This window comes from Escherichia sp. E1130 (genome assembly GCF_005781065.1).
GTDB lineage: Bacteria > Pseudomonadota > Gammaproteobacteria > Enterobacterales > Enterobacteriaceae > Escherichia.
In genome coordinates, this window is record NZ_VATL01000016.1 from 114,785 (window position 1) to 170,975 (window position 56,191).

Sequence of the window (56,191 nt, forward strand, 5' to 3'; positions counted from 1 at the left end):
ACAGCGTTTGTCGATGAGACGCTGGCTGTGAGTACGGGATCCAAAAAGAAAAAATAAGCGAGGGACGCCATGCCTGAACTGGCCGGATTTATCCAGTTTATTCGTAATACGATGGGGATTAATGCATACGCGTTACCTGATGACGATCCGGCCATTAATCTTACCTGGTCAATGTCGCTGGACTGGGTGAACAGGCAGATCGCCTGCATCAGTCCGGTTCTGTATTCACAGGCTGTTTATAACCTCGCGGCTTCCTTTCTGATTAACTTCGGTCCTGAGTCTGTCTTCGGTCCGGTGCGCGAGAAACTGGGCATCAACAATTTTACTGCTGGTGTTATCAGCGCTTCCTCTGACGAGTCAACCAGCCAGACGCGGGTAGTGAGTGACGCACTGAAAAATCTCTCGCTTGCTGACCTGCAACAACTTAAGGACCCTTATGGTCGATGGTATCTGGCAATTGCGCAGCAGTACGGCGATCTGTGGGGGCTGACGTGAAACTTCACCTGGGCGTGATGGACATTCCCTATGAAAACGAGAATACGACCACCGGCGATGTGGCCGAAATTCTTGAGGGAAAATACCGGATCATGCAGACGTTCTTCGATCGTCACAGCGAGGAAATTGCGCTGATGATGAGTAATGACCTCGCGGCGGGACTGGAAACTATGTTGGCTGGCGCGCCGCTGCCTGCGGATCCCTTTGCCGAATCCATGTCACAGGTACATCACCTCTTTGTTGCTTTCCTCGATAACGCAGAGATGAACGGCACAGAAGGTGTGCCGACTGCTCGCGCGCTTGAGGGGATCAGTAAGCGATTTAAAAACAAGAAAGGGGAGCCACGTCCCTCTTTCATCGATACCGGCATGTTTCAGGCGTCGATGCGCGCATGGGTAAGCGGGGTGCTGAATGCCTTCCCTAAGTGAGTTGTCTCAGGCCAAAACGGAGCTAAATGCTTCGCTGGTTCAGGGGCTGGAAGATATAAGCCGATCTGCATCGGTGACGTTCACAAAGTACATCCGGAAAGTTCTGCCTCTGGATGGCTTTGTTTTCTGGGTGAAGGCGTCGATTCTGGCAGAGAATCCCGGCAGCGAGCCGGATATCAAAGATGTCAAAGGCTACCTTCACCTGACGACGGAGAGCATTCAGGACGAGGAGCAGTTGTACGATAAAAACGTTGTCACGTTCACCGCGCAGTCGGATATCGATCCTTTCAACGATATCGGTTCAGAGGTGCTTTATATCGGCGAGTTCTACGGCATTAAGTTTGCCTTTTCCCGGCGCTCTGGCCTCAATGAGCCCGCCAATATCTACCACTACACCGGCAACGCGATTTACCCGCATATGCTCTCACAGATTATCAGCTCGCCGGATGATATCGATCTGGATGATGTGGTGGTTTCCAGTTCGCTGCCGATCTGGTTGTCCTTAAACAAAATCATGCCGATGTTCCCGGCGATGCTCTCTGAGCAGAACCTGTCACCGCCTTATGCGACAGTGAAATGTTCGGCCCCGGCGGGCATTGCTTCAGGTGCGTATATCGATGATACCTCAAGCCAGTGGCAGCTCGTCTCCGAGGATGTGACAGTTTCTATCACCGGCCTGAGAAATTCCGATGCTATGGATTTTTTGCTTATGGTGCATCAGTACACCCTGGCGGATGGCGCGGAAATGGGGATCAACAATATCCCTGTTATCGAAGACAACCGGGTTTCTCAGAACGAGCTGAATATTCTTGCGATGAGAAAAACCATCAAATTCAAAATCAATTACTACCAGCAGCGGATGAGGAATATCGCCCGCCAGCTGATCACGTCTGCAATCCCGTCCATTTACGTGGAGAAATAGCTAAATGGCAATTGTTAACATTAATATCTCGGTGACGAATCCGCCTAAGCCGACAAATTTGCTGAAGTCCGGCGCGCTGGTTTCAACAGGAGGAACCACCCTGACGCCGGGGAGTTTCCAGCTGCTGACGTCAAAAGACGACCTGAAGACGATCGCTACACCGGCGGCGACTATTTCAGCGATGGAATGGGATTCAGGTGTGGTTACCGTAACCCTTGATGAGGCGCACGGCTGGACAACAGGTGATACGGTACCGGTTGTTATCTCCGATGCTCAACCGGAAGCGTACAACGGTGCGTTCACCGTCACCGCAACCAGCGCCACGGAGTTCACCTACCCACTGAGCGACGACCCGGGGGCCGCGACTACCATGGGGACGGTTGCGACCGTCGCCGCGGGCGAAACGGCGCAGATGAATACCACGTTCTGGGCGCAGGGCTCAAGCCGGGCTGTTTATGTGCTGGAGCTGGGCGACCTGAGTGTGAAATCGGCGGTGGCCGCGCTGAGCACCTTCATTGATGAAGATATCGCGCTGGGCAATACGTATCAGAAATTCTTCTCCTATCTGGTGCCGCGCGAGTGGGATGCTGAACCGACGTTTAAGACGCTCGCCAATAACTACACTTCGCCGGGATCGCTGGTGAAATTTTTCGTCACCACCACCATTTCGACCTATGCGGACTGGGTATCAGGAAAATACCCGAATGTTTTTGCGGGGGTTGAGGCTTCGGCCATTGGCGAAACTGAGTTTTCTATGGCTGCGCCGTTCCAGTCGTCTCTGGTTAACGATCCTGGCTCTTCAAATATGGTTCCGCCGATGGCGTTCCGCTTCATGTATGGCGTGACAGAGTATCCGCCAGCGGGTAATGGCACGCTGCTGAAGACGCTGCAGGACAGCAATATCAACTACATCGGCACGGCAGCGGAAGGTGGGCTGAGCAATAAAATGCTGGTGGCCGGGCATATGCTCGACGGCAACCCGTTTAACTACTGGTACTCAGTGGCCTGGTGCGCACTCAATCTTGAAATCGATATTGCGAACGAGATTATCAACGGCTCTAACACCACCGTTAACCCGCTTTATTACGATCAGCCCGGCATCGGACGTCTCCAGCGCCGCAGCCTGAAAACGCTCCGCTCAGGTATCAGTTACGGCCTGATTCTGGGGCAGGTGATTGATGCGCAGCTCACACAGACAGACTTTAACGAAGAGTACGAGAAAGGCACGTATGCGGGGAATGCAGTTATCAATGCTGTGCCGTTCGCTGATTACACCAGCCTGAATCAGTCCGATTACGCCGACGGGAAATATAACGGCCTGAGCGCCGTTGTAACGCCTCGTCGCGGCTTTGAATCCATCACGTTTAATCTCAACGTAACCAATTTTGTGGGGGCGTAATCAATGCCAAATCCATTAGTCCCTCAGGGCTTTCTTAACCGCGTCCGGGGATCGGTGACTATTACCGATCTTCCGGCTCTGAACGTCACGGCATCCTATCTGGGCAAGGATGCGATCAGCATGCGGCCGGATTCGAACGCGACCGATATTCTCCCCACGCTGACGGGAACCGTCGGCAGCCAGGCTCCCTATCAGCAGGTTACGCTGACCGTGCATCTGCTGAAAACGCAGGGGCTGGCAGCCAGCTACCAGCAGCGTTTCGCTTCCGATACTTCTCTCGGTGAGGTTGTTGTCACGCCGGATGCGACCACCTTCGGAAACTACACCGTCCTGAACTGCTATCTCGTCAGCTTTAATGAGATCCCGATGAACGGCATGGACCCGGGTTATGTCGTGACCATTTCCGGCTATCTGACAACGAACGATAAGATGTGGGGCTAATTGCTGTGAAAATTGACCGCAAACTGAATTTTGTCAGCACCATCACGCGCGATGATGGCTCTCTGGTTTATCTGCACGTCACGCCTTTCCCGTATGAGGTAGTAGAGGAAAACTGCGTTCTGCTGGGAAATCTGTTCAATAACTTTTTCACGATGGTCGGCACCGTCGGCGCACCGCGCGTGGCCGCCATGATGCTGCGAAAAGTCCTCAAGTCACAGCAGGATAATGGGGCTATGCCGGATGGCACGCCGACGCTGATGGATGATATCGAGCGGCTGACCACCGTTATCTGGAAAGATGACGGTGTGTGGAAATCGGTTCCCCTGGCGGCGGCATTCAAGGGGGGAATTATCACCCCCGATGAATACCGGGAAGTTGAAGGCGAGGTGGTTTTTTTTATGGTGAGCTCTGCCATTCAAAAAGCGGATCTGCTCTCGGGAACGATGGGAAAATCGCTCGAAATGTACAGTGGGCAACTCGTCTCATTGAACGTTATGGCGTATCGCGATTCTTTACCGACGTCGAAAACGGATACCGATACCCCGATCCCGGAAGCCCAGCCGGAACTATCGCACATACCCTCCTGACGTGGGCATCAAACGAAGGCTTCCGGGATCTATGCCGGGAAAATGACTGGGGGGATTACAAAAGCCCCCTGCATTTCCGGGAGCGCTTCATTCTGGAAGAAATAAGGCAGAGGGGCTATTTCAATGGCAGCTAAATCCGTTGTTGAAATTGATGTGCAGGACGAGAAATTTCAGTCGTTTCTTGAAAAATTTGGAGAGTATCAAAAAGCCCTCGAGGAGCTTCCGGATCAGTGGCGCGGCATTGCCCAGGGCATGGGCGACACGACCAAAGAAACGGAAAAAGCCCGCGGGCTCACCGAGGCCGTAACCAAAGCGTTCAACGATGGTGTCGCGTCGATAGCGTCGCTGAATGATGGCCTCGACCGGCTTAATGGCAATCTGGAAAAGGCTAATAAAACCCAGTCGGAGCTCAACAAAAAATCCGGCGGCGCGGGCAAATTCCTGAAACAAGCCAGCAAGGATGCGAAATCGCTCGCCGGGCACATCAAGAATGCGACGACAAGTTTGCTTTCGTGGGGCTCCGTTCTTGGGCTGTTCTCCGGGCTGGCGGGCGCGGGCAGTCTGTGGGGCCTGAATCGTCTTTCCGGTTCGGCATCCGCGCAGCGCTTTACCGCGATGGGGCTCGGTACCACGGCGGGCGGTCTGAATTCAGCCGCGATTAATTATCAGAAGATTTTGGGCAACCCAACCGGCACGCTCGGGGCCATCCGCGATGCACAGATGGACCTGAGCAAACGCTGGCAGTTTAAGGCGCTGGGTATCGATAACGCCGATCAGGACCCGGCCAAAATGCTGCCACAGCTCATACGCGGCGCGCGTGATGCGTTTGTTCGTAGTGGCAGTTCGCAGCAGGGGGCCGAGGCCTACGGGCTGACGAACTATTTCAGCCTGGACGACCTGAACCGCTTCAAAAAAATGAGCGATGCCGAAATCAACGCCATGACGAAGCAGGCTCAGGTTGACGCGCAAAAGCTCCAGATCTCGGATGCGCAGCTGCGGCAGTGGCAGGATTTCAATATTCAGCTCGACCGAAGCAAAACCAGCGTTGAGAACACGTTTATTAAAGGCCTCGCGCCACTGGCGCCACAGCTTGGAAAACTCTCCGATGCGTTTTCCGGCGCTATCGAAACCGTTCTGAAATCTCCTGAGCTGGGGAAATGGATCGACGGTTTATCAAGTGGCATTCAGCGGTTCGGCAACTATCTCGCTTCGCCTGAATTCAAAACCGACGTTGAAGCGTTTATGTCCGGTGTTGAACGGATGGGCCGCATGATCGGCAAGGTTATCGACTGGGTAACCGGCAAGTCGAAAATCACCGTTGATGACGTCAAATCACACTCATCCATTTTGTCTGACAAGCCAGTGAGGGACCCCGGCACTGGGAAAAGTTATGTGCCCGGGAGCGACGACGACCCTCGCGTTTGGGGATGGCTGAAGGGAGTACGCCATTTCTTCTCGAGTGGCAAGGTCACGCCTGTTGATCCACAGCAGGCCGATGTGAATGCGAAAGGCCGGACGATTGCGGACCGGTTCAACAACCCGGCCAACCTGCGCGCGGCTAGCGGGTACGAAACGGCCAATACCAAAAGCGGCAAATTTGCTGTTTTCCCGACGCTGGATGAGGGCGTTCTTGCCGCGGCAAAACAGCTGCAACTCTACGGCTCCCGGGGTATCAACAACATTCACGATATTGTCGGTAAGTGGGCTCCCCCGAACGAGAACAACACCCAGGCTTATATTCAGCACGTTGTGAAAGCGACCGGCCGCAGTGAGCACGAAAGTTTGAACCTGGGGGATCCGAAGCTGCTGGCGAAGCTGATTTCGGCCATGTCGGTGAAAGAGGGGGCGGGCTCGCGTGTCAGCGAGGAGAAAGTTATTCAGATATTCAACAACACAGGCGGAAACGCGATTGTTTCAAGCACTCAACTCGGAGGTTACAGCTGATGGCGTTCACCCGCGAACTCTACAAACTCGGCTTTGAAATCTCGCCGGTGATCCTTTGTGATGGTGTGGCGCAGAGTATTCCCGGCGGCATGCTGCCTGTTGTGGCTCTCACGCAGAGCGCCAGCTACGTGACCGGGCTGCTGGGCGGTGCAATCGAGCTCACCGACATGGACAAGTATTTTTGTCACTGGAAGGTCGCCCAGGGCGGAACGATGGTCGATTATGACATTGGCCGCTATCCCTTTGCGAACCAGGCGGTCGCCGCAAACGCTTTACTGTCTCAGCCGCTACGCGTTCCGATGCTGATGGATGCACCTGTGAATGAAAACACCGGCGCGATGACAAAGCTGGTCACGCTGAGTGCGCTGCAGATGGTCCTGCAGGCTCATGCCAACCTGGGCGGAACGTTCACGGTCGCAACGCCCAGCCTGATTTACAGCAACTGCATACTGCGCACCGTCCGCGATGTGACCGGCTCGAATGAGCCGCTGCCGCAGCGACAATGGCTGTGGGAGTTTGAGCAGCCCCTCATAACTGAAACCAGCGCAGAGCAGGCCACCAACAATTATTTGAGCAAAATTGACAACGGCGATAAAGCCACGGAAAGCGCCTGGACAAGCACGGTTTCAGCGATCGGCAACACGTCGCTCGGTAGTAGTGTTTCCGGGGCCATTATTGGCTTAATCGGCAAACTCAGCGGGACATTCAACCTATGAGCACTGCGCTTTATCCCTTCTCCGGAAACGAGCAAAAAAGTATGGCCTTTACGCCGATCCTCGATGGCGAGGTCTACAACTGCCAGACAAAGTGGAATATTGCCGGCCAGCGCTGGTACCTCAATATTACTGATAACTCCGGCGCGAGGCAGCTGACCATGCCCATCGTCGGCTCACCTGACGATTTCGATATAAATCTGCTGTTGGGGGTATTCAGCTCGACAAAAATGGTGTGGCGCATTTCCAGCGGGCAGATCGAGGTAATCAACTGATGCGCTTTTATGATATCCAGATTTTCAACGCCGCTGATGCCAGCGGCAACCCGGGCGCGTTATACCGGCGCTACAGTAGCCTGAAAAATGGCGTCTACAATCCCGGCAGCCTGATGGTCGAATTCGATTTGCTGCGGTTTGGTGAATCGACGCCACAGGGACAAAGCAGCATTACGGTGTGGGGTATCAGCCCTCAGGAAATGCAGCAGGCCCGTCAGGATATGTTCGGCAAGTCCATCAAAATGTGGGTGGGCATGTCGAAGGGATTGCCGCTAGCTAATCCTGCTCAGAGTGGCCTGGTGCTTGATGGAACAATCTGGCAGGTGCTGGGGAACTGGCAGGGAACAGAGTTACGGATGGATCTCATTGTTACCGCCGGGGCCGTGTCCAGTGTAAATCCTGCACCGCTGGCGCCCATCAATTTAACCGTGCCCTGGAACAAGGGAATTAAGCTCTCTGTTGCCCTGACGCAGTGTTTCCAGAATATGGGCGGTGGATATCGTTTCTCGATTAGCGTCAGCGATCGGCTGATCAATAACTTCGACAGCAATATGTTCTGTGGAAGCCTTACTGAACTTGCGTCAAAACTGAAATCGCTGAGTAAAGGCATCATCCGGGACGCGAATTACTCCGGCGTCGAAATCACGATGGTCAACGGCAAAGAAATCCGGGTTTTCGACAACGATTTCGATAATCACCAGGATAAAGACTCGAAAAAAAGCGCGTCATACCGGAATAAAAAACCTGTCCAGATTGATTTCAAAGACCTGGTGGGGCAGCCGACATGGGTGCAGTTTGGCACCGTCAGCATTCCCTGCGTGATGCGCAGCGATATCCAGGTGGGCGATTACATCCGGATGCCGAAGAAGCTGCGCCCGATGATCCAGGCTTCTTCTTATTCGCAGTTCCGCGACGACTCCGCATTTACGGGCGATTTTCTGGTGTCTTCGGTCCGGTTACTGGGAAACAGCAGGCAGCCCGATGCAAACAGCTGGGTAACGGTGCTGGAGGCCCATCCAACCGGAGGAATAGCCGCACAATGAGCCTGAATAAAAAACTGAATTTTGGCGGCAATATGCATAGCTTTGCCGACCAGAAGATTGCCGATGCCATGCAAATGGCGGGCAAGGTGTTACCGGCGAGCGTAGTGGCGCGTTCCGGCCACATGATCACCGTCTCTTTCCTCCTGCGCGACATACCCTATGTGCTGCCACAAATCACGATACCGCTGTTTGGCCCGGAGTACATTCGCTATCCCATGCGCAAAGGCAGTAAAGGGATTGTGATCCCCGCTGATACCTACCTGGGCGGCGCCAGCGGCCTCGGCGGGGGAACGGCTGACCTCACGCCGCCTGCAAACCTCAGCGCGCTGGTGTTCCTGCCGATCAGCAACACCGAATGGCAGGACGTCGATTACAACGTGCTGACGCTTTACGGGCCGGAGGGGATCACGCTTCGGGATTCAGCCAGCAAGACGACGTTTCTGCTCACGCCGCAGAGCATCACGATCGCCACGCCTTCGCAGTTTCAGGTAACGGTCGGCGGAACGGTGTTAACGCTGACTGAAGGCATGTGGTCGCTGACAGGCCAGAGCGGAACGCTGAAGGACAGCGCCGCCAGCACCAGCCCACAAATTATGCATGAGGGCTGGCAGCAGCTGCTGCAGTGGCTTAATTCACATCAGCACAGCAACGGCAACGACGGGAATAATACCGGAGGGCCGACGTCACAATTCGACGGGAGTATTACTGAATGAGAACTTATGGCCGGGATGGAGCGGGTAACTGGGTTACGGTCACTACCGATGAAAATGGCTACAACGATGCGGTCTGGCTCACTACCCTGGTGCAGAATTTGAAGCTGGCGCCGCAGGAATCCCCCTTTTTTGCTAACCACGGTATTCCGGCGAATGGCTCAGTGATTCAGCAGATCCTGCCGACATTTTATGTTAACCGGCTCCAGCAGCAGTTCAGCCCGTATTTCTCCTCTCTCCAGATAGCGCTGATGGAATCTGACCCGCCCGTATACAACATCTCAGCGATCACAAACTCTGGTTCTAAAATTGTCACACAGGTATACGTATGAGCGATTTACCCGTTAATTATGATATTGCTGGCCCGGTACCGCAGACGACGGATGCGCTGCGCCAGATGGTCATTGATACCGCAACGCAGCTCTCCCCGGGCATTACGACAGACTTACCGGGTTCACTGGTCGAAGACATGGTGAGCACCAGCGTCGGTGCGCTGGTTGTCGTGGATCAGGCCCGGGTTGATTTGATTAACTCCTGCAGCCCGTATGCGGCGAACGTGCACCTTCTGGCGCAGCTCGGCGGGATGTACGGCGTGCAGAAAGGGCAGGGAACAAATACGTCGGTTTATGACGTGTTTTCCGGGCCGCCGGGCTTTGCCATCCCGAAAGGGTTCATCATCGGTGACGGTACTTACACCTATTCCGTACAGCGCGATACGATGATCCCCAGCAGTGGCCAGACAGAGCCGGTGTATTGCCTGGCGACGACGGAGGGAACCTGGGCTGTCCCTGCGGGTTCAGTCAATCAGATCAAAACCTCGTTGCCGGATGGCATAGCCATCACCTGCACGAATCTTACAGACGGGCTGCCCGGCGCGCAGGAACAAACCTTTGCATCATATCGATCGCAGGTCTTTCAGGCGGGAATGTACGGCGTGCAGGGAACGCCCGATTGTTACCGAATCGAGCTGAAGAACGTCTATGGCGTGCAGGAGAATCTGATCTCGTATCGGCAGGCTGCTTTGGGCGCGTGGGTAGCCGTTGTGGGTGGTGGTGATCCGTATGAGGTGGCTTACGCCATCTATAAAGCGGTACCGGACATTTCAGTTTTGACGAATGACGTTTCCAACCCGTCCGGCTCGCCCGTCGAGAAAAAAACAATTCCGATCACGGTTTATCCCGATACTTATCAGGTGCCGATGGTGGTTCCCTCTTCACAGAATGCCTCCGCGCTGATCACCTGGAATACTGTATCCACCACTTATATTGACCCAACGGGAATTGCGAAGGCCGTTCAGCAAAATATTGCTGACTATATCAATGCGATTGCCGTCGGTGAGCCTATCAATATTTTCCAGATTCAGGATATTTTCCTGACGTCAGTACAGGGCCTGGTGCCTGCATCGCTTATTTCGATGATTGACATCCAGATCGGTATTAATGGGGTGATTGTCCCGCCGTCGGCTGATTCAAGCCTGGTATACGGTGACACTTACGCCTATTTCTCCACTTCCGCTGATAAAATTCAGGTTAAGCAATATGGCAGCACCTCTTGAAACGATTATTCCGGCGTATCCGTACACGCAGTACAACGATGACCCGAACATCGTGGCCTTTTTCCAGGCCTACAACAAAATCGTCCAGGGTTATCTGGATTATCTGAATTCGTTAAATCTTCCGTGCTGGACGTCACCGGCTATCACCGGGGATCTTCTCGACTGGATTGCTTTGGGCATTTACGGAGAGACACGCCCGTTATTGCAGGTATCTCAGGAAGCGATAGCTAAGGGGGCTTATAACACCATTGACTACAACACGATCCCCTATGCCGGGATGAAAAACTTCGTGCCAGGCGCGACGACCTATGTAGTCGATGATTACTTCAAGCGGATCCTGACCTGGAATTTTTATAAAGCCGACGGTTTTCAGTTCAATCTGGACTGGTTGAAAAGGCGCATCGCACGCTTTCTCTGTGGTCCGAATGGCATTGATCCTCCCGTAACTAACACCTTTGATATTTCTGTCGTTCCGAACAACGGTGTATTCGTGATTATCCTTCCTGATTCAACTGACAGCGTCGGGGTTTTTCTGAAAGAGGCAATAGAGCAGGGGATCGTAAAGCTGCCGTTTATTTACAGCTTCACTGTCGATTTCTCTGTTTAATTTCCTGTCACTAAGAATGGTGAAAAAATGATATTGGGATTTGGTAATAACGTGGTTTCTGCTCTGGCATCCGATATTACATCAAGCCAGACAACCATCCCTGTTCTACCTGGTGGAGGGGCAATGTTCGCGGCGCTGCTCACTTCCGATTTCAGCAACAAATCGACTACGTTGAAAAATTACGCAAAGATTACGCTGACAGACTCTGGCGAAACTGCATTCGAAATCTGTCATTTGACCGCGGTGAGTGGTGATAATTTAACGGTTATTCGTGGGCAGGAAGGCACGGTTGCGAAGGGATGGGCGTTAAAAGATGTGATAGCCAACTTTGCCACTCGTGGCTCGGAAAATGGCTTCGTCCAGGTTGCAGAGGTCCAAAGTGGTTTCTATACATCGGGCACAGCCGGGGGCTCTGCTAATGCTCTGACACTTGAGCTGCCAACAACCTTTTTCCTCAACGGTTCTGTGGATTGGGTGCTGAAAACGCCTATCGTTGTCTATCCCTCTCAGAACAATACCGGTGCTGCCACTTTGCAGCTAACAATGGGTGGCAGAGTCCTCGGTACGTTTCCGCTGTATAAGGGGAATAAAGCGCAACTGGCGGCGAATGATATCCTGAAGGATGTGGCGCTGGTGTGCCTTTTGGACAACACCAGGACGTTTTTTAGTGTGGCAAATCCTGGGGCGATTTATGCAGGACTTGGGACGGCGGCATTTCATGATGTCACCATTTCTCACGAGGATACGACCCCTGAGCGTGTATTGCGGGTTGGTGATTATGGGTTAGGCAGGGCTATAAATGTCCCTGATGGCACTAACCTGGCTGAATTTTTTAAAACAGCGAGAGGGGTTTCTTATCATTGCGATGCTTTGGCACAATATACCAATGTCCCAGCATGGGATGGCGTGTGGTTTGATATCATTGTTACTGTACATGAAGATGAAAATTACAGAACGTTAATTGCAGTTAACTCTCTCGGACAAATTGCCGGTGCGAGCATTTCAAACGGTTTGTTTTCTGGTTGGGACATGAACCTGACCACTAAAGGCGGTAGTGTTGATTATTTAAACAACGCACAATATTATGCAACGAAATCTCAAATGTGGCAAGGAAGCGGGGGTTTTACAAACCAGTATACAGATGGAACAGCGCCATTTTTCATACCTTCAGCATTCACAACCCCTAGAGATAACTCCTATTACCTCCCTATATGTAAGGGTGTTTCTCAAACCGATTTTTATGGGTATGGATCTGCTGTTAGCTTTGGCATTTTGCGTAGTGGTACAGCCGATTTTGGGCAGGCGGTTATCCATATCATCGGTGATAATGGGCAGGGTGCTGGGTTTTATTTTGATACTGGAAGTAATTTATCATTTCAAGGACAGGTACGGCCAGGTAGCTTCGCGAATTTCGACGAACGATACATCATGCGTGATGGTGTGAGTTATGCAGGGTTTGACTCAAATAATGAGTCACTACCTTACATGAGAAATGCAAGTTCTGGCAATATTGTTTATCTCGCGCGTCAGGATTGGGTGTCGGGCAATTTTATTAGCGGAGTTATGCGTGGGGCGCAGGGAAGTATGACGATGGATGGGGCGTTAGTTGAGGCGCCAGCCGGATGTTTTCTTACTGGCGGTAATGGTAACGAAGCAACTCAGGTAGGTGTTGCACTTTACAGGCCACTGCAAGTTTTTCGTAATGGCGTCTGGGCAACAATTGAGGGTTAAAAATGCGGCTGAATAATCTTAAACGATATTTTCCAGATGAGTTATTTAATGGAGATGGCATCCAGTATTTCATTGATGAAGATGGCAAAGACTGGTTCAAATCATTGCCAACATTTAAAAAAGATTTTGCTATCGCTTTTGATAGCAATGGAATTATTCGTTTTTATGGTAGTGAGCCATCACGATTCTATCCCGTAGGGCTGAGTGTTGTTGATGTTGACTCATTGCCGGAAGGTATTAACGTATTGGGGGAGTGGGTCTTTGATGGAAAGAATATCGCATCCCGAAAACTCTCGAAAGATGAGTTAATCACTAAGGCCGAAAGTGAAAAGGCGGGCTTGATGGCTATTGCTAATGTTGCAATTACGCCGTTGCAATATGCTGTAGATTTAGGGGAGGCCATGGAAGAAGAAACAACTCTTTTACTGAAGTGGAAAAAATACCTAATCCACCTTAACCGGGTTGATACAAGTAAAGCCCCGAATATGGACTGGCCCGCTCCGCCGAAAATGTAATGCAGGGCGCTTATAGCGCCCTGCATTTTTGCTTAATTAAGGGGGTAATTTGATTGATGTAAACAGAGTCAGGAGGAATTGACTTAGTTACCAGAGCATGCGCTCCAACAGTGACGTTATCACCGATGGTAATTTTTCCGCCTAGAATCGAAGAATTACACCCAATATCAACTTTATCTCCAATCTGTATTAAGGCTTGTGCTGCTGGGGTTCGTAGGCCAATTGTGACACCTTGTTTAATGTGTAAATTTTTACCAATGATACAGTTTTCAGTGATGGCTATGCCAGATAGGTGAGCAAGATTAAGGCCTGGTCCAATAGTGACTGTCAGGGGAATTTCGACATCATATTGGCGGTGTAGTTTTTCCTCAATTCGACGAGCAAAGCGTCGTTTAAAGCCGCCTTTAGCATATAAATAACATGCAACACGCCACCAGAACATGAAATACTTTCTTCGGTTATGTCGTGTTCTTGTCAGAGCCTTACGCCATGAAAATTTGTGATCACGTCCAATAACCTCCACCCGAATACATTCCTTTAAAATATCAATATTCATTTAACTACTCTCAATAGCAGCCGCGATTTTCCACATTTTGTTTAGGCCTCAGCAATCAGCGTTGCAATTCCTGCGTTGATTTTTGGTGACAGCTCCCCGGCCTGAAGGCCAGGGTTTCTCGGAGGCATTCTGATGAGCAGTTCCAGAAAAACGGAACTGCTCAATTAGGGCGGAGAGAAGGTCCCCATAGGGCAAGATGTTGGGCAACAGGACGGTCAACGCTCAGCGGGCCGCCTCCTTGCACAACCAGCAGCAGGGAAATCACGATATAGGCAGATTCGGGCAGGTAAAACAGCCAACTGTACCATGTAAGCAAATTAAGGTTCGCAGGAATATGGTGTAGGCCGACGGTAAACAGCGCTACCAGACTGATTATCATCAGAACCAGTGCGCTCAGGCGCGTCAGGAATCCTGCCGCCATCAGGAGTCCGAACAGCGTTTCACACCCAGCGACAAAGAACGCCATAAATACCGGGAAAGGGATACCTGCATCGGTAATGGTTTCCAGCATCATGTCCTGGTTTTCTGGCACAAATACTTTGTTAAAGCCCGAGGCGAAGAAGAACACTCCGAGAGCCAATCGCATTATGGCTAGTGGGATAAAGCTGCGGGTGCCCGGCGTCTGAAAAAAAGCCTGCAAACAGGTCATAAATATTCTCCCTGATTATGGGGTTGATTGTCACTTACAGGGAGGTATTTTCCTCCCCGGACGCAGGTAAAGATCATATAGCTTCAGATTCGCTGCGTTATTGAACCATACTGAACGCAGCATACCAGTGCAAGCAAGGTATAGAAAATTTGCTGTGAGCATCTCGAAGTGAAGTTAAGGAGTTGTTTATAGGATAGGCACCTCCGGCAGCCATTATCGAAACATAGACTACCGGAGAGAGGAAAATGATAATGTGTATATATTTGCGTATTAAAAATCAAATAAACTCAATATATAGCGATATAACATATTGATTTAAAGTACTTTGTTGTATTTTGGATAATCTTTATCGTACCGGATATCATATGGCCTACGCCTCCGACAAATCAGGCCAGCTAACATGTTCAGGGTCGGTTGTAACATCAACCGACTTAACCTTATTCTTATAATTCAGCCAGGCCGACAGTTTTGCTCTGCCGGTGTCGCTGATTTCCCCCAGCATTAACTCTGTGCGCCAGTCGAGCATAGCTGCATCTGCATGGACCAGCAGTTGCTGGCGAACCCGGTTGGCGGCAGCAATCGATGCGGCATTTTTCGCTTCAGTATTCGTGACCCATTTCTCAACCAGTTGTTTATCCACCAGATCCCCCTTCGTGCTGCTGCCGCCAATAATTCAAACGTTGTCTGAAAAACTCCCGATAACTCTCCGGCGTCGCGTCAATGTGCTGAATAACAGTCTGGCGAGTAACTTTACGCTCATAGAGCTGACGAACGAGCGCAGCGGCGCGCATGTCGTAATGCTCTTTGAGTTGGCACTCTTGTGGCCATTTTGCACGATTGAGCGGGAGACCGGGCGGGAGGTAATCCGATTGCCCGGCCATGCCTTAAGTCCTCATGTTTTTCTCTGAGTGAACGTAGAAACGGGGATCAACGCTTTTCAGCGTGAAGTGTGTAACGGGCATGTCGTCATGCCGCTCGATGCCAACAAAGTTAGACATGCAAAGCGCAAAGACGCGTTTCTGAAGTTGATCCAGGCTTATTTTGATGTCCGGGTAATATTTTTTGATCGCAGACATGATCCCCTGATATGAGAGCGTTTTACCCTTCATAATCGCCACAAGGTGTTCCGCCGGCAGTTCGCTGGATTTTTGGGTTAATTGGGATTCAGTGGGATTCTCAATGGGTTTTATGGTATCCAACAGCAGACAACAGCGGCTGGTAATACCTACCCTATAGCCCGTTTTTTTGTCGTAATTCTCTTTGCTTCCGGAAGTCCATACAGTTGCTGTTTCGCGAAGTTTTACTGTCTTCTCTCCACCTGAATAAATAACGGTTCCCGTATGCGTCTTACTGAAACACCGTGGGTTGGTTTCAACAGGTTTTGATTTTTTAGTTTTTTTGGCCGCGCGAGCAGTTAATCCCGGAACAGGTACTGGGCGCGGGCAAGGCACATAAACTGAACGGCTGCGAGCCCTAGCACCTGCGTTCATCCGCCAGATGATTACGTTTGTCCAGTCACAGGCATCGTCATCTGTCGCTACTTTAGGATAAATTAAATCGGTCATTGGTCTTTCCTCATTGTATTTCACGCTGGTCAGGCGTTTTAGAATGCGTCGGTGTTGTACTTCTCTGCATACTTCCGTTGCTGTTTTCTGGGTTTTGCTGCCTCCAGTTGAATACGGGTCTTCTCTTTGCCGACGAGCTGATCGATTGGCAGAAAGTGACCGTTTTTAAATTCCTGATAAACCACAGTACCAGCAGCCGCAAACCGGCATTTGCCGAGAATGACCTCAGCCACACCAGCCGCCGGGCTTTCAGGGTTATAAACTTCATCGCGGTACAGAAACAGGATGCTGTCAGCGTCCTGCTCGATGGAACCAGAATCACGCAGGTCTGACATTACCGGGCGACGCTGCGCCGCCGGACGCGTATCAACCGCGCGGGAAAGCTGGCTGAGCGCAAAGGTCGGTGTATGTAGCCGCATAGCCATCGTTTTGAGATTGCGGGAAATGTGCGCTACGGCAAGGTCGTTACGCTCTGCTTTCGGTTTCTTAATCAGGCCGAGATAGTCGACCATGATCATTGCCAGATGCGGATGGCGTCGCTTGTGTGTCTCCGCGATAGCGCGGATCTGTTCGACTGTGAGATCGGTCGCATCGACAATCCAGATGTCCCTGTCTGTAAGTTCTCCAATGGCTGCGGTCAATCTCGCCCAGTCCTCGTCGTACATGTCCTGAGGATTACGCAGGCGAGAAACGGACAAGTTTCCGGCACCAGCTAGCGAACGTTCAACAATCTGAGCCGCCGCCATTTCCATGCTGAAAATCAACGCGCCGCCGCCCTTTGCCGTCACACCTTCAACGACGGTAAGCGCAAACTCTGTTTTACCCATGCCTGGGCGACCAGCCACGACAATAAGATCCTGCGGGTTAATACTGCCTGTTGCGTTATCAAGATCCGCAATACCAGTCAGCAAATTGCGCGTGGATTCGTCACCGTCCATACGTTTCTGTACTGTGTCCATGTAAGCGGGCAAAAGCTCGTTGATGTGTACCGGCTGAACGTCGCCACTATCAGCAGTCATGTCCAGCAGCTGCGCCACTGCATTTTCGACCACTTGATCTCGTTGCTCCTGGTTGGCAGCTTTGCGGATGCCGTCAGCGCCATCCTGCAGAAGTTTCGCCAGCGCGCGGCTGCGCCAGGCCTTAACCATCTTCCCGGCATACCCTTTCAGGTTCGGCACCGTTGCGGGGATACGGGATATTTCAGACAGGTCAGCCAGACTTGAACCGCCCAGCGCTTCGCTGATGAATAACATGTCGATCATGCCGTTAGTCAGCGCCTGTTTTTTTATCTCGCTGAATGTACGGCGATGAAAACCAATGCTGAATGATTCTTCTGGCGTGGAGGCGATCACGTCAAATGCGTCAGGAGAAGCACCGCCATTCAACAGGCCAGCCAGCACACACGCTTCCAGTTCCTGAGGATTCATAATGCCTCTTCCCTGGTTTTACGCAGTGTTTCGGGTTTCATGAGATAATCAAAACTGGCACGCCAGCCGTCGTGATGCTCGCCACCGAAATAAAATTCAGGAGCGGTGTTGCGAAATTTCTCAAGGTATCCCAGAAACGCGCCTGTAGTTTTATTGATCATGTGGGCTGCGAGGCGTGTAATCATCTGGCGGCGATCGGCGTCCAGGGTTGCAGCAGGTAGCACATCAGCAAAAATTTCGTTGTAAGCATCGACTACCGCAACCGGATCAATACTGGCTTCGGTGGTGGCCCATGCCTCAGCGTCAGCCAGATAACCATCGAAGCGGCATACTCGACAGATATTTGCCGGTTTAGGGAGGCTGTCACCCCGGCGGCGCCAGGTAGCCAGTACCCAACGAATAACTAACTGAACATCATCCAGCGTATAGCCGTCTCGGGTAGTCGTAGGGGTCATAAGCGCCAGGAACGGCTTCATGTCACGGCAGCGAGTACCGGTTTGCACATTGTAAAAATCTAGTGCTTTTTTAGCATCTGCAAGGATTTGTTCGCGGGAAATATTAGCAACCGAGGATGTTTCTGGATGCGCACCAATCACAGTGATCCCGTCAAATTCGTAGCGTTCTGTAATTACGCCATCTCTGACCAGAATAAAGCCATCACTAAGCTGTTTTAATTTTGTTATGGATTTATCCCGCACGTTGATTCGATCAATTTCAATACCGCATTGTTCACCATCGCTTCCAGTTACTAGTAAATCAACGCGGCCTCTGCGACCGTTACCACGATCAGCTACCGGGTATTCGCGCTGGCAGTCAAAGCCTGCACCAACAATCGCAGACTCAACAGCATCGTGAAGCTCACCTGCTTTTTCAAAATCAAATTTACCTTCGAGAAGGGAAATCAGTTGCTCACGCAATACATGTCCGCCAACTCTCCCAACGGGAGATTTAGAGGGATATATATTCTCTGTAGTAATCTCTGTATGAATATTTGCTGGTTTTCCACTTACTTGTCTGGTGGTTTTCCGCACTCCAGTATGTGTTTTTTCCGCATTCTTGTTTGCGGCTATAAGTACCTGATATAAAACGTCATTATCAACCTTGTAGAAAAGTCGAGCAGGAACACCTTTTCGTTTTTCCAGCAGTACACCAATTGAGCGAAGTTTTTTACGCGCCCCTTCCTGCTCATAGCGAGAAAGGCCTGTTTCTTCTTCCCATTCTTCTTGGGTTTTATATACCCACCCGTCATCGTCGGATCGGTTAGTCCAGTAGGTCATTTGTGAAAGAAAAAGCGAGGCAGTAACACCAATATTCAGGCGAATAAAACTACGCTGGAAGGCGATCGGCCTGTCGAGTAGTGGGAGTATATTCATGATCAAATCCCCAGAGTTTCGGCGATTTGACGACATGCCGCCTGATATTCCTCAGATGACAATTCCATTTCACGGAGTTCTTCTTTCAGTTTTTCATACTGCGCCCAGATAGATAGCGCAGCTGCGCGACGGCCTTCGAAAATATCTTCGATATCATCCAGGGTGGCTGGCACCCCGTTTAGTCGAAATCCGTTCCGCCATGTAATGCGGTCGATTGAAGTCAGCATATTGGTCTTTCCTCGATACAAGTTAAACGCTGGTCAGGCGCTGTGTTTCCTGTATGGCTTGTAATGCCTGCGCTATACGCTGGGGTCGATCCCTTGCTTCAAGCAACAGAGCAATAATCGCCGCGGCAAAATCACGAATCGCAATGCAAATTAACTGCTGAGTGGTCATTCCCAGCTGTGCATATCGTTCCGCAGGCAACGCAGCTTCCATCGCCATGGCCAGCGCTTTCGTTTTGATTCTTGCCGCTTTCGTCTCACCACGTAGCCAGCGAAAAATCTGCTGCCGGTTGTTGTTGATAGCCCGCCAGTCAGCATTACCTTTCGAATCCTCCATCGGGTGAAGTTTTACGTAGCTGGTATTGCCACCCATTCGAAACCACATGCGAGTGATCTCAATAGCAACATGTTCCTGGCCACGCTCAGCAGCCCAGTTGAAGATTTCTCTTTTCAGTTCGTCGAGGTTTTCCACTTCGTCGCGTCTCCTGTCGCTGAAAACCTGATTAAGCGTAATCAGATTTCAAATACGCTCTTTGTTAAGCTGCAGTTGTGTTGTTCGGTTCCAGATAAAATTCGGGGTCATATTTCAAAGCCCCATCAGTAACACGATCCAACCTTGCAGCTCGGCGCTCAGGTATCACATTTCCCCAGCGAGATACTGCTGGAAGTGAAACTCCTGCGGCTCGAGCCAGCTTTGTGGCGCTCCCAAAGAACGCTAAAGCATCGTTTTTAAACATTGCCGATCTCCATTTTGTTAACTTTAAGAAACAAAATTACGAGTTAAAGAAAATTAAGTCAAGTAAATTTATATTAACTACATGAACAAAATCAGCCCTGGCGAGCGCATTAAAAAGCGACGTAAAGAACTCAACCTAACTCAGCGTGAAGTCGCAAAACTCGCGCAGGTATCGCACGTCACAATCTCTAAATGGGAAAACGATGACAACGAGCCTCAGGGCAGGAACTTGTTCCAGTTGAGTCAGGCCCTGCAATGTTCACCCACCTGGATTTTATACGGGGACGAAGACAAACAGCCCGAGCCTCCAGCAGTATCTGAAGAAGATAAGATCACATTAGATGAGCTTGAAGAGCAGCTACTCGAGCTTTTCAGGGCACTACCCAGTTCAGAAAAAGAACGCCATTTAACTGAGCTTCGCGGAAAAGTGGACGATTTTAATCGTCTGTTTTACGAATTGCTCCAAGCAAGAAAAACCTCCAAGAAAAAATAAATCCATTAAAATCAAATAAATGGATGAGTGTCGCCCTTTTATTTAACTTTTATAAACAAATTTATGTTGACTGATAATTTAACCTTTATTAAATTAACTTCCATCAACGACGCACTAACCACGCGGCAGTTGTTCAGAAAAACGTTCCGCCGCCGGGCGTAAAGCGGATGAGGGAATCGGCGCTAACAACAAAGCAATGGGGTGAGTGATGGAATTCAGCAAGCTGCCACACGAAGTGCAGGTAATTGCCGCCAAATGCCTGGCAGACGAAATCAATACAGTTTCAGGTTTTGCAGGCAATGAGGTTAACCGCGGTCCCGCTAAAGAGCAGGCCAAACAGGTTCGTGACGCATTCATTGCTCTTTTTTCAGAGCGCGAGATGGAAGGTGAGAAAAAAGCGGCAGCAGAGAGAATTGCTGCCACCATCGCAGGCATGCAGCAACTGATTGGTAGCGATGAGGTGCTAAAAACCCAAGTTAAACATCTGATTTCAGCGACTGAAGATTTGCTTGATAAGTGCCTGTAATTGGTAAGTGACCGATACACCATCTCCGTTAGATGGTCCATCTACATCAGGAAATCGAAGGGTGACATTGTTTTTAAGGGCTTTTAGTTGTTCTGAAGTTAACAGTTTAAGGGCTTCATCAAGCATTACGTTTGTTGCTTCCAGAGTGGCTTCTGAGACTTTTGGCTTAATTTCCTCAAGCATTTTAGAAAGTTGACTCATGTTTTTACCTTGCTGGTTATGTGAGAACGCCCAGTATACCACCGAGCCTGAAGTGGCTAAAAGACAGGCAACGAATTCGCGGGTCGCCGCCAGTACGATGACATGCGGGAAAGACCGCAATGAATCCAAAATTGCTGTGTGTAGTCTTTGCCCAGCCACCACGGTGGGCACTTTTTTTCACACAGTTACGATTTTACCGTTGTGACTGAGTCTCCAGACGGAGAGGCCAAACCCACAATGTGACACCAGGGAAAGACCGAAGGAAGTACAACGCCTGACCAGCGTAAACCGAGCATGACCAGCTCTGGCACCGGGGAAGACCGGAAGAGGAAAGACCTGATGGCCTCACCAGCCTGACTGCCGGGAAAGACCGGCACCCTTTAGATGGCAAAAGGCCCGCACAAGGCGGGCCAGTTACCCCGGGCGGCGACCAAACCACCCGGATTGTTCCGCAGGGGACCAACCCTGCGGAGAGGAAAGACCAATGCAGGACAGAGCCAACACTGATCGGCTCTGAGTATATATCACTAAGGAGCCGCTATGGAAGCGCTAACCATCCCCGTAAAGCTGTACATCCATTACAACGCCAACACTTTCTCTCAGGAAAAAATCATTGTCGCCACCTGTGACATGTCACGTAGTTTTCCAGATCAATATGTCTTGCTGGAAACGCGCAATATATCCATCGATGTAAACCAACCAGAGCCATTCGACATTATTGCTCTGCAGGTCGACCAGTTGCGTGACCAGAAAGAGAAAATCGCAACTTTGGCGCAAAGTCAGATAGCCCAGGTTGACGACAAAATACAGCAACTGCTCTGTATTGATCACTCACCTGTTCAGGAAAGCGACATCCCATTTTGATCAACCGGCGCCAGACCAGCGCCAGTAACCAAAGAGGAAAGACCAAGTGACAATTTATAACTGTCTGTTCGAGCCGAAGAAATCTGCTATCAAGGATGGTGCTGTTGCATTGGCAATCAGCATCGAAGCGCCAAATAAAAAAGTCGCTGAAAGTATCATCATCGGCAAACTCTGGGAGCATTATCCTGCAAATGGCGACAACTATTTTAAACCTAAAATCTGGGAAGATTCAGAGGGCCAGCCTCGTCCGGAAGTCGGAAAATTTGATGAGCAATTTGCTCAGGCGAACACATTAGACGGGGAAAAGTGGATCGCCAACGATTCAGACACCAGTACTTTAAATTTGCCAGCCAACGACGAGATAATCGATCTGACGAAGCTGCCAGCTCGTGAACGCTTCATTGCCATTCTTATGTTCAGTGATTCCCCCATTGACGGTGTACTGTACTCTCAGGTGCTGGATTATCTTGATAATCTGGAAAATAGCCACGAGCCGTTTGATGATGACGATCGGCTGAATTCTAATATTCTTCATGCCCTGGAAAATAACGAACCCGTTCGTCACATGCATGTTGAGGGGGTAAACAATCTGATTCAGGCCATCTTCGCTAAATTTGAAGGCCAGGCACCGGGTAAGGCAGCAATTTCACAGTTCATTAAACGCTGGATGGAAAATCCTCGTAAGCGTGAAGAAATGCGGCCGGAAAATACCGCATTGAATAATGATGGTGTCAACAATGACAGTAACAAAGTAGCACCACAGCGCGGATATAAGCATTCTTATGCCACACTGGATCAGGAAATTGCCCTCGCCCTTCTCCCGATTAATTTCACAGAAACAGTATCAGTTCGTGCGCTACGATCTGCTGAACACATCATTGAAGAAGACCGAGAAGATTTCAAACGCTGGTCAGCGGCACTACGTACGACAGAGCAGATCCTGAAGTATGACCGCCCCAGTGTTTTTGGCGTTATTCAGAATGCACCTGCTAAAGATACATACCATTTCCCTGAGTCACTGCGGCACCATATTGATTCCTGGCTGGCTGAAAATGGTCAGTTCGAGTGTGCTGGTACTGATGCGGAGAGAACCAGCAAACTGCTTGCGGCAGAGCGCGGCGAGTACGTCGAAGGTATCAGCGACCCTAACGATCCTAAATGGGTTAAAACAGATTCCCAACCTCAGGTATCAAACCTCGGCAATGGAATGTTCTCTGTTGATAATCTTCTGCCTGAAACCGCCTCAAAGGAAGGTGAAAAACAGGAAGTGACCGAACAAGGAACTGTTACAGAAGACCAGGCAACACAGGCCCGAGAAAAGTTGAACAGCATGGGTTACGGCGTTTATGCAACGAACCATGACGAAACTGACCAGCAGGAAGAAAAGCTGAGCGATAAAGTAAAAACTCTCGTTCAGGATGCGGATCAACTTGTCGAGCGCGTTAAACGTGAAGAGCAGCTCCCGCAGGCATCTGAACTGGTTCAGAGCATCAACGAAATGCAGTCTACTGAACGCGATAACCTGGAATTGTGGAAAGAGGTGTTCAAAACAGATGAGCGTTTTACTACTGCGTTCTCTGTGAATGGCGGCGGAACCTCAATCAATGGCACCTACATGACCATGATCGCTACCCGCGAATTTGGTCCGAAAGGTATCGGCTGGGGTGTGGATATTCTTGAAGAACGCTTTGACGATGGCGCGCCAATTACTCGCGCAGTCAAAGGGACTGACGGTAACAATACATGGGAGTTTATTCCCGACGGTGTAGGCGGCATCCTGACAGAGAAACACCACGTTATCAAAATCAGACTTTGGTACATCCGGAATGGTGCGCGCGGTGAAGAGATTTCATTCGGGTGTACCCCGTATATTTACGGCAGCAAATACGGCCCTATTTGCGATGGTGAAGCGACAAAAAAATCACTGACTGACGCAACCAAAAAAGCGCTGTCTGCACTTGGTTTCTGCGCTGATATTTTCATGGGCCTGTACGATAACCCGGAGTATCGCCAGAAAAATAAAGCAGAATTCGCGCTCAAAAACGCCAGCGAAAACGCCGAGGATGCCGCCCGCGTACGTCAGGAACTGGACGACAAACTGACCCGAGTCGCTAACACCATTGCATCTGCTGTATCAGAGCACGAGATCAACAAGGTCTATTCTTCGATTGCTCGCGAAGCGGAGGTGCATCGCAAGGATGCAGAGGCGAAAGGTGACACACAGCATGCCCGTTACTTAGGTGGGCGTCTGCGTCGCCTGACAACTATCAAAGATGGACGTATCGCCGAACTGAAAAAAGTACAGGAGAAAGCATAATGACTACTGCAATCGCGTTAGCTGCCGACTATACCAACCTGCTGCAATTGCTGGAAAGCTCAGATGAACTGACTCCGGAAATGATCGCCGATACTCTGGAAGGCATTGAAGGAGAACTGGCGGATAAGCTGGATGCCATCATGGTATTAGCCCGCAATAATCTCGGACATGCCAAAACCTGTGATGAGGAAATGAAGCGCCTGGCGGAGCGCAAAAAGTCTTTCGAAAATAAAGATAAAACGCTCAGGAAATATATTCTGTCGTGCCTTATGGCCGCGAATCTGGATAAGCTCAAGACACCTAAAAACACTTTCACTGCCCGTAAAGGCAGCATCAGCGTTGTGATCGATAACGAAAAGCTATTGCCTGATGATCTGGTAACTGTTCAGACGATTATCGCCCCGGACAAAAAAGCCATCAAAGAGGCAATCGAGGCTGCGGAAGCTGCCGCAGCGCAAATCACCGCTGATGGCGGTGAAGTACCTGCCGAACTGTTAAACCCGGTACCGGGCGCCCATCTTGAGATCGGCGAACGTTCATTGCAGGTGCGCTGATATGCTGAAACTATCTCTCAAACGTGGCGATGCGGTACATGTTGTTCTCCCTGACGGTAGTAACGGAATTATTGAAGCCCGCAGCCGTTGTGAACTGGGTATGCGTCTGCCGAAAAACGTGAAGGTTACGCGTGAGAAAGGCGCATTCCTCCCTGCAAACCTGATTAAGCGTAATCAGAAATAAAACCCCGCTACCGCTAGCATTGCGGCCTCACTATTCACAGGAGGTCGCAATGCTGCGATGGCAACCCGGAGCTACTCTGCTCACAGATTTCGATATAAAGATTGGCCGGTTATCGGCAAGCGTACGAAAGAAGACACTGACCCAGTCCGACATCGAACGCGCCTGCAGTGATGCTGACGACGCTGTGTACCGGATGATGAGGAAAGACCAACATGACCAGAGAAAACGATCTGCTAACAGACGCTGAACTGATTGAGTTTACCGGCTATCAGAAACCATCCAAACAACGGGAAATACTGGACCGTGGCGGCGTGTCGTACATTCCCGACCGGGAAGGACGCCCGATGGTTACCTGGACACATATCAACGCTGTACTGAACGGACAGATCACCGTGCAGACCAGTACAGAAGAGAAACCCGATTTTGGAGCTATTTAAATGGGGCGCAGAAGAAAGGATCCGGGTGATAACAGGTTACCCCCGCGCGTATCAAAAACCAGAACTCGTTACTACTACAAACCCACCTCGCGGGAGACCGTGACGCTTGGACCAATCACCTTCACTATGTCGGCGTTATGGAAACGGTACGAAGAAGAGCGACGCAATTATTCAGATGTGATGACGTTCGAAAAGCTCTGGAAGATGTTTCTTAAAAGCGCCTACTACACCGAGCTTGCAATACGAACCCAGCGGGATTACCTGCAACATCAGAAAAAACTACTTGTCGTATTCGGTAAAGTTAAAGCTGATTTAATCAAACCGGAAGACGTTCGTCAGTTTATGGATCGTCGTGGCCTACAAAGTAAAAATCAGGCTAACCAGGAAATGAGCAGTATGTCGCGTGTTTACCGCTGGGGATACGAACGCGGTTACGTTAAGGGAAACCCGTGCGCCGGCGTCAGTAAATTCTCTCTCAAGGCCCGCGAGCAATACATCACTGACGAAGACTACCTGGCGATTTATAAACATGCAGATCACGTCGTCAGGGCAGCAATGGAAATATCGTACCTGTGCGCAGCCCGGCAAGCTGATGTACTCGCTCTGCGCTGGATGCAGATATCTGACAAGGGGATTTTTATCCAGCAGGGTAAGACAGGGAAAAAGCAAATTAAGGTGTGGACGCCCCGCCTTCGGCAGGCGCTGGAAACGGCACAGACAGAATGCCCGAGGCTCTCACCTGATTCACTGGTTATCTATAACAACGATCGTGCTCAGTTCATCCGCAAGACGTTCAATAATCGCTGGCTAAAGGCCGTACGTGCCGCACAAAGCGAACTGGGCCGGCAACTGGATTACACGTTTCACGATATAAAGGCAAAAGCCATTTCAGATTTTGAGGGGAGTAGCAGGGATAAGCAGATATTTAGCGGTCACAAAACAGAAAGTCAGGTGCTTATCTACGACAGAAAGGTGCAAATCAGTCCGACGCTGGATCGTCCTTTGATAAATGGCCAGTAGTTTGACAAATCCGCATCAACGGGGCTATATTCCGCTTCATGGTGCTGAACACACCTTGCAAAGCGGAAACCGCACCTGTCAGTCATGCGGATTTTTTATGTCCATTTTTCAGATATGGTCGGGTAGCGCGTATACCGAAAAACAGCCGAAAGGTTAAGGATACGGGCCGACTTTGCACGGTGTTCAAGTACCTGACCGCCCTGCTGAACACAGGGCTATCTGAACAAATGCAAAGGACATAAAAATGACCAATCAACTCATCCCCGTTTTCAACGGCACGATATCCAACGACCCCCACCTGCTCTGCAATGCCCGCGATCTGCACGCCTTCCTCGAAGTAGGCAAGCGCTTCGCTACTTGGATTACTGACCGACTAAACGAGTATCAATTCGTTGAAAATCAGGACTACATAGCTATTTCCCAAAAACGGGAAATAGGTCATGGGCGTGGCCGCAAGGACTTCTACATCACCCTGGACACCGCCAAGGAACTGGCGATGGTTGAGCGCAACGAAAAAGGCCGCCAGATCCGCCGATACTTCATTGAGTGCGAGAAGCAACTCAGTCAGAACAAAGAATCAATTGTCCTGACCACTCCGATGCATCGAACGCCACTACGTGACGCCGTTCACCTTCTTGTCGGTATGCGCTGCATGGCATTTCAGGAAGCCTATCAGCTTATCCACCAGCGCTTTGGCGTCGGTAGTATTGAACAACTCACCCGCGCACAAGTGATGGATGCCATAGAGTACATTCATTGTCTGTTAGCAGACGGGGCAACAGGGAAACTCCCCTCCGGCGAAAGCAGAATATTAATCACCCTTCGAAATGGAGAAATAATCAAGACAAGGGCCATTGGAGCTGATGAGCATGTCGCAACGCTGGAGGCTTTTATCGAACTGGCGAGAAGTGCGCATTACATTGTCATCCACAAGGATGGTGCAGCGCCATTGATGAAGGCATTAACAGGAGGGAGATCTGAGGAAGGCAAAAGACACAAACTGAATAATTATTCAGTTTGCGATTTCTGATATTCTCCGGGAATATTCTTTTTTATTCTTCGCCTCAAAAACAAAGGGGTCAGCTTATTGCTAACCCCTTGTTTAATCTGGCGGAAGCGCAGAGATTCGAACTCTGGAACCCTTTCGGGTCGCCGGTTTTCAAGACCGGTGCCTTCAACCGCTCGGCCACACTTCCGGAATGACGCGAACTATAAACATCCCGATGCGTCGTGTAAACCCCCAATTTGTTTGTTTGCTTGAAAAACAGACAAATGCGCGTTGATTGCGTGAAATAACAGCAATTTGGGTATTCTGTCGCCATAAAAATGAGCTCGTAATCGTTCTGCGCCAAACCTTAAGGAAAATAAGGCCCATTTTTATCGCTAAAAGACAAATCCACACAGTTTGTATTGTTTTGTGCAAAAGTTTCACTACGCTTTATTAACAATACTTTCTGGCGACGTGCGCCAGTGCAGAAGGATGAGCTTTCGTTTTCAGCCTCTCACGTAAAACGATGGTTTGCCTTGCTACAGGGACGTCGCTTGCCGACCATAAGCGCCCGGCGTCCTGCTGGTGTCGCAAGGAGAAGAGACGTGCGATATGAATAACGAGGAGACATTTTACCAGGCCATGCGGCGTCAGGGGGTCACCCGGCGCAGCTTTCTCAAATATTGCAGTCTGGCTGCAACCTCGCTGGGATTAGGCGCGGGAATGGCACCAAAGATTGCCTGGGCGCTGGAAAATAAACCGCGCATTCCGGTGGTATGGATCCACGGTCTGGAATGCACCTGCTGTACCGAATCTTTTATCCGCTCCGCTCACCCACTGGCGAAGGATGTCATTCTTTCCCTTATTTCTCTCGACTACGACGATACTCTGATGGCTGCCGCCGGAACTCAGGCGGAAGAAGTCTTTGAAGACATCATCACACAATACAATGGTAAATATATCCTTGCGGTGGAGGGCAATCCGCCACTGGGTGAGCAGGGGATGTTCTGTATCAGCAGCGGTAGGCCGTTTATTGAAAAACTCAAACGTGCCGCTGCCGGAGCCAGTGCGATTATCGCATGGGGAACCTGCGCTTCATGGGGCTGCGTGCAGGCCGCGCGGCCCAATCCGACGCAGGCAACGCCTATCGACAAAGTCATCACCGACAAACCCATTATCAAAGTGCCTGGCTGCCCGCCAATCCCGGATGTGATGAGCGCCATCATTACTTACATGGTGACGTTCGATCGCCTGCCGGATGTCGACAGAATGGGGCGTCCGCTGATGTTCTATGGTCAGCGTATTCACGATAAATGCTATCGCCGCGCCCACTTCGACGCCGGAGAGTTTGTGCAGAGTTGGGATGATGACGCGGCGCGTAAAGGTTACTGCCTGTACAAAATGGGCTGCAAAGGGCCAACTACGTATAACGCCAGTTCCTCTACCCGCTGGAATGATGGCGTTTCCTTCCCGATTCAGTCTGGTCACGGTTGTCTTGGCTGTTCTGAAAATGGCTTCTGGGATCGTGGCTCGTTCTACAGTCGCGTGGTCGATATTCCGCAAATGGGGACTCATTCCACCGCCGATACCGTCGGCTTAACCGCGCTTGGCGTGGTGGCTGCGGCAGTTGGCGTACATGCAGTCGCCAGCGCCGTTGACCAGCGCAGACGTCATAACCAGCAACTTGCAGAAGCAGAACAACAGCCGGGCAACGAGGATAAACAGGCATGAGCACTCAGTACGAAACTCAGGGATACACCATCAACAATGCCGGACGCCGCCTGGTGGTCGACCCGATCACGCGCATCGAAGGCCATATGCGCTGCGAAGTAAATATCAACGATCAGAATGTGATAACCAATGCCGTCTCCTGCGGCACGATGTTTCGCGGGCTGGAGATCATCCTGCAAGGGCGCGATCCGCGCGATGCGTGGGCGTTCGTTGAACGTATCTGCGGCGTCTGTACCGGCGTACACGCTCTGGCTTCGGTTTACGCCATCGAAGATGCCATCGGTATTAAAGTGCCGGACAACGCCAATATCATCCGCAATATTATGCTGGCAACGCTCTGGTGCCACGATCACCTGGTGCATTTCTATCAGCTCGCCGGGATGGACTGGATCGATGTGTTAGATGCGCTGAAAGCTGATCCGCGGAAAACCTCCGAACTGGCGCAAAGCCTCTCTTCGTGGCCGAAATCGTCCCCTGGCTATTTCTTCGACGTACAAAACCGACTGAAGAAATTTGTTGAAGGCGGGCAGTTGGGGATCTTCCGTAACGGCTACTGGGGCCATCCGCAATATAAACTGCCGCCAGAAGCCAACCTGATGGGCTTTGCCCACTATCTCGAAGCTCTCGATTTTCAGCGTGAAATTGTCAAAATCCACGCGGTCTTTGGCGGTAAAAACCCTCATCCAAACTGGATTGTCGGCGGGATGCCATGCGCAATTAACATTGACGAAAGCGGCGCGGTCGGTGCGGTCAATATGGAACGCCTGAACCTGGTGCAGTCGATTATCACCCGTACGGCGGACTTCATTAATAACGTGATGATCCCCGACGCTTTAGCCATCGGCCAGTTCAACAAACCGTGGAGCGAAATCGGCACGGGCCTTTCGGATCAATGCGTCCTCAGCTACGGTGCGTTCCCCGATATCGCCAACGACTTTGGCGAAAAAAGTCTGTTGATGCCTGGCGGCGCAGTAATTAACGGCGACTTCAAAAACGTGTTGCCAGTGGATTTGGTTGATCCGCAGCAGGTGCAGGAGTTTGTCGATCACGCCTGGTATCGTTATCCCGACGATCGGGTTGGACGTCATCCCTTCGATGGTATTACCGATCCGTGGTACAACCCCGGCGATGTCAAAGGCAGTGACACCAACATTCAGCAGCTGAATGAACAGGAACGCTACTCGTGGATCAAAGCGCCACGCTGGCGCGGTCATGCGATGGAAGTGGGGCCACTGGCGCGCACATTAATCGCTTACCACAAAGGCGATGCGGCAACCGTTGAGTCTGTCGATCGTATGATGTCGGCGTTGAACCTGCCGCTTTATGGCATCCAGTCAACGTTGGGCCGCATTTTGTGCCGCGCGCACGAAGCGCAGTGGGCCGCAGGTAAGTTGCAATACTTCTTTGACAAGCTGATGACCAACCTGAAAAACGGCAATCTCGCCACCGCCTCCACTGACAAATGGGAGCCTACTACCTGGCCGAAAGAGTGCCGGGGCGTCGGCTTTACCGAAGCGCCGCGCGGGGCGTTAGGCCACTGGGCCGCCATTCGCGATGGCAAGATTGATCTCTATCAGTGCGTGGTGCCGACCACCTGGAACGCCAGCCCGCGCGATCCCAAAGGGCAAATTGGTGCGTATGAAGCGGCGCTGATGAACACCAAAATGGCTATTCCTGAACAGCCGCTGGAAATCCTGCGTACTTTGCACAGCTTCGACCCGTGCCTCGCCTGTTCAACTCACGTGCTGGGCGACGATGGCAGCGAGCTTATCTCCGTGCAGGTGCGTTAACAGCGAAGGAGAATCATCATGCAACAGAAAAGCGACAACGTTGTCAGCCACTATGTCTTTGAAGCGCCCGTGCGGATCTGGCACTGGCTGACAGTGCTGTGCATGGCAGTGTTGATGGTTACTGGCTACTTTATTGGTAAACCGCTGCCTTCGGTCAGCGGCGAGGCGACTTATCTGTTCTACATGGGGTACATCCGGTTAATTCACTTCAGTGCCGGGATGATTTTTACTGTGATATTACTGATGCGGATCTACTGGGCATTTGTCGGTAATCGCTACTCACGCGAGCTGTTCATCGTGCCGGTGTGGCGTAAACGCTGGTGGTTGGGCGTGTGGTATGAAATCCGCTGGTATCTGTTTCTGGCAAAACGCCCGAGTGCTGATATTGGTCATAATCCCATCGCCCAGGCCGCGATGTTCGGCTATTTCCTGATGTCCGTTTTTATGATCGTCACCGGTTTTGCGCTGTTCAGCGAACATAGTCAGTATGCCATCTTCACACCGTTCCGTTACGTGGTGGAATTTTTCTACTGGACGGGCGGCAACTCAATGGACATTCACAGCTGGCATCGGCTGGGGATGTGGCTGATTGGCGCGTTTGTGATCGGTCATGTGTACATGGCGCTGCGTGAAGACATCATGTCTGATGACACGGTGATCTCCACTATGGTGAATGGCTACCGCAGCCACAAATTTTTTAAAGTCAAAAGCAACAAGGAGCGTTCATGAGCGAGCAACGCGTGGTGGTAATGGGGCTGGGTAACCTGCTGTGGGCCGATGAAGGCTTCGGCGTGCGGGTGGCAGAACGGCTGTATGCCCATTATCACTGGCCCGAGGAAGTGGAGATTGTTGATGGCGGCACTCAGGGGCTGAACTTGCTGGGCTATGTCGAAAGCGCCAGCCACTTGTTGATTCTCGATGCCATTGATTATGGGCTGGAGCCAGGAACGCTACGAACCTATGCCGGAGAACGTATTCCGGCCTATCTCAGTGCGAAGAAAATGAGCCTGCACCAGAACAGTTTCTCCGAAGTGCTGGCGCTGGCAGATATCCGCGGACATCTGCCAGCACATATTGCCCTCGTCGGCCTGCAACCCGCGATGCTCGACGACTACGGCGGCAGCCTGAGCGAACTGGCGCGAGAGCAACTGCCCGCTGCGGAACAGACGGCGCTGGTACAGCTGGCTGAGTGGGGAGTTGTACCGCAACCGACTGAGGAGTCTCGTTGTCTCAATTATGACTGTCTGTCGATGGAAAATTACGAAGGCGTTCGCTTGCGCCAGTACCGGATGACGCTGGAGGAGCAGGGATGAGCAACGACACGCCATTTGATGCGTTGTGGCAACGAATGCTGGCGCGCGGCTGGACGCAGGTTAGTGAATCTTGTCTTGATGACTGGCTTACGCAAGCGCCAGACGGCGTGGTGTTGTTAAGCTGTGACCCAAAACGGACGCCTGAAGTCAGCGACAATCCGGTAATGATCGGCGAGCTACTGCGCGAGTTTCCAGACTATGTGTGGAAGGTGGCGATTGCCGATCTTGAGCAGAGCGAAGCCATCGGCGATCGCTTTGGCGTCTTTCGCTTTCCCGCCACTTTAGTGTTTACCGGCGGAAACTATCGCGGCGTGCTGAATGGTATTCACCCGTGGGCGGAACTGATAAACCTGATGCGCGGGCTTGTCGAACCGCAACAGGAGCGAGCCTCATGAGCGACACTTTCTTCCATCTGCTGGGACCGGGAACACAACCTGGCGACGACAGTTTCAGTATGAATCCACTGCCGATTACCTGTCAGGTGAATGATGAACCAAGTATGGCGGCACTGGAGCAATGTGCTCACAGCCCGCAGGTGATGGCGCTGTTAAACGAGTTGCAACATCAACTAAGCGAACGTCAGCTGCCGTTGGGCGAGGTGCTGGCAGTCGATCTGTTAAATCTCAACGCCGACGATCGTCATTTCATCAATACGCTGCTTGGGGAAGGGGAAGTATCAGTGCGCATCCAGCACGCTGACGGCAGTGAAAGTGAAATTCAGGAGGCGATATTCTGTGGATTATGGCGTGTACGCAGACGTCGCGGCGAACAGTTGCTGGAGGACAAACTGGAGGCTGGCTGCGCGCCGCTGGCGTTGTGGCAGGCGGCAACGCAAAACGCGCTGCCGACAGATTCGCTATTACCGCCCCCCATCAATGGCCTGATGAATGGCTTACCGCTGGCCCATGAGTTGCTGGCGCATGTACGAAACCCCGACGCGCAGCCGCACAGTATTAACCTGACGCAATTACCCATCAGCGAAGCTGACCGGCTTTTTCTGTCGCGTCTTTGCGGACCGGGCAATATTCAGATTCGGACCATTGGCTACGGCGAGAGCTATATCAATGCTACGGGATTACGCCATGTCTGGCATTTACGCTGTATGGACACCTTAAAAGGCCCTCTGCTTGAGAGTTATGAAATCTGCCCGATACCCGAAGTTGTGCTGGCTGCGCCGGAAGATCTGGCGGACTCTGCGCAGCGTCTCGGCGAGGTTTGTCAGTGGCTGGCGGAAAGCGCACAACAGTAAAAACGGTGGCAAATATCGCTTTCGGTCCTGTGAATATCGCAATTAGCGAATACAACTACCTACAAACTGTAAGGATAAAAAGAGGGATCTACTATTAAAGGGTTATTACCCTCTCTTCGCCTACAGGAGTTAGCATGTGGGATGTTATTGACTTATCGCGCTGGCAGTTTGCGCTGACCGCGCTGTATCACTTTTTATTTGTGCCCCTTACCCTGGGGCTGATTTTTTTGCTGGCCATCATGGAAACTATTTACGTGGTTACCGGCAAAACAATCTACCGCGATATGACGCGTTTCTGGGGTAAGCTCTTCGGTATCAACTTTGCTCTCGGCGTGGCCACCGGCCTGACGATGGAGTTTCAGTTTGGTACTAACTGGTCATTCTATTCCAACTATGTAGGCGACATTTTCGGCGCACCGCTGGCGATGGAAGCATTAATGGCCTTCTTCCTCGAATCCACTTTTGTTGGTCTGTTCTTCTTCGGCTGGCAACGCCTGAACAAATATCAACACCTGTTGGTCACCTGGCTGGTGGCATTCGGTTCAAATATCTCCGCATTGTGGATCTTGAATGCCAATGGCTGGATGCAGTTCCCGACCGGGGCGCATTTCGATATCGATACCCTGCGTATGGAGATGACCAGCTTCAGCGATCTGGTCTTTAACCCTGTCAGCCAGGTGAAATTTGTGCACACGGTGATGGCAGGTTATGTGACCGGGGCGATGTTCATTATGGCGATCAGCGCGTGGTATTTGCTGCGTGGGCGGGAGCGCGACGTTGCACTCCGCTCGTTTGCCATCGGTTCTGTCTTCGGGACCCTGGCGATAATCGGCGCGCTGCAACTCGGAGACAGCTCTGCATATGAAGTCGCACGAGTACAGCCGGTAAAACTGGCGGCGATGGAAGGGGAGTGGCAAACTGAACCTGCACCCGCGCCGTTCCATCTCGTTGCATGGCCGGAACAGGATCAAGAACGCAACGCTTTTTCCATTAAAATCCCGGCCCTGTTAGGGATCCTCGCCACTCATTCATTGGATAAACCTGTTCCCGGGCTGAAAAATTTGATGGCCGAAACCTACCCACGGCTGCAACGCGGACGCATAGCCTGGCTGTTAATGCAGGAGATATCGCAGGGCAACCGCGAGCCGCATGTATTACAGGCGTTTCGCGAGTTAGAAGGCGATCTCGGTTACGGCATGCTGCTCTCTCGTTATGCACCGGATATGAATCATGTCACTGCTGCGCAGTACCAGGCGGCGATGCGTGGCGCAATCCCGCAAGTTGCGCCGGTATTCTGGAGTTTCCGCATCATGGTTGGCTGCGGTTCGCTGCTGTTACTGGTGATGCTGATTGCGCTCGTCCAGACGCTGCGCGGCAAAATCGATCAACATCGCTGGGTGCTGAAAATGGCGCTCTGGAGTTTGCCACTGCCGTGGATTGCCATTGAAGCCGGGTGGTTTATGACCGAGTTTGGTCGTCAGCCGTGGGCGATTCAGGACATCTTACCGACATACTCCGCGCACTCTGCATTAACCACGGGCCAACTGGCCTTCTCTCTGATCATGATCGTAGGGCTTTACACCCTGTTCTTAATCGCCGAAGTCTACCTGATGCAGAAATATGCCCGCCTGGGGCCGAGTGCGATGCAGAGTGAACAACCAGCGCAGCAACAGGGGTAAAGGAGAGAGTCATGTTTGATTATGAAACATTACGGTTCATCTGGTGGCTGCTGATGGGCGTCATCCTGGTGGTCTTTATGGTCACCGACGGATTTGATATGGGGATCGGTTGTCTGCTGCCACTGGTGGCGCGTGACGATGATGAACGCCGGATAGTGATCAACAGCGTTGGCGCTCACTGGGAGGGTAACCAGGTCTGGCTGATCCTCGCAGGTGGGGCATTATTTGCCGCCTGGCCCAGAGTCTACGCAGCGGCGTTTTCTGGCTTTTATGTGGCGATGATCCTGGTGCTGTGCTCGCTGTTCTTCCGCCCATTAGCTTTTGATTATCGTGGCAAAATAGCGGATGCCCGCTGGCGCAAAATGTGGGATGCCGGTCTGGTCATTGGTAGTCTGGTCCCGCCTGTGGTCTTTGGTATTGCGTTTGGTAACTTGTTACTTGGCGTGCCGTTTAGCTTCACACCACAATTACGCGTGGAGTATCTCGGTAGCTTCTGGCAGTTGCTGACGCCATTCCCTTTGCTGTGCGGCTTGCTCAGTCTGGGTATGGTGATTTTGCAAGGGGGCGTCTGGTTGCAGCTGAAAACCGTTGGCGCTATTCATCTGCGTTCACAACTGGCGACCAAACGCGCCGCGCTGCTGGTGATGCTCTGCTTCCTGCTGGCGGGATACTGGCTGTGGGTCGGTATTGATGGCTTTGTGTTACTCGCTCAGGATGTCAACGGTCCGTCCAATCCACTGATGAAAATGGTGACGGTACTGCCAGGCGCCTGGATGAATAACTTCATCGAATCGCCAGTTTTGTGGATCTTCCCACTGCTCGGCTTCTTCTGCCCGTTACTGACGGCGATGGCAATTTACCGTGGTCGCCCCGGTTGGGGATTTCTGATGGCGTCATTGATGCAATTTGGTGTGATTTTCACCGCTGGCGTTACGTTATTTCCCTTTGTTATGCCTTCGAGTATCAGTCCGATATCTAGCCTGACCGTGTGGGACAGTACCTCCAGCCAACTGACACTTAGCATTATGTTAGTAATTGTACTGATATTTTTGCCAATAGTGTTGCTCTACACTCTATGGAGCTACTACAAAATGTGGGGTCGTATGACGACTGAAACTCTGCGCCGTCACGATCATGAGCTGTACTAAGGAGCATGAACAATGTGGTATCTATTGTGGTTCGTCGGCATTTTGTTGATGTGTTCGCTTTCTACCGTCGTGTTGGTATGGCTGGATCCGCGTCTGAAGGGATGACTGGCGTACAACGAACTTAGGCCTGATACGACGCGTCGCATCAGGCAGTCATGTCGGATATGAAAAACGGAAACATATCGATGAAAGCGATTTTGATCCCATTTTTATCTCTTCTGATTCCGTTAACCTCGCCACCTGCATTCGCTCAGAGTGAGCCGGAACTGAAGCTGGAGCGGGTGGTGATTGTCAGCCGTCATGGCGTGCGTGCGCCCACCAAAGCCACGCCACTCATGCAGGATGTCACTCCAGACACATGGCCTGAGTGGCCGGTGAAATTGGGCTGGTTGACCCCGCGTGGCGGCGAACTGGTCACTTATCTTGGGCATTATCAACGCCAACGCCTGGTCGCTGACGGTTTACTGGCAAAAAATGGCTGCCCGAAACCTGATCAGGTTGCGATTATTGCGGATGTCGATGAACGTACGCGTAAAACAGGTGAAGCCTTTGCTGCCGGGCTGGCACCCAACTGTACGATTACAGTACATACCCAGCCAGATACTTCCCGGCCCGATCCCCTGTTTAATCCCCTTAAAACTGGCGTTTGCCAACTGGATAAGCCGAACGTTACCGCGACTATTCTCAGTAGAGCAGGGGGATCGATAGCGGAGTTTACCGAGCATCGGCAAACCGCATTTCGCGAACTGGAGCAGGTTCTCAATTTCCAGCAATCAAATCTGTGCCTTAAACGAGACAATCAGGACGAAAGTTGTACGTTGACTCAGGCATTGCCGTCCGAACTCAAAGTGAGTGATGACAATGTATCTCTGACCGGTGCGGCAAGTCTGGCTTCAATGCTGACGGAGATATTTCTCCTGCAACAGGCACAGGGAATGCCGGAGCCTGGCTGGGGGCGAATTACTGATTCACACCAGTGGAACACCTTGCTAAGTCTGCATAACGCGCAGTTTTATTTGCTGCAACGGACACCAGAGGTTGCCCGTAGTCGCGCCACGCCGTTGCTGGATTTAGTGCTGACGGCGCTGACGCCAAATAACACGCAACAACAGGTTTATGGCGTGACATTACCCACTTCGCTGCTATTTATTGCCGGACACGACACTAATCTGGCGAATCTGGGGGGCGCGCTAGAGCTTAACTGGACGCTACCAGGCCAGCCGGATAATACCCCACCGGGGGGCGAACTGGTTTTTGAACGTTGGCGGCGACTTAGTGATAACAGCCAGTGGATTCAGGTATCGCTGGTATTCCAGACCCTACAGCAGATGCGTGACAAAACGCCGCTGTCGCTAAAAACACCGCCAGGCGAAGTGGCGTTAACGTTGGCTGAGTGTGGCGAAAGAAACGCGCAGGGCATGTGTTCGTTGGCTGGTTTTACGCAAATCGTGAATGAAGCACGCATTCCGGCATGCACTCTCCATCAGGACAAATAAACATTTGCCGCTGAGGGGCCACGCAGGCCATTGACGCGGCAAAATTCCACGCGTAACCCTGGGGTGAGCACTTCTGCGTCGCGGGGGGTGAATGCGGAAATATGGACCTGGACTTCTTTACGACCGTCGGAGGGGATGATGAATCCTTTGCCGCTTTTGCGATCAAAGGTTTTGACAATTCCTGTCATTTTACGGGACAAACAAATTCCTTACTGATAAATCTGCGCTGCACTATACGGTCTAAATAAAATAAAGCCAGTTTTATTTAAGACCGCTGGACGGCCAAAATAAAGTTTGCTTAATCTTATTTATCATGCGTTAATAGCTGCGTCGGTTTGAAAGACAGACATCATACAAAGTAGTTTACTAAAGCAGTTCTCATTATCAGGCATTATCCCCTTCTTTTGAGTCTCTCTCCTGAACACTAAGTAGTTTCTGTATTAAAGCCCTGTTTGCCGAAAGGCCCAAAATGAAGGAAGTAAAAATATGTCTAATAAAATGACTGGTTTAGTAAAATGGTTTAACGCAGATAAAGGTTTCGGCTTTATCACTCCTGATGATGGCAGCAAGGACGTTTTCGTCCATTTCACCGCCATCCAGAGCAATGAATTCCGCACGCTGAACGAAAATCAGAAAGTCGAATTTTCTATTGAGCAGGGGCAACGTGGTCCCTCGGCAGCGAACGTTGTTACGCTCTAAGGTTGCCGCTATTACTCAGCATCTCCATTTCCGCTGTCCATGTTGTCATGGTTCACAGTACCGCACATCGGCATTCGATGTGACGGAGCGAAACCCTTTAGGTGCAAAGTGTATTTTCTGTAAATCGATGATGATCACCTTTGATAACATCGCATTGCAAATACGCACTGACCAGACACCACTGGATTTCACCAAATAATATCAGGCTCCCTCGTGGAGCCTTTTTTATATCTGGCTTATTTTTCCTCAACTCTGTATGTATAATAAGCGATAACCTGTTGATTATTGAATCTTTCAGGGAGATGGCTTATAACATTTCTTACCTGACCAGGTACCGGGAACCAACACCTTACTGGCGTGTTGCTGTCTTTTAAGACCAGAAGAGGTTAACAGTGAATATTGAAGAGCTAAAAAAACAAGCCGAAACGGAAATCTCAGATTTTATCGCGCAAAAAATCGCCGAATTTAACAAGAACACAGGGAAAGAAGTCTCTGAAATTCGCTTCACCGCGCGGGAGAAAATGACCGGGCTTGAAAGTTATGATGTCAAAATCAAAATAATGTGATTTTGTGAACATCACCCCGTGCGAGGTGATGTTCCGCTTGTTGCTAATTTAGTGACCAATCATTGGCGCTTGTGGAATTAAGCGTCGGTACAACTCCTCTGGCACCGGGCTCTGCCATACTCCCGCATACATCGCATAAGCAATCACCGCGAACATAATTCCCAATACCAGTAGTGCCATGAGCCAGCCAGACAAGGCAAAGACCTTTTTATTTGCCGCAGGTTTTTGCAGCGAAAAGGTCAATGTTGAGGCCACCGGGCATGACTCCACGCAGGTCATACAACCGGTACATTCCACCGTTCTGACCTGAATTAATTTATCGACTGGGATCCGTGATGGGCAATTTTTCGCACATTTACCGCAGTCGATACAGCTTTCGGCATTGCGACGAATCTTAAACGGCGATAATAGCGAAACCAGTCCCATCAGCGCACCATATGGGCAGAGATAACGACACCAGGCATGGCGAATAAACAGGCTGGCAATCAGCAAAACCGTCACGCTGATTAATGTCGCTTTCCCCATATGGCGAAAGAAATCGAGCATTTTAACGTCCATCACCACGCTATAAGGCGATAGCATAAAATAGTGAATCGCCTGGGCGGGCATGAATAACGCGATATAAAGAAAAAAGCTTAATAGCAAATATTTCACCGCGCGTAGAGGAATATCCAGCCAGCGGGGAGGGGCGAATTGTCGACCAAACAGTTTTTTCCCGAGATCGCCAATTAATTCAGAGAGCGTACCAACAGGGCATAGCCACGAACAAAAGGCTTTTTTCAGCAGTAAGCTGATAATGATAAAAGCGACCAATAACAGCATCGCGGCGGCGTGCACGGAAGGTAACTGACCTGTTGCAAGGCTGTATTTCAGATTCATCAGACCAGCAATCGGCAGCCAACCTTCAATGCCCCCCGGTCTGGCGACAAATGCCGTATTACCTGCCGTTTCGTAATAGCGCACCCAGTACCAAAAGGTGACGGCAATATAAATATTGATTGCCAACAGTAATAATTGCATCGCTTTACGCCAGGTCGTGGCATTGCGCCAGTCATTCCACGGTAATTTACCGCCCGTCGTGCCTGGCCGTCGCTGCCAGCGGATTCTTTTTTTCTCTGCCATGATTTTGCCCGCCCGTTAAGTTGCATACCAAATGCCACTATTCTAAGTTTTCTCAACGGGATGATATTGATTCACATCGGGTTCGGGGCGTTCTTATTTAGCCACTGTTCCAGGGCCGCGATGCTACGCGTAATTTCTTCACGCGACAGGGCCGCGGTTAATGGTTCCAGCTCAAGTTGTCCGCACAACTGACTGGCACTGCGCATGCCCAGACTGGCACAGCTGCTTTTCAACTGATGCGCGGCACGTTTGATTTTGTCGCTGTCGTGACTGGCGCGGGCAGTGTCCATTTCATCGAGAAGGGGCAGGGCATGTTGTTTAAATAATGTCAGCCATTCGTGGATTTTCTCCACCCCCATTAACTGCGCATCTTCATTGAGCTGCGATACATCCAGCGGTTGATCGTTATTGACTTGCAGTTGGAGATAGTGCGCCAGTAATTGACCGAGCACTTCACGCGGCACCGGTTTAGGGATAATCCCGCGAAACAGCGAACTGGTACGCTGTCGCAGTGTTTCGTCAATGACATGGGCGCTAAAGCCAATCAAAACCAGCGACGGATATTGCTGTGCCAGTTGTCGGGCAAGCGTAATGCCGTCGATATCCGGTAGATCAAAATCCACCAGTGCGGCAGCAAACGGTTCACTATTTTGCAGTGTCTCTAAAGCCTGCGCGGCATTTCCTACGGCAACGACCTGCGCCCCACTGCTGTTCAACATCTCAACGGTAATCCGCTGGGTTAGCGGGTTATCTTCAATTAACAGCAAACGTAAACCGTCCAGACGCACCGCCTGATTGACTGTTTTTGGCACGGGTGCAGTGGCAACACGTAACGGCAAGCGTAAACAAAAACAGCTTCCAACCTCCGGCGTGCTGGTGGCGCTCAATTCGCCGCCCATCGCCTGGGCCAGACGGCTACTGATAGTCAGCCCCAGCCCGGTGCCGCCGCGTTTGCCGCTAACCTGAACAAATGGCTGGAAGATTTCAGCAAGTTTCGCGGGATCAATACCGCAGCCGCTGTCTTCCACTTCGACCAGCCATTGTTCGCCATCAGTGCGACTACGCAGAATAATGTGCCCTTCGTCGGTGAAACGCAGGGCGTTGCTCAACAGGTTGGTAATGACCTGACGAATACGCCGCGGATCGCCCATTAACGCAGTCGGTACATCGTCGGCAATTGCCGTTGCCAGGCGAATCGGGCGACCTTTCACCCTTCCGCTCATTAATTGCAGGGTACTTTCCAGCAGTGGGCGCGGTTCAAAGGGCTCATCGCTGACCGAAACATTCTTGCCACCAGCTTCGATAGCCGAATAATCGAGAATATCGTTGAGGATGGTCAGTAATGATTCGCCAGAGTCGGTAATCGCCCGCAAATCATCACGCTGGGCGTTAAGCGCCGGGTTATCAGCCAGCAGTTGTGCGGTGCCGAGAATTCCGTACAACGGTGTGCGGATCTCATGGCTCATCGCAGCCAGAAACGCAGATTTTGCCTGGCTGGCTTTTTCTGCTTCCGCCCGTGCCAGGCGGTGTTCTACCACCAGTTCCTGCAATTCGGCAGTGCGCGCTTTGACCTGCGCCGCCAGTTGTTCGCGGTGGCGATTAAGCGCATGAACACTGCTGCGAAACGCATCCATCAGCCGCCCGATGGTGTCCAGCTCCCGCACGCCAGCGGTTTCCGGGAAAGGGGAGTCGATATCACCGTCCAGTAAGCGTTGCAGCGCCTGCGTTTGTTCGGCAAGTGGACGCGTGACTGAGCGATAAACCACGCGCCAGAGGATCAGAATCAGTGCGCAAAGAGAAACTATTCCCAGCAATAACAGGCTGTATTGCCCGCGTGCACTGGCTTTTTCCAGATGCGCCAGCCCGTGCTGATTACGCAGCTCAATGGTGTCGACCAGCTGACTGACTTCGCTACTAAACTGCGCGAACTGGGCGATGTTATTTTGGGCGAGAGTTTGCAGGCGATTGCTGATTTCACTGTCCTGCTGATACAGCGCCAGCAAATCGCTATATTGGCTAACGGTAGTTAACGTTGTTGCGACCTGAGCACGAACTCCCGGATCTTCAATGCGTATTTGCCGACGTTGCAGAATTTTCGCCGCATTATTGAGCTGCTTTTCCAGCGTTGGCGCATTTTTCTGGATCTGTTCCAGCCCCAGATTCATCACCATTTGCTGCACCCGCAGGGCGCTAAGGCGCAGTTCATTCATCTGGTTAACGTACTCAAGATCGATATCAATTAGCCGATCGAGTGCGCTTTCTGCGGCCTGACGCTGATGTTGTTCGATCAAATCGTAAATCCCGGCCTGGGTCGCTCCGGCGGAGGTTGCCGCATTATTCGCCTGACCTTGCGCCAGGCGTGCGATCTCATCGGCGGCGGCGACTATCTGCTGACTGAGTCGCTGTTGTTGCTGGCGCAGTTGCAAACGCTGCCCCACCAGTTCCCCTTGTTGACGTAACGAACGGGAGATCTCCTGCTCCTGTTGTTCAATAGCGGAGGTGTCAAAACCTTGTTCCCGTAACGCTTGCAGCAACGCATTAATCTTCAGGCTTTGTGCGGTGAGCATTCGCCCCTGTGCCTGCCACATCTTTTCGTTATCGGCACTGGTCAGGTTCTGCGCGGCGAAAAGTTCCCAGGCGCTGGCTTCGCTCAACTGGCGCGCCATATTCATGGTAGGAATCAATGCCTGAGTGTTGTCTTTTTCCACCTGGCTGATAAAACGCAGGTTGTACCATCCCACCAGGGTACTGGTCAGGGTTAACAGCGCCATCAGGGCAAAGCCCATCCAGAGTCTTCGGGTCAGGGTTAAATTCACGGTCAGTGTACTTAAGGTGAAAAAGGTTGAGTCGCAAAGCGGAATGCATCTAGCATAAAGCCTTATTATTGATGAGGCTATCATGCGCGTACTGCTATTTTTACTTCTTTCCCTTTTCATGTTGTCGGCATTTTCGGCTGATAATCTGCTGCGCTGGCATGATGCGCAGCATTTCACGGTGCAACCTGTTATGCCGTTAAAGGCAAATCGTCCCTGGAAGTTGTGTGCGCTTTACCCCAGCCTGAAAGATTCATACTGGTTATCGTTGAACTATGGAATGCAGGAGGCTGCTCGCCGCTACGGTGTGGATTTAAAAGTGCTGGAGGCAGGCGGCTACAGCCAGTTGGCTACTCAGCAGGCGCAAATCGACCAGTGTAAACAGTGGGGCGCAGAGGCCATTTTGCTCGGCAGCAGTACGACGTCATTTCCCGACCTGCAAACGCAGGTAGCAAGTCTGCCGGTGATCGAACTGGTAAATGCTATTGATGCTCCCCAGGTGAAAAGCCGCGTTGGCGTGCCCTGGTTTCAGATGGGCTATCAACCAGGGCGATATCTGGTGCAATGGAGCCACGGAAAACCATTGAACGTGCTGTTGATGCCCGGCCCCGATAACGCCGGGGGCAGTAAGGAGATGGTAGAGGGTTTTCGCGCAGCCATAGCCGGAAGCCCGGTGCGTATTGTCGATATTGCGCTCGGCGATAACGATATTGAAATCCAGCGTAACCTGTTGCAGGAGATGCTGGAACGCCATCCAGAAATCGACGTCGTTGCCGGAACGGCCATTGCGGCAGAGGCGGCAATGGGTGAAGGGCGCAACCTGAAAACGCCGCTTACCGTGGTGTCGTTTTATCTTTCACATCAGGTGTATCGCGGGCTGAAGCGGGGAAGAGTGATTATGGCTGCCAGCGATCAAATGGTCTGGCAGGGGGAACTGGCCGTTGAGCAGGCCATCAGGCAATTACAGGGGCAATCGGTGTCTGATAATGTCAGCCCACCGATTTTAGTCCTGACGCCGAAAAATGCCGACCGCGAACATATCCGCCGCTCGCTGTCGCCAGGGGGATTTCGTCCGGTCTATTTTTATCAGCACACATCAGCGGCTAAGAAATAACCTTCGCCATGTTGTGTCACCAGTAAATCCGCGCTGAGTTTATGACGTAAACGACGAATTAACACATCGACAGTGCGCAGGTCAGGGTTTTCCACCCGACGGGCAGAGAGCATACGCAGCAGACGTTCGCGGCTGAGAATTTCGCCGGGATTGGTCACAAACGCCACCAGCATTTCATACTCTGCGCGGGTCAGTTTAATCGGTTCGCCATCCAAATCCAGCGTATGGCGCGACACATTCAGGCAATAACCGGCAAAGCGATAGCAGTTGTCCTGAGTGAGCGGTTGAGCTTGTCGCGCGAGGTCGATTCGCCAGAGCAGATTTTTCACCCGTACTACCAGTTCGCGCAGTTCCAGCGGTTTGGTGACGTAATCGTCTGCGCCCATTTCCAGCCCAACAATCCGGTCAATCCGATCGCTGCGTCCGGTAACCAGAATAATCCCCACCGTTGAGCGTTCTCGCAGGGCGCGGGTTAACATCAGGCCATTTTCATCGGGCAAATTGATATCCAGCAGAATTAAATCCACTGATTGATTTTGCATAATTTCCCGTAGCCCGGCACCGCTCGCCGTAACGGAAACGGTATACCCCTCCTGAGTGAAGTAGGTTTGTAATCGCGCCTGGGTAACCGGCTCATCTTCAACAATAACAATGTGATGTGGCATCAGAGAGTTTTACTCATTCTGTTCATATCTGTTCATATTCTGCCGTAAGCCGTTCATCCTGACCAGTGCCGCTGTTCATATTTACTCATTAAGATCGCTTCACTAAACCATAATTTTACAGGGGCTATTATGCGGAAACTCTGGAACGTGCTACGCCGACCCAGTGCTCGTTGGTCGGTACTGGCGCTGGTCGCTATTGGGATTGTGATTGGCATTGCGCTGATTGTATTGCCACACGTTGGGATCAAAGTCACCAGCACAACCGAATTTTGTGTCAGTTGCCACAGTATGCAACCGGTGTATGAAGAATATAAACAGTCGGTGCATTTCCAGAACGCCTCCGGCGTGCGAGCTGAATGCCATGACTGTCATATCCCGCCGGATATTCCAGGCATGGTGAAGCGCAAACTGGAAGCGAGCAACGATATCTACCAGACCTTTATTGCCCACTCCATTGATACACCTGAGAAATTCGAAGCAAAACGCGCGGAACTTGCCGAGCGTGAATGGGCGCGAATGAAAGAAAACAACTCGGCAACCTGCCGCTCCTGCCATAACTACGATGCGATGGATCATGCGAAGCAGCATCCTGAAGCGGCACGTCAGATGAAGGTGGCAGCGAAAGATAATCAATCCTGCATCGACTGTCATAAAGGTATTGCCCACCAGTTACCGGATATGAGTAGCGGCTTCCGTAAGCAGTTCGATGAGCTGCGCGCCAGTGCTAATGACAGTGGTGACACGCTGTACTCCATTGATATTAAGCCGATTTATGCGGCGAAAGGCGATAAAGAAGCGTCTGGTTCACTGCTGCCTGCTTCGGAAGTGAAAGTCCTTAAACGTGACGGCGACTGGCTGCAAATTGAAATTACCGGCTGGACGGAAAGCGCCGGACGTCAGCGTGTACTCACCCAATTCCCAGGTAAACGCATCTTTGTTGCCTCGATTCGTGGTGATGTGCAGCAGCAGGTGAAAACGCTGGAGAAAACCACCGTAGCCGACACCAATACCGAGTGGAGCAAGTTGCAGGCCACCGCGTGGATGAAGAAAGGTGACATGGTGAACGATATCAAACCGATCTGGGCTTATGCGGATTCGCTGTACAACGGCACCTGTAACCAGTGCCACGGCGCACCGGAAATATCCCACTTTGACGCTAACGGTTGGATCGGCACGCTCAACGGCATGATTGGCTTTACCAGCCTCGATAAACGTGAAGAACGCACCTTGTTGAAATATCTGCAAATGAATGCGTCTGACACCGCAGGTAAGGCTCACGGCGATAAGAAGGAAGAAAAATAATGAACAATAACGAGCTCTTTCAGGCATCACGTCGGCGTTTTCTGGCACAACTCGGCGGCTTAACTGTCGCCGGGATGCTGGGGCCGTCATTGTTAACGCCGTGCCGTGCGACTGCGGCGCAAGCGGCGACTGAGGCCGTCACCTCGAAAGAGGGCATTCTTACCGGCTCGCACTGGGGGGCTATCCGCGCGACGGTGAAGGAGGGGCGCTTTGTGGCGGCAAAACCGTTCGAACTGGATAAATATCCGTCGAAAATGATCGCCGGATTGCCGGACCACGTACACAACGCGGCGCGTATTCGTTATCCGATGGTACGCGTGGACTGGCTGCGTAAGCGCCATCTGAGCGACACCTCCAAGCGCGGTGATAACCGTTTTGTGCGCGTGAGCTGGGATGAAGCCCTCGACATGTTCTATGAAGAACTGGAACGCGTACAGAAAACTCACGGGCCGAGTGCCTTGCTGACCGCCAGCGGTTGGCAATCGACGGGGATGTTCCATAACGCTTCGGGGATGCTGGCGAAAGCTATTGCCTTGCATGGTAATAGCGTTGGTACCGGCGGGGATTACTCCACCGGTGCTGCGCAGGTGATCCTGCCGCGTGTCGTTGGCTCCATGGAAGTGTATGAACAGCAAACCTCCTGGCCACTGGTCTTGCAGAACAGCAAAACCATTGTGCTGTGGGGCTCCGATTTGCTGAAAAACCAGCAGGCAAACTGGTGGTGCCCGGATCACGATGTTTATGAATATTACGAGCAGCTAAAAGCGAAAGTCGCAGCCGGTGAAATTGAGGTCATCAGCATCGATCCGGTTGTCACATCCACCCATGAGTATCTGGGGCGCGAGCATGTGAAGCACATTGCGGTTAACCCGCAAACTGACGTGCCGTTGCAACTGGCGCTGGCGCATACGCTGTACAGCGAAAACCTGTACGACAAAAACTTCCTCGCCAACTACTGCGTGGGCTTTGATCAGTTCCTGCCGTATCTGTTGGGCGAGAAAGACGGTCAGCCGAAAGATGCCGCATGGGCTGAAAAACTGACTGGCATTGATGCCGAAACCATTCACGGGCTGGCGCGGCAGATGGCGGCCAACAGAACGCAGATTATTGCTGGCTGGTGCGTACAGCGTATGCAGCACGGTGAACAGTGGGCGTGGATGGTTGTGGTTCTGGCGGCGATGCTGGGACAAATTGGCCTGCCGGGCGGTGGCTTTGGTTTTGGCTGGCACTATAACGGTGCAGGCACGCCGGGGCGTAAAGGCGTCATTCTGAGCGGTTTCTCCGGCTCAACGTCGATTCCGCCTGTCCACGACAACAGCGACTACAAAGGCTACAGCAATACCATTCCGATTGCCCGTTTTGTCGATGCGATCCTCGAACCGGGGAAAGTAATCAACTGGAATGGTAAATCTGTAAAACTGCCGCCGCTTAAAATGTGTATTTTTGCCGGAACTAACCCGTTCCATCGCCATCAGCAGATCAATCGCATTATTGAAGGCTGGCGCAAGCTGGAAACGGTTATCGCCATAGATAACCAGTGGACCTCAACCTGCCGCTTTGCCGATATCGTGCTGCCTGCGACCACGCAGTTTGAGCGTAACGATCTCGACCAGTACGGCAACCACTCCAACCGTGGCATTATCGCCATGAAACAGGTCGTGCCGCCGCAGTTCGAGGCGCGTAACGACTTTGATATTTTCCGCGAGCTGTGCCGTCGCTTTAATCGCGAAGAAGCCTTTACCGAAGGGCTGGACGAAATGGGCTGGCTGAAACGCATCTGGCAGGAAGGTGTACAACAAGGCAAAGGACGCGGCGTTCATCTGCCAGCGTTTGATGACTTCTGGAATAACAAAGAGTACGTCGAGTTTGACCATCCGCAGATGTTTGTTCGCCACCAGGCATTCCGCGAAGATCCGGATCTCGAACCGCTGGGCACGCCGAGTGGCCTGATTGAGATCTACTCGAAAACCATTGCCGACATGAACTATGACGATTGTCAGGGACATCCGATGTGGTTTGAGAAAATCGAACGTTCCCACGGTGGGCCCGGCTCGCAGAAATATCCGTTGCATCTGCAATCTGTGCATCCGGATTTCCGACTTCACTCGCAGTTATGTGAGTCGGAAACGCTGCGTCAGCAATATACGGTAGCAGGTAAAGAGCCAGTGTTCATTAACCCGCAGGATGCCAGCGCGCGCGGCATTCGTAACGGTGATGTGGTACGCGTCTTTAACGCTCGCGGTCAGGTGTTGGCAGGGGCAGTCGTTTCTGACCGCTATGCACCCGGTGTGGCGCGAATTCATGAAGGGGCATGGTACGATCCAGATAAAGGCGGCGAGCCTGGTGCGCTGTGTAAATACGGTAACCCCAACGTGTTGACCATCGACATCGGTACTTCGCAGCTAGCGCAGGCGACCAGTGCGCACACTACGCTGGTAGAAATTGAGAAGTACAGCGGAACAGTGGAGCAGGTGACGGCGTTTGATGGTCCCGTAGAGATGGTGGCGCAGTGCGAATATGTTCCGGCACCGCAGGTGAAATCATGACTTCACTAACGGTGGAACAGAATGCCTGTATCTACGCCTGGCTGGCGCAGTTGTTCTCCCGTGAACTGGACGATGAACAACTGACGCAAATCGCCAGTGCACAGATGGCTGAATGGTTTTCTTTGCTGAAACGCGAGCCGCCGCTGACTGCGGCGGTGAATGAGCTGGAAGCTAAAATCGCCGCCTTGACGGTACGTGACGACGCCCGTCTGGAACTTGCCGCTGACTTTTGCAGCCTGTTTCTGATGACCGATAAACAAGCGGCACTGCCGTATGCTTCGGCCTATAAACAGGACGAGCAAGAGATTAAACGCTTGTTAGTTGAGGCAGGTATGGAAACCAGTGGCAATTTTAACGAACCGGCAGATCATCTGGCGATCTATCTGGAGTTGTTGAGTCATCTGTATTTTTCGCTCGGAGAGGGAACCGTTCCTGCGCGAAGAATCGACAGTTTGCGGCAAAAAACACTGACGGCGCTGCGGCAATGGTTACCAGAGTTTGCTGTGCGTTGTCATCAGTATGACAGCTTTGGTTTTTACGCGGCACTAAGCCAGTTATTGCTTGCGATAACCAATAGAGATAATGCCGATTGGTAGGCCTGATAAGACGCGTCAAGCGTCTCATCAGGCATTATGGCAGCCAGTTCCGGCAGCCACACTCACGGGTGAGCCACAAACCGGGAAAGCCGCTGGCGTAGCAGGCGGTTTTCCTGTTTCAGATGTGCAATATCATCCATTAACGTTAGCGCCACCGCGATCCCCGGCCAGTCCAGCGCCAGTTCCTGACGTAGACGTACCGCGCGTTGCACCACAATGGCGGCATGGTCATCAAATACCCAGGTTGTTTCCTGGATCTCTCTCGGTTCAACCACCCCCAAACCGACAATTTCATTCAACTCCTCTTCAGAAATGCCGGTATGCAGGCAAAACTCGGTAATGGTAAAAGTCACCGTAACATGAGCCATTATGCTTTCCCCCAATCTTTACGTGGATCAAAAGACGACTGGGCGTTTGCCAGTTGTTGCCACAGCGCGGCAGTATTTTCATCCGGTTTCGGCGGCATGACGATTTTCAGTACCGCATACAAGTCACCAGTCTGTTTTTTGCTTACCAGACCTTTGCCTTTAATGCGCAATCGTTGCCCGGCCTGACTGCCTGGCGGAATGGTCAACAAAATGCTTTCTTTCAGCGTTGGTACAGTGACTTTGCTACCCAGAGCCGCTTCCCACGGGCTAACCGGCACCACAATTTCCAGATCCTGACCGACAATATCAAACAACGGATGCGGGGCTATATGAATCACCAGCCACAGGTCGCCATTTGGACCACCGTTTTCGCCTGGCGTCCCCTGGCCTTTCAGGCGGATACGTTGACCATTGCCGACGCCCGCCGGGATCTTCACATTCAGCGTTTTCGGGATTTCCTGTTCGATCATGCCAAAGGCGTTATAAACCGGCAGGTTATAGCTGATGGTACGTTTGTGCTCAGTAAGCGTTTCTTCCAGGAATACCGCAACTTCAATTTCAATATCGTGGCCACGTGTGGCGGGGCGTTGACGGCTCTGGCGGGCATGTTGACCGAAAATTGACGAGAAGATATCGTCAAAATCTTCGGCATTGAAACTCTGACCGTCGCCATGCTGGAACTGGCGGTTGAATTGCGGATCGTTGCGATGCTGCCACATCTGATCATATTCAGCGCGACGCTGTTCATCACTTAGCACTTCCCAGGCTTCAGCAACCTCTTTGAAGCGGGCTTCGGCATCGGGCTCTTTGCTGACATCAGGATGGTATTTGCGGGCCAGTCGACGATAGGCGGTCTTGATTGTCTTGAGATCGTCCGTCGGTTTCACGCCCATGATGGCGTAATAATCCTTTAATTCCATAGCGTTATCTCGCGTAAATCAATACAGACAAAGGGAAACCCCTGACAAGGTATCAGAGTTAAGTGTAGGGGAAATCAGAAAAAATCGTAGGCCAGTGATAAAAACATAACTAAAAATGATATTTTCAGCCTGAATTTTGGCAGGTAAAAGAGGGGACGTTTAACCTTCACAGATGCCCCATGACGACGTTGTCAGGGGGCTGAAAATGGTGACTTATCCTGCTTTTACCGCAGTGACCATCACTTCAACCAGAATCTCCGGGCGGGCCATCTCAGCCTGTACGGTAGCGCGAGCCGGGCTATGTCCTTCTGGCAGCCAGCTAACCCATACGTCGTTGAAATCGGCAAAATCGCGGCTGATATCTTTCAGCCATACCTGAGCGGACAAGAGATGAAATTTATCACTGCCAGCTTCAGCAAGTAATGCGTCGATTTTCTCCAGCACTTCACGCGTTTGTTGCGCGATGTCAGGAGTATTGCTCTTCGGTGTCTGACCGGAGAGAAATACAAGATTGCCATATTCAACACTGGCGGTAAGACGAGGTTGTGGGTTATTACGTTTGATATTCAAGCTGATTGGCTCCATGTCAGTCCATCAAGGGAAATTGCGGGATCTTCGCCCGACAGCAGCGCGCCTAACACTACGGCACTACCTGCCGCCAGCGTAAAACCCAGACTGCCCTGACCAAGATTCATCCACAGATTTTGATACTTCGCCCGTCCTAATAGTGGCGGACCCGCAGGGGTGGATGGACGCATACCTGTCCATAATTCGGCATCATCGATGCCTTGCAGTTGCGGAAAACTGTTAGCTACGATCTGCTTTAAGGCATTGATTCGTTCAGGGCGCAATTCATTTCCGTCATAGCCAATATCGACCATAGCGGCGATACGCAACCGCTCACCGAGTCGGGCATAGACAATTTTATGACCGTAGTCGGTGACACTGATTTGCGGTGCGATCCCCATTTCTTGTGGGAAGGGAAGCGTCAGACTGTAACCTTTAAGACCGCAGATCGGTACGTGAGTCCCGGTTTCGGCAAGTAAATGCTTGCTACCATTACCCGCGGCAACGACATAATCATCCGCAACCAGCGTTCCTGTGCTGGTGGTAAGGGAGTCAATGCGCTCGCCTTTTTTATTCAACTGCAAAACTTCACAATCGGTTTGTAGCGAAAAATTTGCGCTGGCATTAAGTTTGGCAAGTAATGCCTGGCAGAACTTATAGCAGTCCGCCGTTTCATCTCCGGGAGAGTAAATACCGCCACACAATGAATGACCAATATGTTTTAGTGCTGGTTCAAGATGAACGCACTCTTCGCGTGATAAAGCCTGTTGAAATTGCGGATTAATACCTTTTGCCGCTTTGGCTAAATCTTGCGGGCGGCGATGAATAATCAGTTTGCCAGAACGGCGCCAGTGAAAATCATCAAGATTATCTTCCAGCAGCCACTCTTCCATGACCTGACGGCTTAACAGTGATAAGCGTAAAATATGGTCGCCATTGAGTTTATTTGTCCGGCTATTGCAGGCCAATAAAAATTCCAGCAACCAGCGCCACTGGCTAAATGACATGCGCAAACGCATATTCAGGGGAGAGTTGCTTTTCCCCATCCATTTTAGCCCCTGCATCGGTACGCCTTTATCCGCCAGAGGAGCAACGTAGCGATAACTGAGTTGCCCACCATTAGCGAAACTGGTGGCGATACCTGCCTGACTGTTGCGTTCTAACAATTGTACCTGATGGCCCTGTTTTACCAGCACCCATGCTGTTGCCAGACCAATTACCCCGCCGCCAATAATTACAATGCGTTTTTTCATCACCTGAGATATCCACCGCTAATAAATGCGTTGGGGGTATGTCAAAGCATTTAGGCCTGAGGAGCAATTGACTTTTTATTTTCAGGGTATAACTCAAGGTTAATGGCTCGCAGTTGCTGACGTAATTGCTGACAAAGGAAATCGACAAATTTTTGTGTAATGGGACTAAGTGAAACGTCGGCACGGCGTAGCAAACAAAGGTCTATTTTCATTGGGGGTTCGATGGGGTGAATCGTCTCTGCCGGAAGGTTATGACGGGCAGAGAAAATATCGGTAATACTGCATCCCATTCCGCGTTTTACAAATTCCGTGGCCATGTAATAGGTCTGGACATTCAGGCGCGTTGTCAAAAAATCACGTCGTTTAGCTATTGCATCGGAAAGGGAATGAGGGCCGGGAGAAATCCAGCGTTGTTGGTCAATCTTGTCTATTTCTACTGCGCCCTGGCGATAGTCCCGGTCGATATAAACCAGCGGAACTTCGGCTATCAGCGTCGTCATAATTTCCCCCTGTTGAATCGGCTGTAGCGTCAGGGCCAGATCAATCTCACGCAGATCAAGCTTTTTAACCAACGTTTCAGTGTGCTCTGTCGTCAGTGTCATGACCAGATTCGCATTCTGCTGGTAAAACGCCGTGACTATTTCCGGCACCAGACTTAATCCCAGGCTTGGCAGGCATCCCAGGGCTATTCTGGCTCGCGGATCTCGCGTCAGGTTATCGGCCAGCAGTCGCAGGTTGTCGAGTTCGTGATAAATCGACTGCGCTTTTTCAAAAAGTGTGATCGCTTCGCTGGTTGGAAGAAGCTTGCCACGAACTCGCTGAAAGAGCTGAAAACCGAGTTTTTGCTCAGCGTTTTTTAACGCTTTACTGGCGGCCGGTTGGGAAATATTCAGCGATTCCGCTGCCCGTGAAAGTGTCCCGCATGTCATCACAGCATAGAAGATTTCCAGGTGGCGCAGTTTCATTAAGAGTTAACCCAGAGTTATAGACGATAGATAAAAAGTCATTTCATGGTAACACCAAGTTAACATAAATTTAATTTGTAACGTCTGTTCTGGTAACAATGCGTTATTTGCCCACCTAAAGGGGTTAATTACGAACTCAGAATAATACCTGTAGTACCCGGACAAACCCTCAGTGCATTTTGCTAACAATAATAACGAGGGGGGATATTTTCTGAGCTGTCCAAATACATCGGCTGATATTGAAAGTCGATTCGATGGGGTTAAGGAGTTATATGAGTGACTCAATGCTCGCTGGTGGTTTACTAACCAGACAAAATATCACCAAAAAGAATGTCATTATTGGTTTGTTATTGATTGCATTTTTACTGATAGCGTTCTGGTGCCAGGGGCGTCCAGGTAATGAACTCGGACTGCTTGGTTTTACACCACTGGTGGCGTTAGCGGTGCTCTCGTTGATAGGCGTCGATATTGTTCTGGCGGTTATTTCATCGATTATTATTGCGATGATAATGACTTCCACCGGCTTACCTGAAATGGGTGCCATGCTGGCACAATCGACGGGATCGTTTATCGCCACTGTTGGTTTGATCATTATGCTTGGCGCAGGCGTAGGTGAAGTGGCAACACGTACCGGAGCCGCCGTTGAACTGGTCAAATTTGTGGTGCATCGTATCGGGCTTTCCAGCCAGACACGGGTTAAATTTGGCATCGTTGTCTCATCCATTCTTATCTGTGGCGCGCTGGGTACTATGGCAGGCGGTAATGCCATTATTGTTGCGGTGATTATTCCCGTGGCGGCGGCAGTACGGCTGACACCGCCTACGGTGGCAGCACTGATGATGACGGCGGGGTCAGTGGGATTGTTTACCGGGCCATTTACTCCCAGTACCGTGACGATTTTACAACTCGGCGGCCTGACTTATCCGCAATACCTGATGTACGTCGGGCTGCCAATGAGCGCCGTGACGTTATTTGCTGGCTGGATAATGGCCGGGCGAATTCAGAAGATGACGGAAGGAAAATTACACTACGAAGTGGATCTCTCAGAGAAAACTCAGGAAGAAGAGGATCCTGCCCGCGATCGTCGTCGCAAACTCAGCGCCCTGGCATTTGCTGCAACCATTATTGTGATGGCGGTTATTGGCGTAGTGATAAAAGCAGGTTTTAGTTTTGCCATTATCGTTATGCTGTTGGTGGCGTTGATCACCGGGCTGGTGGGGGGATTAAGCCCAACCGGGATCCTGCAAGCCCTGTATAAAGGGTGTGGCAGACTGGTGTGGATGTTTCTGCTCTACTGGCTGTATAACCCGATTCTGGAGCTTATGGATAGCCTGCAGGCGTATCAGGGATTGCTCGAATACACACAACCACTGTTAACCGGGATATCTCCGGCATGGCTTTGCTTCTGTATTTTTGCCTTTAACATTATCGGTCATGTGCCAGGTGCTGCTGTTGCTCAGATGACCTTCACGCATAAAATATTTGGTCCGATGTTGATGGCTGCGGGAGTGCCGCCACAGGGTACAACGGCAGTATTATTAGCCTCATCGCAAGTGGACTGGTTTGGGCCTTTCCCTTCATCGGATATGTTCGGTCAAATGGGGCTGGCACAATCTACTCACCTGAAATATATGCTTTATAACGGTTGGGCCATTGTCATTGCCAATATCATTCTTTTTGCCTTGCTGTTTCAGGTATTAGTTTAACGATACAAACCAGGCGATAGCGCGACTACTGTCCGTTATCGCCTGACGGTTTCCCGCCTCGTCATCTGCTAAATTGCGAACCTGTTCCCGGAAAAATGCCATATTTCTGTCACACTCTTAATTGATTGATAACTAAAGAGGTGATGGGAATGAAAAAAACGCTAATTGCTGCGGCCGTGGCTGGAATGGTTTTACTCTCTTCGAATGCTCAGGCACAGACCATGCCGGAAGGCTATCAGCTACAGCAAGTGCTACTCATGAGCCGTCATAATTTACGTGCGCCATTGGCAAATAATGGCAGTGTGCTTGAGCAGTCGACGCCGAATAAATGGCCGGAGTGGGATGTTCCTGGTGGACAACTCACGACCAAAGGCGGCGTGCTGGAAGTGTATATGGGCCATTACATGCGTGAGTGGCTGGCAGAGCAGGGAATAGTGAAAACGGGTGAATGCCCGCCGCCGGACACCGTTTATGCCTATGCCAATAGTTTGCAACGCACTGTCGCCACTGCGCAGTTCTTTATTACCGGCGCATTCCCAGGGTGTGATATTCCTGTTCATCACCAGGAAAAAATGGGCACTATGGACCCAACCTTTAATCCGGTGATCACCGATGATTCCGCCGCATTCAGTGAGCAGGCGGTGGCGGCAATGGAAAAAGAGCTCGGTAAACTTCAGCTTACTGACAGCTACCAGTTACTGGAAAAAATCGTTAACTATAAAGATTCTCCTGCCTGCAAAGAGAAACAGCAGTGCTCGTTGGTGGACGGTAAAAATACCTTTAGCGCGAAGTATCAACAAGAACCAGGCGTTTCCGGGCCGCTAAAAGTGGGCAACTCGCTGGTAGATGCGTTCACCCTGCAATACTACGAAGGTTTCCCGATGGATCAGGTGGCCTGGGGGGAGATCAAATCAGATCAACAATGGAAAGTGTTGTCGAAGCTGAAAAACGGTTACCAGGATAGCCTGTTTACTTCACCGGAAGTGGCGCGCAATGTCGCGAAACCGCTGGTCAGTTATATCGACAAAGCCCTGGTTACCGATCGTGCCAGTGCGCCGAAAATCACAGTGCTGGTTGGGCACGACTCAAACATTGCCTCTCTGT

Annotated in this window: 63 protein-coding genes, 1 tRNA gene and 3 pseudogenes (2 of these 67 cut by a window edge); 46 read left to right on the forward strand and 21 right to left on the reverse strand. The window is 51.3% G+C overall.

What is annotated here, in order from left to right:
• The 17 genes from FEK66_RS15910 to FEK66_RS15990 form a co-directional block, all read left to right on the forward strand.
• Positions 1-57: the final stretch of a hypothetical protein gene (locus FEK66_RS15910; protein ID WP_135493654.1), read on the forward strand. The gene continues 429 nt to the left of window position 1, outside the view; the window shows 57 of its 486 coding nt (coding positions 430-486); its start codon lies off the left edge, out of view; it ends in the stop codon at positions 55-57.
• Between the two features lie 12 nt (positions 58-69).
• Positions 70-495: a hypothetical protein gene (locus FEK66_RS15915; RefSeq protein ID WP_135493655.1), complete on the forward strand. Its 426-nt coding sequence runs from the start codon at positions 70-72 to the stop codon at positions 493-495.
• Positions 444-923, forward strand: coding sequence for a hypothetical protein (locus FEK66_RS15920; RefSeq protein ID WP_135493656.1), 480 nt, complete (start codon positions 444-446; stop codon positions 921-923). Before FEK66_RS15915 ends, FEK66_RS15920 begins: the two co-directional genes overlap by 52 nt.
• On the forward strand, positions 907-1,845 hold the full coding sequence (locus FEK66_RS15925; RefSeq protein WP_135493657.1) for a hypothetical protein: 939 nt from the start codon (positions 907-909) through the stop codon (positions 1,843-1,845). Before FEK66_RS15920 ends, FEK66_RS15925 begins: the two co-directional genes overlap by 17 nt.
• A 4-nt stretch (positions 1,846-1,849) precedes the next feature.
• On the forward strand, positions 1,850-3,244 hold the full coding sequence (locus FEK66_RS15930) for a hypothetical protein (RefSeq protein WP_135493658.1): 1,395 nt from the start codon (positions 1,850-1,852) through the stop codon (positions 3,242-3,244).
• Between the two features lie 3 nt (positions 3,245-3,247).
• Entirely contained in the window at positions 3,248-3,685 is a 438-nt protein-coding gene (locus FEK66_RS15935; RefSeq protein ID WP_135493659.1) for a hypothetical protein, read from the forward strand.
• The gene (locus tag FEK66_RS15940) at positions 3,685-4,272 is read left to right on the forward strand and encodes a hypothetical protein (protein ID WP_135493669.1); all 588 of its coding nucleotides are present in this window, start codon (positions 3,685-3,687) and stop codon (positions 4,270-4,272) included. The genes FEK66_RS15935 and FEK66_RS15940 overlap by 1 nt, the downstream gene beginning before the upstream one ends.
• Positions 4,273-4,395: 123 nt before the next feature.
• Positions 4,396-6,216, forward strand: a complete 1,821-nt coding sequence (locus FEK66_RS15945) for a hypothetical protein (protein ID WP_135493660.1) — start codon at positions 4,396-4,398, stop codon at positions 6,214-6,216.
• Entirely contained in the window at positions 6,216-6,932 is a 717-nt protein-coding gene (locus tag FEK66_RS15950) for a hypothetical protein (protein ID WP_135493661.1), read from the forward strand. The genes FEK66_RS15945 and FEK66_RS15950 overlap by 1 nt, the downstream gene beginning before the upstream one ends.
• Positions 6,929-7,204 (forward strand): hypothetical protein, encoded by a 276-nt coding sequence (locus FEK66_RS15955; RefSeq protein ID WP_135493662.1) that lies wholly within the window; start codon positions 6,929-6,931, stop codon positions 7,202-7,204. Before FEK66_RS15950 ends, FEK66_RS15955 begins: the two co-directional genes overlap by 4 nt.
• Positions 7,204-8,247 (forward strand): hypothetical protein, encoded by a 1,044-nt coding sequence (locus tag FEK66_RS15960; RefSeq protein ID WP_135493663.1) that lies wholly within the window; start codon positions 7,204-7,206, stop codon positions 8,245-8,247. Before FEK66_RS15955 ends, FEK66_RS15960 begins: the two co-directional genes overlap by 1 nt.
• Positions 8,244-8,960, forward strand: coding sequence for a hypothetical protein (locus FEK66_RS15965; protein ID WP_135493664.1), 717 nt, complete (start codon positions 8,244-8,246; stop codon positions 8,958-8,960). Before FEK66_RS15960 ends, FEK66_RS15965 begins: the two co-directional genes overlap by 4 nt.
• Positions 8,957-9,289 (forward strand): hypothetical protein, encoded by a 333-nt coding sequence (locus FEK66_RS15970; protein WP_135493665.1) that lies wholly within the window; start codon positions 8,957-8,959, stop codon positions 9,287-9,289. The genes FEK66_RS15965 and FEK66_RS15970 overlap by 4 nt, the downstream gene beginning before the upstream one ends.
• Entirely contained in the window at positions 9,286-10,512 is a 1,227-nt protein-coding gene (locus FEK66_RS26005; RefSeq protein WP_240782894.1) for a baseplate J/gp47 family protein, read from the forward strand. Before FEK66_RS15970 ends, FEK66_RS26005 begins: the two co-directional genes overlap by 4 nt.
• Positions 10,496-11,119, forward strand: a complete 624-nt coding sequence (locus FEK66_RS15980; protein WP_138211498.1) for a hypothetical protein — start codon at positions 10,496-10,498, stop codon at positions 11,117-11,119. The genes FEK66_RS26005 and FEK66_RS15980 overlap by 17 nt, the downstream gene beginning before the upstream one ends.
• A 27-nt stretch (positions 11,120-11,146) precedes the next feature.
• Complete coding sequence (locus FEK66_RS26010; RefSeq protein ID WP_240783243.1) at positions 11,147-12,850, forward strand: phage tail protein; 1,704 nt, start codon at positions 11,147-11,149, stop codon at positions 12,848-12,850.
• A gap of 2 nt (positions 12,851-12,852) precedes the next feature.
• Positions 12,853-13,365, forward strand: a complete 513-nt coding sequence (locus tag FEK66_RS15990) for a tail fiber assembly protein (protein WP_135493506.1) — start codon at positions 12,853-12,855, stop codon at positions 13,363-13,365.
• Positions 13,366-13,375: 10 nt separating this feature from the next.
• On the opposite strand, the gene FEK66_RS15995 is transcribed toward FEK66_RS15990, so the two are convergent.
• The 10 genes and pseudogenes from FEK66_RS15995 to FEK66_RS16045 form a co-directional block, all read right to left on the reverse strand.
• The gene (locus FEK66_RS15995; protein ID WP_135493507.1) at positions 13,376-13,921 is read right to left on the reverse strand and encodes a serine acetyltransferase; all 546 of its coding nucleotides are present in this window, start codon (positions 13,919-13,921) and stop codon (positions 13,376-13,378) included.
• 160 nt (positions 13,922-14,081) lie between these two features.
• Complete coding sequence (locus tag FEK66_RS16000) at positions 14,082-14,570, reverse strand: DoxX family protein (protein WP_135493508.1); 489 nt, start codon at positions 14,568-14,570, stop codon at positions 14,082-14,084.
• Positions 14,571-14,940: 370 nt separating this feature from the next.
• Positions 14,941-15,198, reverse strand: a complete 258-nt coding sequence (locus FEK66_RS16005; RefSeq protein ID WP_240782901.1) for a tail fiber assembly protein — start codon at positions 15,196-15,198, stop codon at positions 14,941-14,943.
• A 4-nt stretch (positions 15,199-15,202) separates the two neighbouring features.
• On the reverse strand, positions 15,203-15,451 hold the full coding sequence (locus tag FEK66_RS16010) for a hypothetical protein (RefSeq protein ID WP_048241297.1): 249 nt from the start codon (positions 15,449-15,451) through the stop codon (positions 15,203-15,205).
• A 3-nt stretch (positions 15,452-15,454) separates the two neighbouring features.
• Positions 15,455-16,135, reverse strand: a complete 681-nt coding sequence (locus FEK66_RS16015; protein WP_135493673.1) for a hypothetical protein — start codon at positions 16,133-16,135, stop codon at positions 15,455-15,457.
• A gap of 38 nt (positions 16,136-16,173) precedes the next feature.
• Positions 16,174-17,562 carry a replicative DNA helicase gene (locus FEK66_RS16020; protein WP_135493674.1) on the reverse strand — a complete coding sequence of 463 codons (1,389 nt, stop codon included), beginning with the start codon at positions 17,560-17,562 and terminating at the stop codon, positions 16,174-16,176.
• A pseudogene (locus FEK66_RS26295) lies at positions 17,559-18,110 on the reverse strand (replication protein RepO); the annotation flags it as partial. The gene FEK66_RS16020 and the pseudogene FEK66_RS26295, both read right to left, overlap by 4 nt.
• Before the next feature lie 827 nt (positions 18,111-18,937).
• Positions 18,938-19,162 (reverse strand): hypothetical protein, encoded by a 225-nt coding sequence (locus tag FEK66_RS16030; RefSeq protein ID WP_135493675.1) that lies wholly within the window; start codon positions 19,160-19,162, stop codon positions 18,938-18,940.
• A 22-nt stretch (positions 19,163-19,184) separates the two neighbouring features.
• Entirely contained in the window at positions 19,185-19,631 is a 447-nt protein-coding gene (locus FEK66_RS16035; protein ID WP_135493676.1) for a toxin YdaT family protein, read from the reverse strand.
• A 64-nt stretch (positions 19,632-19,695) separates the two neighbouring features.
• Entirely contained in the window at positions 19,696-19,896 is a 201-nt protein-coding gene (locus FEK66_RS16045) for a Cro/CI family transcriptional regulator (RefSeq protein ID WP_048241305.1), read from the reverse strand.
• An 81-nt stretch (positions 19,897-19,977) separates the two neighbouring features.
• On the opposite strand from FEK66_RS16045, the gene FEK66_RS16050 reads away from it, so the two are divergent.
• Both FEK66_RS16050 and FEK66_RS16055 read left to right on the forward strand, forming a co-directional pair.
• Positions 19,978-20,388, forward strand: a complete 411-nt coding sequence (locus FEK66_RS16050; RefSeq protein WP_135493678.1) for a helix-turn-helix domain-containing protein — start codon at positions 19,978-19,980, stop codon at positions 20,386-20,388.
• A gap of 208 nt (positions 20,389-20,596) precedes the next feature.
• Positions 20,597-20,914: a hypothetical protein gene (locus FEK66_RS16055; RefSeq protein ID WP_135493679.1), complete on the forward strand. Its 318-nt coding sequence runs from the start codon at positions 20,597-20,599 to the stop codon at positions 20,912-20,914.
• On the opposite strand, the gene FEK66_RS16060 is transcribed toward FEK66_RS16055, so the two are convergent.
• Positions 20,879-21,115, reverse strand: a complete 237-nt coding sequence (locus FEK66_RS16060) for a hypothetical protein (RefSeq protein ID WP_138211500.1) — start codon at positions 21,113-21,115, stop codon at positions 20,879-20,881. The genes FEK66_RS16055 and FEK66_RS16060 overlap by 36 nt on opposite strands.
• 540 nt (positions 21,116-21,655) lie before the next feature.
• On the opposite strand from FEK66_RS16060, the gene FEK66_RS16065 reads away from it, so the two are divergent.
• The 7 genes and pseudogenes from FEK66_RS16065 to FEK66_RS16100 form a co-directional block, all read left to right on the forward strand.
• The gene (locus tag FEK66_RS16065) at positions 21,656-21,979 is read left to right on the forward strand and encodes a hypothetical protein (protein WP_135493681.1); all 324 of its coding nucleotides are present in this window, start codon (positions 21,656-21,658) and stop codon (positions 21,977-21,979) included.
• 46 nt (positions 21,980-22,025) lie between these two features.
• Positions 22,026-24,296, forward strand: a complete 2,271-nt coding sequence (locus tag FEK66_RS16070; RefSeq protein ID WP_138211501.1) for a hypothetical protein — start codon at positions 22,026-22,028, stop codon at positions 24,294-24,296.
• Entirely contained in the window at positions 24,296-24,850 is a 555-nt protein-coding gene (locus FEK66_RS16075; protein WP_135493682.1) for a siphovirus Gp157 family protein, read from the forward strand. The genes FEK66_RS16070 and FEK66_RS16075 overlap by 1 nt, the downstream gene beginning before the upstream one ends.
• A gap of 1 nt (position 24,851) precedes the next feature.
• Complete coding sequence (locus tag FEK66_RS16080; protein WP_135493683.1) at positions 24,852-25,034, forward strand: hypothetical protein; 183 nt, start codon at positions 24,852-24,854, stop codon at positions 25,032-25,034.
• A 212-nt stretch (positions 25,035-25,246) separates the two neighbouring features.
• Positions 25,247-25,471, forward strand: a complete 225-nt coding sequence (locus FEK66_RS16090) for a DUF4224 domain-containing protein (protein WP_001643772.1) — start codon at positions 25,247-25,249, stop codon at positions 25,469-25,471.
• A complete protein-coding gene (locus FEK66_RS16095; protein WP_135493684.1) occupies positions 25,472-26,491 on the forward strand; it encodes a tyrosine-type recombinase/integrase in 1,020 nt (339 codons plus the stop codon). It abuts the gene before it with no gap.
• A gap of 244 nt (positions 26,492-26,735) precedes the next feature.
• Positions 26,736-27,071, forward strand: a pseudogene (locus FEK66_RS16100) (antA/AntB antirepressor family protein); the annotation flags it as partial.
• 528 nt (positions 27,072-27,599) lie between these two features.
• Here the strand turns inward: FEK66_RS16100 and FEK66_RS16105 are convergent.
• Positions 27,600-27,687 (reverse strand) — tRNA-Ser (locus tag FEK66_RS16105).
• Positions 27,688-28,091: 404 nt separating this feature from the next.
• Between FEK66_RS16105 and hyaA the strand changes: the two genes are divergently transcribed.
• From hyaA to FEK66_RS16160, 10 genes are all read left to right on the forward strand, one after another.
• Positions 28,092-29,210 (forward strand): hydrogenase 1 small subunit, encoded by a 1,119-nt coding sequence (hyaA, locus tag FEK66_RS16115; RefSeq protein WP_135493685.1) that lies wholly within the window; start codon positions 28,092-28,094, stop codon positions 29,208-29,210.
• Positions 29,207-31,000 (forward strand): Ni/Fe-hydrogenase large subunit, encoded by a 1,794-nt coding sequence (gene hyaB / locus FEK66_RS16120; protein ID WP_130215797.1) that lies wholly within the window; start codon positions 29,207-29,209, stop codon positions 30,998-31,000. The genes hyaA and hyaB overlap by 4 nt, the downstream gene beginning before the upstream one ends.
• A gap of 18 nt (positions 31,001-31,018) precedes the next feature.
• On the forward strand, positions 31,019-31,729 hold the full coding sequence (hyaC, locus tag FEK66_RS16125; protein ID WP_130205393.1) for a Ni/Fe-hydrogenase b-type cytochrome subunit: 711 nt from the start codon (positions 31,019-31,021) through the stop codon (positions 31,727-31,729).
• Positions 31,726-32,313, forward strand: coding sequence for a hydrogenase 1 maturation protease (gene hyaD, locus FEK66_RS16130; protein WP_131162311.1), 588 nt, complete (start codon positions 31,726-31,728; stop codon positions 32,311-32,313). The genes hyaC and hyaD overlap by 4 nt, the downstream gene beginning before the upstream one ends.
• Positions 32,310-32,708, forward strand: a complete 399-nt coding sequence (hyaE, locus tag FEK66_RS16135) for a hydrogenase-1 operon protein HyaE (protein WP_130205397.1) — start codon at positions 32,310-32,312, stop codon at positions 32,706-32,708. The genes hyaD and hyaE overlap by 4 nt, the downstream gene beginning before the upstream one ends.
• Positions 32,705-33,562, forward strand: a complete 858-nt coding sequence (locus FEK66_RS16140; RefSeq protein WP_131162309.1) for a hydrogenase expression/formation protein — start codon at positions 32,705-32,707, stop codon at positions 33,560-33,562. Before hyaE ends, FEK66_RS16140 begins: the two co-directional genes overlap by 4 nt.
• 134 nt (positions 33,563-33,696) lie before the next feature.
• Positions 33,697-35,241: a cytochrome bd-II oxidase subunit 1 gene (gene appC / locus FEK66_RS16145; protein ID WP_138211502.1), complete on the forward strand. Its 1,545-nt coding sequence runs from the start codon at positions 33,697-33,699 to the stop codon at positions 35,239-35,241.
• An 11-nt stretch (positions 35,242-35,252) separates the two neighbouring features.
• Positions 35,253-36,389 (forward strand): cytochrome d ubiquinol oxidase subunit II, encoded by a 1,137-nt coding sequence (gene appB, locus FEK66_RS16150; protein ID WP_130205404.1) that lies wholly within the window; start codon positions 35,253-35,255, stop codon positions 36,387-36,389.
• Between the two features lie 12 nt (positions 36,390-36,401).
• Positions 36,402-36,494 carry a cytochrome bd-II oxidase subunit CbdX gene (gene cbdX / locus FEK66_RS16155; protein ID WP_032161491.1) on the forward strand — a complete coding sequence of 31 codons (93 nt, stop codon included), beginning with the start codon at positions 36,402-36,404 and terminating at the stop codon, positions 36,492-36,494.
• Positions 36,495-36,574: 80 nt separating this feature from the next.
• On the forward strand, positions 36,575-37,885 hold the full coding sequence (locus FEK66_RS16160) for an AppA family phytase/histidine-type acid phosphatase (protein WP_135493688.1): 1,311 nt from the start codon (positions 36,575-36,577) through the stop codon (positions 37,883-37,885).
• On the opposite strand, the gene cspH is transcribed toward FEK66_RS16160, so the two are convergent.
• Entirely contained in the window at positions 37,873-38,085 is a 213-nt protein-coding gene (gene cspH, locus FEK66_RS16165; protein WP_130205408.1) for a cold shock-like protein CspH, read from the reverse strand. The two genes, FEK66_RS16160 and cspH, sit on opposite strands and share 13 nt — an antisense overlap.
• A 286-nt stretch (positions 38,086-38,371) precedes the next feature.
• Here cspH and cspG point away from each other — a divergent pair, with 286 nt between their 5' ends.
• From cspG to FEK66_RS16185, 4 genes and pseudogenes are all read left to right on the forward strand, one after another.
• Positions 38,372-38,584, forward strand: a complete 213-nt coding sequence (gene cspG / locus FEK66_RS16170; protein ID WP_000066493.1) for a cold shock protein CspG — start codon at positions 38,372-38,374, stop codon at positions 38,582-38,584.
• A gap of 10 nt (positions 38,585-38,594) precedes the next feature.
• On the forward strand, positions 38,595-38,783 hold the full coding sequence (locus FEK66_RS16175) for a cold-shock protein (protein WP_130205730.1): 189 nt from the start codon (positions 38,595-38,597) through the stop codon (positions 38,781-38,783).
• Positions 38,752-38,987, forward strand: a pseudogene (gene ymcE / locus FEK66_RS16180) (protein YmcE). The gene FEK66_RS16175 and the pseudogene ymcE overlap by 32 nt, the downstream one beginning before the upstream one ends.
• Positions 38,977-39,150, forward strand: a complete 174-nt coding sequence (locus FEK66_RS16185) for an addiction module toxin, GnsA/GnsB family (protein ID WP_130205410.1) — start codon at positions 38,977-38,979, stop codon at positions 39,148-39,150. The pseudogene ymcE and the gene FEK66_RS16185 overlap by 11 nt, the downstream one beginning before the upstream one ends.
• Positions 39,151-39,198: 48 nt before the next feature.
• Here FEK66_RS16185 and FEK66_RS16190 read toward each other — a convergent pair whose 3' ends face one another.
• Positions 39,199-40,272: a 4Fe-4S binding protein gene (locus FEK66_RS16190; protein WP_135493690.1), complete on the reverse strand. Its 1,074-nt coding sequence runs from the start codon at positions 40,270-40,272 to the stop codon at positions 39,199-39,201.
• A 71-nt stretch (positions 40,273-40,343) separates the two neighbouring features.
• A complete protein-coding gene (gene torS / locus FEK66_RS16195; RefSeq protein WP_135493692.1) occupies positions 40,344-43,088 on the reverse strand; it encodes a TMAO reductase system sensor histidine kinase/response regulator TorS in 2,745 nt (914 codons plus the stop codon).
• Between the two features lie 82 nt (positions 43,089-43,170).
• Between torS and torT the strand changes: the two genes are divergently transcribed.
• Positions 43,171-44,199: a TMAO reductase system periplasmic protein TorT gene (torT, locus tag FEK66_RS16200; RefSeq protein WP_130258267.1), complete on the forward strand. Its 1,029-nt coding sequence runs from the start codon at positions 43,171-43,173 to the stop codon at positions 44,197-44,199.
• Here the strand turns inward: torT and torR are convergent.
• Positions 44,172-44,864: a two-component system response regulator TorR gene (gene torR / locus FEK66_RS16205; protein ID WP_130258268.1), complete on the reverse strand. Its 693-nt coding sequence runs from the start codon at positions 44,862-44,864 to the stop codon at positions 44,172-44,174. The two genes, torT and torR, sit on opposite strands and share 28 nt — an antisense overlap.
• A gap of 129 nt (positions 44,865-44,993) precedes the next feature.
• On the opposite strand from torR, the gene torC reads away from it, so the two are divergent.
• The 3 genes from torC to torD are packed head-to-tail and all read left to right on the forward strand — an operon-like array spanning position 44,994 to position 49,308.
• Positions 44,994-46,166 (forward strand): pentaheme c-type cytochrome TorC, encoded by a 1,173-nt coding sequence (torC, locus tag FEK66_RS16210; RefSeq protein ID WP_130258269.1) that lies wholly within the window; start codon positions 44,994-44,996, stop codon positions 46,164-46,166.
• On the forward strand, positions 46,166-48,712 hold the full coding sequence (gene torA / locus FEK66_RS16215; protein WP_135493694.1) for a trimethylamine-N-oxide reductase TorA: 2,547 nt from the start codon (positions 46,166-46,168) through the stop codon (positions 48,710-48,712). Before torC ends, torA begins: the two co-directional genes overlap by 1 nt.
• Positions 48,709-49,308 carry a molecular chaperone TorD gene (torD, locus tag FEK66_RS16220; protein ID WP_135493696.1) on the forward strand — a complete coding sequence of 200 codons (600 nt, stop codon included), beginning with the start codon at positions 48,709-48,711 and terminating at the stop codon, positions 49,306-49,308. Before torA ends, torD begins: the two co-directional genes overlap by 4 nt.
• Before the next feature lie 62 nt (positions 49,309-49,370).
• Here torD and cbpM read toward each other — a convergent pair whose 3' ends face one another.
• From cbpM to FEK66_RS16245, 5 genes are all read right to left on the reverse strand, one after another.
• On the reverse strand, positions 49,371-49,676 hold the full coding sequence (gene cbpM / locus FEK66_RS16225) for a chaperone modulator CbpM (protein ID WP_130205424.1): 306 nt from the start codon (positions 49,674-49,676) through the stop codon (positions 49,371-49,373).
• Entirely contained in the window at positions 49,676-50,596 is a 921-nt protein-coding gene (gene cbpA / locus FEK66_RS16230) for a curved DNA-binding protein (protein WP_135493698.1), read from the reverse strand. Before cbpA ends, cbpM begins: the two co-directional genes overlap by 1 nt.
• A 213-nt stretch (positions 50,597-50,809) precedes the next feature.
• The gene (locus FEK66_RS16235) at positions 50,810-51,166 is read right to left on the reverse strand and encodes a RidA family protein (protein ID WP_135493700.1); all 357 of its coding nucleotides are present in this window, start codon (positions 51,164-51,166) and stop codon (positions 50,810-50,812) included.
• Positions 51,163-52,416, reverse strand: a complete 1,254-nt coding sequence (locus tag FEK66_RS16240) for a D-amino acid dehydrogenase (RefSeq protein ID WP_135493702.1) — start codon at positions 52,414-52,416, stop codon at positions 51,163-51,165. Before FEK66_RS16240 ends, FEK66_RS16235 begins: the two co-directional genes overlap by 4 nt.
• Positions 52,417-52,466: 50 nt before the next feature.
• Complete coding sequence (locus tag FEK66_RS16245; RefSeq protein ID WP_064528456.1) at positions 52,467-53,381, reverse strand: LysR family transcriptional regulator; 915 nt, start codon at positions 53,379-53,381, stop codon at positions 52,467-52,469.
• Between the two features lie 272 nt (positions 53,382-53,653).
• On the opposite strand from FEK66_RS16245, the gene FEK66_RS16250 reads away from it, so the two are divergent.
• Positions 53,654-55,087: a gluconate:proton symporter gene (locus FEK66_RS16250; protein WP_135493704.1), complete on the forward strand. Its 1,434-nt coding sequence runs from the start codon at positions 53,654-53,656 to the stop codon at positions 55,085-55,087.
• A gap of 149 nt (positions 55,088-55,236) precedes the next feature.
• Positions 55,237-56,191, forward strand: partial view of a bifunctional glucose-1-phosphatase/inositol phosphatase gene (gene agp / locus FEK66_RS16255; protein ID WP_138211503.1) — the 5' portion only. 287 nt of this gene lie beyond the right edge of the window; 955 of the gene's 1,242 nt are visible here — the first part of the coding sequence; it begins with the start codon at positions 55,237-55,239; its stop codon lies beyond the right edge, outside the window.

Bases quoted from the DNA above. Each gene is read 5' to 3' on its own strand.
- FEK66_RS15915 (WP_135493655.1), top strand. From the start codon at position 70: ATGCCTGAACTGGCCGGATTTATCCAGTTTATTCGTAATACGATGGGG.
- FEK66_RS15920 (WP_135493656.1), top strand. From the start codon at position 444: ATGGTATCTGGCAATTGCGCAGCAGTACGGCGATCTGTGGGGGCTGAC.
- FEK66_RS15925 (WP_135493657.1), top strand. From the start codon at position 907: ATGCCTTCCCTAAGTGAGTTGTCTCAGGCCAAAACGGAGCTAAATGCT.
- FEK66_RS15930 (WP_135493658.1), top strand. From the start codon at position 1,850: ATGGCAATTGTTAACATTAATATCTCGGTGACGAATCCGCCTAAGCCG.
- FEK66_RS15935 (WP_135493659.1), top strand. From the start codon at position 3,248: ATGCCAAATCCATTAGTCCCTCAGGGCTTTCTTAACCGCGTCCGGGGA.
- FEK66_RS15945 (WP_135493660.1), top strand. From the start codon at position 4,396: ATGGCAGCTAAATCCGTTGTTGAAATTGATGTGCAGGACGAGAAATTT.
- FEK66_RS15950 (WP_135493661.1), top strand. From the start codon at position 6,216: ATGGCGTTCACCCGCGAACTCTACAAACTCGGCTTTGAAATCTCGCCG.
- FEK66_RS15955 (WP_135493662.1), top strand. From the start codon at position 6,929: ATGAGCACTGCGCTTTATCCCTTCTCCGGAAACGAGCAAAAAAGTATG.
- FEK66_RS15960 (WP_135493663.1), top strand. From the start codon at position 7,204: ATGCGCTTTTATGATATCCAGATTTTCAACGCCGCTGATGCCAGCGGC.
- FEK66_RS15965 (WP_135493664.1), top strand. From the start codon at position 8,244: ATGAGCCTGAATAAAAAACTGAATTTTGGCGGCAATATGCATAGCTTT.
- FEK66_RS15970 (WP_135493665.1), top strand. From the start codon at position 8,957: ATGAGAACTTATGGCCGGGATGGAGCGGGTAACTGGGTTACGGTCACT.
- FEK66_RS26005 (WP_240782894.1), top strand. From the start codon at position 9,286: ATGAGCGATTTACCCGTTAATTATGATATTGCTGGCCCGGTACCGCAG.
- FEK66_RS15980 (WP_138211498.1), top strand. From the start codon at position 10,496: ATGGCAGCACCTCTTGAAACGATTATTCCGGCGTATCCGTACACGCAG.
- FEK66_RS26010 (WP_240783243.1), top strand. From the start codon at position 11,147: ATGATATTGGGATTTGGTAATAACGTGGTTTCTGCTCTGGCATCCGAT.
- FEK66_RS15990 (WP_135493506.1), top strand. From the start codon at position 12,853: ATGCGGCTGAATAATCTTAAACGATATTTTCCAGATGAGTTATTTAAT.
- FEK66_RS15995 (WP_135493507.1), bottom strand. From the start codon at position 13,921: ATGAATATTGATATTTTAAAGGAATGTATTCGGGTGGAGGTTATTGGA.
- FEK66_RS16000 (WP_135493508.1), bottom strand. From the start codon at position 14,570: ATGACCTGTTTGCAGGCTTTTTTTCAGACGCCGGGCACCCGCAGCTTT.
- FEK66_RS16010 (WP_048241297.1), bottom strand. From the start codon at position 15,451: ATGGCCGGGCAATCGGATTACCTCCCGCCCGGTCTCCCGCTCAATCGT.
- FEK66_RS16015 (WP_135493673.1), bottom strand. From the start codon at position 16,135: ATGACCGATTTAATTTATCCTAAAGTAGCGACAGATGACGATGCCTGT.
- FEK66_RS16020 (WP_135493674.1), bottom strand. From the start codon at position 17,562: ATGAATCCTCAGGAACTGGAAGCGTGTGTGCTGGCTGGCCTGTTGAAT.
- FEK66_RS16030 (WP_135493675.1), bottom strand. From the start codon at position 19,162: ATGCTGACTTCAATCGACCGCATTACATGGCGGAACGGATTTCGACTA.
- FEK66_RS16045 (WP_048241305.1), bottom strand. From the start codon at position 19,896: ATGTTTAAAAACGATGCTTTAGCGTTCTTTGGGAGCGCCACAAAGCTG.
- FEK66_RS16050 (WP_135493678.1), top strand. From the start codon at position 19,978: ATGAACAAAATCAGCCCTGGCGAGCGCATTAAAAAGCGACGTAAAGAA.
- FEK66_RS16055 (WP_135493679.1), top strand. From the start codon at position 20,597: ATGGAATTCAGCAAGCTGCCACACGAAGTGCAGGTAATTGCCGCCAAA.
- FEK66_RS16060 (WP_138211500.1), bottom strand. From the start codon at position 21,115: ATGAGTCAACTTTCTAAAATGCTTGAGGAAATTAAGCCAAAAGTCTCA.
- FEK66_RS16065 (WP_135493681.1), top strand. From the start codon at position 21,656: ATGGAAGCGCTAACCATCCCCGTAAAGCTGTACATCCATTACAACGCC.
- FEK66_RS16075 (WP_135493682.1), top strand. From the start codon at position 24,296: ATGACTACTGCAATCGCGTTAGCTGCCGACTATACCAACCTGCTGCAA.
- FEK66_RS16080 (WP_135493683.1), top strand. From the start codon at position 24,852: ATGCTGAAACTATCTCTCAAACGTGGCGATGCGGTACATGTTGTTCTC.
- FEK66_RS16090 (WP_001643772.1), top strand. From the start codon at position 25,247: ATGACCAGAGAAAACGATCTGCTAACAGACGCTGAACTGATTGAGTTT.
- FEK66_RS16095 (WP_135493684.1), top strand. From the start codon at position 25,472: ATGGGGCGCAGAAGAAAGGATCCGGGTGATAACAGGTTACCCCCGCGC.
- hyaA (WP_135493685.1), top strand. From the start codon at position 28,092: ATGAATAACGAGGAGACATTTTACCAGGCCATGCGGCGTCAGGGGGTC.
- hyaB (WP_130215797.1), top strand. From the start codon at position 29,207: ATGAGCACTCAGTACGAAACTCAGGGATACACCATCAACAATGCCGGA.
- hyaC (WP_130205393.1), top strand. From the start codon at position 31,019: ATGCAACAGAAAAGCGACAACGTTGTCAGCCACTATGTCTTTGAAGCG.
- hyaD (WP_131162311.1), top strand. From the start codon at position 31,726: ATGAGCGAGCAACGCGTGGTGGTAATGGGGCTGGGTAACCTGCTGTGG.
- hyaE (WP_130205397.1), top strand. From the start codon at position 32,310: ATGAGCAACGACACGCCATTTGATGCGTTGTGGCAACGAATGCTGGCG.
- FEK66_RS16140 (WP_131162309.1), top strand. From the start codon at position 32,705: ATGAGCGACACTTTCTTCCATCTGCTGGGACCGGGAACACAACCTGGC.
- appC (WP_138211502.1), top strand. From the start codon at position 33,697: ATGTGGGATGTTATTGACTTATCGCGCTGGCAGTTTGCGCTGACCGCG.
- appB (WP_130205404.1), top strand. From the start codon at position 35,253: ATGTTTGATTATGAAACATTACGGTTCATCTGGTGGCTGCTGATGGGC.
- cbdX (WP_032161491.1), top strand. From the start codon at position 36,402: ATGTGGTATCTATTGTGGTTCGTCGGCATTTTGTTGATGTGTTCGCTT.
- FEK66_RS16160 (WP_135493688.1), top strand. From the start codon at position 36,575: ATGAAAGCGATTTTGATCCCATTTTTATCTCTTCTGATTCCGTTAACC.
- cspG (WP_000066493.1), top strand. From the start codon at position 38,372: ATGTCTAATAAAATGACTGGTTTAGTAAAATGGTTTAACGCAGATAAA.
- FEK66_RS16190 (WP_135493690.1), bottom strand. From the start codon at position 40,272: ATGGCAGAGAAAAAAAGAATCCGCTGGCAGCGACGGCCAGGCACGACG.
- torT (WP_130258267.1), top strand. From the start codon at position 43,171: ATGCGCGTACTGCTATTTTTACTTCTTTCCCTTTTCATGTTGTCGGCA.
- torR (WP_130258268.1), bottom strand. From the start codon at position 44,864: ATGCCACATCACATTGTTATTGTTGAAGATGAGCCGGTTACCCAGGCG.
- torC (WP_130258269.1), top strand. From the start codon at position 44,994: ATGCGGAAACTCTGGAACGTGCTACGCCGACCCAGTGCTCGTTGGTCG.
- torA (WP_135493694.1), top strand. From the start codon at position 46,166: ATGAACAATAACGAGCTCTTTCAGGCATCACGTCGGCGTTTTCTGGCA.
- torD (WP_135493696.1), top strand. From the start codon at position 48,709: ATGACTTCACTAACGGTGGAACAGAATGCCTGTATCTACGCCTGGCTG.
- cbpM (WP_130205424.1), bottom strand. From the start codon at position 49,676: ATGGCTCATGTTACGGTGACTTTTACCATTACCGAGTTTTGCCTGCAT.
- cbpA (WP_135493698.1), bottom strand. From the start codon at position 50,596: ATGGAATTAAAGGATTATTACGCCATCATGGGCGTGAAACCGACGGAC.
- FEK66_RS16240 (WP_135493702.1), bottom strand. From the start codon at position 52,416: ATGAAAAAACGCATTGTAATTATTGGCGGCGGGGTAATTGGTCTGGCA.
- FEK66_RS16245 (WP_064528456.1), bottom strand. From the start codon at position 53,381: ATGAAACTGCGCCACCTGGAAATCTTCTATGCTGTGATGACATGCGGG.
- FEK66_RS16250 (WP_135493704.1), top strand. From the start codon at position 53,654: ATGAGTGACTCAATGCTCGCTGGTGGTTTACTAACCAGACAAAATATC.